The sequence below is a fragment of the Paenibacillus sanfengchensis genome, assembly GCF_036864765.1.
GTDB classification, from domain to species: Bacteria; Bacillota; Bacilli; order Paenibacillales; family Paenibacillaceae; genus Fontibacillus; species Fontibacillus sanfengchensis.
In genome coordinates this window covers 1-57671 of record NZ_JBAGJC010000005.1, presented here as the reverse complement: position 1 = coordinate 57671, position 57671 = coordinate 1, and the positions used below count along the sequence as shown (strand labels likewise).

The window sequence follows — 57671 nt, the reverse complement described above, 5'->3', positions numbered from 1 at the left end:
CGTGCGCGAATTCGTGCGCAGCCTGCCCTTTGAGCTGACGGATGCGCAGAAAAAGGTCGAGCTGGAGATTCTGAAGGACATGCGCTCGCCATATTGCATGAATCGGCTTCTGCAAGGGGATGTCGGCTCGGGAAAAACGGTGGTAGCCGCGATCGCGCTGTTTGCGGCGGTTAAATCCGGGCACCAGGGTGCTTTTATGGTGCCGACGGAAATTTTGGCCGAGCAGCATATGCGCTCGTTGACCCGGTTGTTCGAGCCGTTCGGCATTACCGTCGGCCTGCTGACGGGCAGCGTGACAGGACGGAAGCGCAAGGACTTGCTGGCTTCGCTGCAGATGGGCATGACGGATATCGTCGTCGGCACGCATGCGCTGATTCAGGAGGATGTGTTTTTTCGTTCACTCAGCCTGGTCGTCACGGATGAGCAGCACCGCTTTGGCGTAAATCAGCGGAGCATCTTGCGGCGCAAGGGCTTCAATCCGGACGTGCTGACGATGACCGCCACGCCGATTCCGCGGACGCTGGCGATCACGGCTTTCGGGGACATGGACGTATCCACCCTGTCGGAACGGCCGAAAGGGCGGAAGCCGATTTTGACTTACTGGGTCAAGCAAGAGATGATGGACCGGGTCCTCGGGTTTATTTCGCGGGAAATCACGCAGGGACGGCAGGCCTATCTCATCTGTCCGCTGATTGAGGAATCGGAGAAGCTGGATGTGCAGAACGCCATCGACCTGTATGTCGGCATGCAGCAGGCCTTCCCGGATTTCAAGGTCGGCCTGCTGCACGGACGGATGACGGCCGCGGAGAAAGACGAAGTGATGCGCGCCTTCTACGACAACGAAGTGCAGCTGCTCGTCTCGACGACGGTCGTCGAGGTCGGCGTGGACGTGCCGAACGCGACGCTGATGATCGTCATGGATGCCGACCGCTTCGGTTTGTCGCAGCTGCACCAGCTGCGCGGCCGCGTAGGCCGGGGGGAGCACGCGTCCTATTGCGTGCTCATCGCCGATCCGAAGTCGGAGGTCGGTCAGGAACGGATGAAGGTCATGACCGATACGGACGACGGCTTCGAAGTGGCCCGGCGGGACCTGGAGCTGCGCGGTCCCGGGGATTTCTTCGGCACCAAGCAGAGCGGGGTTCCGGAGTTTCGAATCGCGGACATGGTCAGCGATTATGCCGTGCTGGAGGCGGCGCGGGACGATGCCGCCCGGCTGGTCGGCGACCCGTCCTTCTGGACGTCGCCGCAGTATGAACCGCTGCGGGAGTTTTTGCGGCGGGAGCAGATTTTGCAGGGCGAGCTGATCGATTAGCCCGGCAATCCCCAAAATACCACGCCATCAGGGGCGTGGTATTTTCGTCTGCGATCCGACGCAGTAGGGAGGGACGCCGTCCCTGTTTTTTTCGGCACTATGTACAGCCATTCCCGCATATAAGTAGAGAGAAGGCCTTGAGGGACGGGAGGTGTAGAGTGCCGTTGAGTTATCATCAATATGGAATCAGTCCGCAGCTGGTGGAACGGGTCAAGCTGAAAATGAAGAATCCGGCGACCAAAGAGCGGGTGAAAAAACTGGTGGAAGGGTTGACCAAAGCCGACCTGCAGGATCGTGTCAAGGTTCGCCGGCTGGTCAAATCGGCAGCCGCGCTGCTGAACGAAAGGTTGAGCGGCGTCCAGGAGGAGCAGATCGTTCAATTTGTTGTGGCCCAAAGAATCGATCCGCAGAGCACGCTCCACTTGATCAGGCTGTGGAGCATGTTTCGCTAGACTTCAAACATATGTCTTCTTGCCGAAGCCATTGTCGGCAAACTCGGTCAGCCGGAATGTTCCGGCTGATTTTTCATTAACGGAAGGTAAGGGGAATTGGGGCGATGGGTCTGTCCGGTGTAAAGGTTAGGTAGTGCGTTAACGGGATTTTAACCGGAGATGCGGGAACGATAAATTTAATGGGCATGTAAAAATGAAGGTTAGGTTGGAGAATTGCCCTTGCGTAGAGAGAAGATTTGTTGTATTTTTAAATTGACATGGTAGTAGGTCGAAAATAAAACGCAGGTGGTGACACATCCATGACCCCTCGGACGAAGGAACAGAACGAACAGATCCGGAACCTTCGGATGTCGCAGATATTAAGGGCGGCGGCCGATGTTTATCTCGATCGGGGCCTGCTGATGGAGATCCGCGATGTGGCCGCTGAGGCCGGATTGGGCTACGGAACGGTCTACCATTATTACAAAAATAAAACCGATCTCCTGCATGATTTGCTGCTGCAGGCGATGAGCCGGGCGGAGGAGATGCTGGCGGCAGGGCTACCTGTGGCCGGCGCCGCCAGCGGCGCTCGGGCGCCGGCCGTGTCCGGGCGGGGCCTTTACGCGGACGCGCAGGCCGCCCCCCGCACGGCCGCAAACGGAGCGGAGCCGCCGCAGAGGGCCCTCGCCGTCAAACTGCTCCAGGCCTGGGCGGACGACCATGCCCTTTACTTGGCCTGCCGCCTGGGGAGCGAGCAATTCCGCCCGCTTCCCGAAGCGCAGGCGGAGCGGCTCGCGGCCGCTTTCCGCGAGCAGGTGCTGCGCCCGTTGGCCGCGATTCTCGGCGTCCTCCCCACCGGCCCGCAAGCGGCGGCGGACGGCGGGGATCCCGGCCGCCGGGCCGAATGGCTGCTCGCCGCTTTGACCGGCTGCGCCTTGGCCCCACTCCGCCGGGGGACGCTGCGCGACGAGGCGGTCCAGATCGCGGGATTTTTATTTTGAATTTCATTTTTTGTAGAGTGGAGCGAAGGCAATGATTATGTTGAAATCCCCCAGGGAAATCGAAGAAATGAAAGCGGCGAGCCAGATTGTGGCCGATTGCCACAGAGAGGTCGCCAAACTGATCGAGCCTGGCATCACCACGCTCGAGATCAACAATTTTGTCGCCAAGCACATCATTAAATTGGGCGGCAAGCAGTTTACCAAAGGCTACAACGGATTCCCCGCGGAAACCTGCGCCTCGGTCAATGATGTGGTAGCTCACGGCTTTCCGTCCTCCAGACCGCTGCAGGAAGGCGATCTGCTCAAGCTGGATATCGTGGCGGAATACGGCGGCTGGTTCGGCGACTCCTGCTGGTGTTATACGATCGGCAAGCCCAGTCCTGCCGTGGAGCGCTTGCTCAAGGTCACCAAGGAATGCCTCGAGCTGGGCATTGCGCAGGCGATTCCGGGCAACCGGCTCGGGGATATTACCTCGGCCATCCAGAAGCACGCGGAATCGCACGGGTATTCCGTAGTCCGCGACCTTCTGGCCCACGGGATCGGCCGCTCGCTGCATGAAGAGCCGAGCTACGAGCATGTCGGGGTCGCCGGAAAAGGCGTGCGGCTCAAGGAAGGCATGGTTTTTACGATCGAGCCGATGATCAACGAAGGAACTTTCCGGATATCAATCGATGCGGACGGATGGACGGCCAGGACGGCGGACGGCAAACTTTCGGCCCAGTACGAGCATACCGTGGCGCTGACCGCAGATGGACCGCTTATTTTGACCGCTCACTGATTAGCGGGGAGAGAAACAAAGGCCGGGGAACCGAGGACAACAGGTTCTCGGCTTTTTTTATGCGTATTGTCTGTAGCCCCAGTTCCCTGCTTTATATCCAGCAATAACCTGTTGTCAAAGGGAATGTTTGTTCGTATTATGAATATAATAAGAACAAACGTTCTTATGGAAGGTGAAAGTATGGGATGGGTTGTTAGGAGTGGGGACGCATGAAGAAAATTCCTTGGCAAACGCCGGAAGAGGCGGAATTCGTGAAGGACTACTTGCTGCTCCCCCTGATGCTGGATGTGCTGGAGCGGGACCGGATCGCGATGGGCAGGGCGGGCTTGAAAATGCCGGAGGTCTACGGTGTTCTGATCCGGCTGTTGCAGGAGGCGGTTACCGCCGACTTGGCCCAAGCCCGGAAAGGAATGAGGGAACACGGGATGAAGGTATACGAAGAACGGCGTACTTCATTGGGAATGGAAGCGCGGTATCTCTGCCGGGGCTACCATTATGAATTTTCTATGCTGTGGGGGCTCATCAGAGCGGAGATGCTGCAGCGGTTTTGCGCTTATTTGGGCATTGACATTGCGGAGATGGGGATAGGGTCATGAAGGCGGACGAGCGAATCGTGATGCTGGGAGACTGCCAGTCCTTTTATGCGAGCGTGGAAAAAGCGGACCACCCCCAATACAAGCACCGCCCGCTGGTCGTCGCCGGGGATCCGGAGCGCCGCTCCGGTATCGTGCTTGCGGCCTGCCCCAAAGCCAAGCAGTACGGGATTACGACGGCCGAAACGCTGGGCACGGCGCTGGCTAAATGCCGGGACCTTGTCGTGATGCGGCCGCGGATGGAGCGGTATATCCAGGTCTCGATGCAGATTACGGACATTATGAAGCAGTTCACGGACCTGGTTGAGCCTTACAGCATCGATGAGCAGCATCTGGATGTTACCGGGAGTCTTGCCTTGTTCGGCGATCCCATCTTGCTGGCCCGCCAAATTCAGGAGGAGATTCGGAGAAGGACGGGGGTATATACCCGGTTTGGCATTAGCTATAACAAGGCAGTCAGTAAAATGGCCTGTGATAATTTCGCCAAAAAAAATGCGGACGGCATCTTTGTTCTGTCTAAAGAAAAGTTGCCGGAGAAGCTCTGGCCGCTGCCGATCCGGAATATGTTCATGGTCGGGTCCCGGATGGAGCGCCACTTTCAGCGGATGGGCATCCGCACGATCGGACAGCTTGCGGCGACGCCGCTATCCCGGTTGCGGCAGCGCTGGGGCGTAAACGGCGAAGTGCTGTGGCGCATCGCCAACGGGATCGACCCTTCGCCTGTGAATCCGGGCAGCCACCAGGGCGAGAAATCCGTCGGCCATGAAATGACGCTGCCTCGCGATTACCACACGCTCCGGGAAATTGCGGTCCCGCTCCTGGAGCTGACCGAGCTTGTCTGCCGGCGCTGCCGTGACAAGGGGTACATGGGCGGCGTAGTGAGCGTGGGCTGCCGGGGAGCGGATTTCGATCATCCGACGGGATTTTCCCGCCAGATGAAGCTGGGGGATCCGACGAATATCACCAACCAGATTTATCCTGCGGTGATGAGCCTTTTTCGCCGACATTGGGACGGCCAGCCCGTGCGGAAGGTGGGGGTGACCCTGTCGGGGCTGGTGCGGGACGATGAGTATCAGCTGCTGCTTTTTGACGAGCGCCCCAAATATCAGGCTTTGGAGAAGGCCACGGATGAAATCAAACGGAAATACGGGGAATCGGCGATATTGCGGGCGGTTTCCCTGACCGCACCAGGCCAGGCCCGGGATCGGGCCGGCAAGATAGGAGGGCATTACCGGTGAAAGGAAAGCTGCACGGCAACGGGCTGTGGGAGTCGTCGAGAATGATGCTCCCCGAGCATAAAGAAGCGATTTTAGAATATAACCGCAGATTACACCGACATGCGCGTGTCCTATTGGATGAGCAGGAGATGGAGGAAATTTCCCGGCGGATTGCCCGGTCGTTAAGAGAGCATCGAGAGATTGGCTTGAAGCTTTACGGAGAATTCGAGGGCCGGCGGGTCCGGGGAGTTGTGGAGGCAGTGCGGCCGGGGGAGCGCCGTTTCCGGCTGAATACGGGTAAGGACGTGGAATGGATCGCGTTTACGGATATCGTTTCGGCGGAATGACAACGGGAGAAGAAACGGAAAAGAACTTTGAACAGCCAAAGGGCTGTTCTTTTTTTGTCCAGGGATTGGAGCAGGAGGCGCAGAGAAAGAAAAAAACGGGAATGAAGTCCTCTGCAAATCTGGGAAGGAAGTCGCTAATCCGGATAAAATGCAGATCGACCGAAAATGGGGTGAAGGTGGGTCAATCAACCAAAGGGCCTAAAATGGGACCAAGGTATGCTTTTTATCACATGGACTGTAAACTTCAAACCTGCAAAAATCCGCGGTATTATGCGATTTTCAGCTAAGACTTAGGTATCAATTTTGTAACCTTTATGGAAATGCGTGTAAAAAAAGAGCGAAACTTCGAATTATTTGTTGCGTCTAACTAGGGCGAAAAGGCTCAGGCTACTTCTCGTGAAAACAATCGTTTGGAAATATCTCATGAAATGTAGGGGTTTTCAAAAGTGTTTTCACGAACAAACCAGGCAGGCGGTTGGGACAGGGGGATTCCTAATTTTGGGAAATAGGTGCCAAAGACGCGGCGGTTTTCCCGGAAAGGACCCAAAAACAAAACACTTCCATCAGCCTAGTTACATTCCATGTTCACTTGGGTAATGATAGAAGTAATTTCAGGAGTGGAGGTGTGTGAGGGACCGTACTGATCATCGCCTGCATACAAAAAGATAGCGAGGTGAAAAAAAGGGGTCAGCGATTTATTTGATCTCTTAAGGACCGATGACAAGATTAGCGCGAAAAAGGCTAGCCATTTGGATTGCGCTCGGCGCGGCCCTGATCGCCGGGGGGATTGCTTTATACTTATGGATGAAGCCGCCGATCCCTGTCAGCTCCGCCACTTCCGATGGGGCTAACATGAAATTCCAAACCTCGGGAGACAAGTTCATGGAATACCGGGGCGACGGGGTCTGGAAGGAGATCTTCGTAAAGGGCGTTAATTTGGGCGCGACGGTTCCCGGGCATTTTCCGGGAGAATTCCCGATCACCGAAGAGGATTATCTGCGTTGGTTCCAGCAAATTGACGATATGGGCGCCAACGTTATCCGGATTTATACGGTACACAATCCGGTGTTTTATAAGTCGCTGGTGAAATACAACCGGGATAAAGTAGACGACCCGTTGTATTTTATACAGGGAATCTGGTCTCCGGAGGAACAGCTGATCGAGCTGCAGGACGCGTACAATCCGGGGATTAAGGAAAAATTCCACAAGGAGATCGAAAAGGCGGTCAAAGCGGTATACGGCGATTTGAATATCGACCCGGTTCCCGGAGAATCGGGAGGAAAATATACCGCCAACGCAGGTCCTTTTCTGATGGGCTGGCACATCGGAACCGAATGGGATCCCGAGATGGTCGACAATACCAACAAAGTGCATGCGGGAACGGAACCTTACAAAGGCAAGCACTTTTCGGCCAAGGCGGATGCAAGTCCGTTCGAAAGCTGGCTCGCCGAACTGGTTGACCATACGGCCCAATTGGAGAAAAAATACGATTGGGAGCACCCGATCACCTTTACTAACTGGGTGACGACGGACGTGCTGAAGCATCCGGGGGAACCGCTGTTCGAAGAGGATCTGGCCAGCGTCGATGCGACGAAAATCGAGCCGGTCCACTGGGAAGCGGGATACTTTGCGGCGTATCACGTCTACCCGTACTATCCGGATTTCTTCCACCTTGATAAAACGCTGGAGACGATTCCGGAGGGGAACGATTATAACACGTACAAGGCGTATCTGAAGCAATTGAAGGCGCATTACAAGGATATCCCGGTCATGGTTACGGAATACGGTGTTCCTTCTTCGCTCGGCGTATCGCACTTGGGCCGCGGCGGACGAAATCAGGGCGGCCACAGTGAGGAGGAGCAGGGCGAAATCAACGTGTCTTTGACCAAGGACATCTACGATGAGGGGTATGCGGGTGCGATTCTGTTCATGTGGCAGGACGAATGGTTTAAGAAAACGTGGAACACGATGCGCTTTGAAATTCCGGAAGACCGGCGCTCGTACTGGCTGAACGTGCTGACCAACGAAAAACTTTTCGGTCTGCTGTCGCTGGGACCCGGCAAAGAGGACCAAATTGTCATCGACGGTAACTTGAACGACTGGGCCGCTTTGGGCGAAGGGGAAGTTAAGTCGTGGGGAAATCCTGCCCCCGGCATGAAGCAGCTCCGCGTAACGCATGACGAAGCTTACGTTTATGTGGGCATGACGCTGGAAAAGCCGTTTGATCCGAAAAGCAGTCAGGTGTACCTGGGCACTGATATTTTGCCCGGCGGCGACCAGCCGGTAACCGAACTGCCCGGCAAATCGCTGAGCGAAGGTCTGGAAGGCATGATCGTGGTCGGGGCGGACGAAGAAACCCAGGTGAAAGTAGCTCCGAGCTACGATTTCCACCAGCGCTTATACGGTCGATACGGTTACTGGATGCTGGAGGATCCGACTGCGGAACGGAAGAAACAGTTCCAGCCATGGAAACTGGCGGTGAGTTTGACGATGACGCCTCCCGATACCCGCTTTGCCAACCCGTTCAAGGATATGACGGTCGGCAAGCTGTTTAGGGGCACATCGGACCGGAACAGCGATGCGTTCAACTCGCTGACTTCATGGCAATACAGCGGCAATGAGGTAGAGCTGCGCATTCCATGGATGCTGCTGGGCTTCGCGGATCCGAGCTCTTTGCAGGTGATCGATTACGGACCGCTTAAGAAAGACCGCACCTTCGCCACGACGAAAACGCAAGGCATTACCTTCGTTCCGTGGATCAAAGACCGGGCCAGCGGAAACGTATCCTGGCCGGGAGGCGCAAGCGGAACGCTTGATCTGGGCGGACAGCCGAAATATACTTGGTCCCCTTGGGAAACGGTCAAATATACGGAGCATTTAAAGTCAGGCTACTATGCTTTGAAGGAGTTTTACGAAACTCTGCCGGATCACAGATCCCCATAGCTATGACGACACAGACCATCGTGCTTGTATCAGGAAGGAGGAGCTATTCTTTATGTATTCGCACCTTACCGTAGCGATCTATTTCGTTTACGGTTGCCTAGGATTAATTCTCACAGGGATACTGACGTTGTTCTGGAGCCGGATCAGAGCGATCCGCACGGCAAAGAAGACGGAGATGTATCTGCAGAAACATCAGGAATATTTCAGATTTGTTCAAACCCACTTGAACGGGGTTTCCGAATTGCCGCTGCCTCCGGGCAAGCTGACCCCACTGGAACGGCGGGTCATTCAGCAAAGGCTGATGGAATGGATCGAGCAGCTGAAAGGCGATTTGCGCGACAAGCTGATAAAGCTGTGTCATGATGCGGGGTTCGTCGACGACGATATCCAGCTCCTGGACAGCTTGCTCTACGGCCGGCGGATCGCGGCGGCTTACCGCCTCGGCGGAATGCGGGCGGCGGAAGCCGTGCCGAGAATGCTGCTCATGCTGGAGCAGCAAAAGTACAGCCCGCTGTCGATCGTGATCGCCCGCTCGATCGCCAAGTGCGCGGAACGCGAGGAGCAGCTTACGGAGATGCTGAAGCATCTGCTCCGGCACGGCAAGCCGATTCATAATCTGGCGGCGGATATCCTGACGGAAACGAGCCTGGATGCCAGCCGGCTTCTGCTGAAGCTGCTGGATGACGACAATCAAGACTTTGTCAAAGTGGCGCTCGTCGCCATGTGGGGGCAGGCCGTGCCAGAGGTTGTCCCTTCGCTGGACCGTCTGGTCGGAGCCGAGGAGAAAGAGGTACGGGCAAGCGCGGTCAAACTTTATTTAAGCTCTAATCCCGTTCTGAAGGACGAAACGATCCGTCAATTGATGTCGGACACGGATTGGGAAGTGCGGGCCGCCGTAGCCAAAGCGCTGGGCAATATGCATGCCGCCGGCAGCATGCCGCTGCTCCGTACGGCTCTGCAGGATCCGCATTGGCGGGTGCGCAACAACAGTGCGGAAAGCTTGGCCAAGCTGGGTGAAACCGGATTTGAGGTGCTGTGCCAAATCGCTAAGCACGGTTCCGGGGTCGAGCGCGAAACCGCTTTGTATTATGTGGAAAAGACGATGGCGCAAGAGGGCGAACATCAGAAGCTGGATCAGATGGTTGCCCACAACAAAAAGAAGCTGCTGTACGAACGGTATTTCGGCGTTGCCGACGCAAAGCCGGTTCGGCAGGTCGCAGCGGTCGGAGGGGATTATACTGCTTAGGGATATCTTGCTCATTTACGGCCTATTTGCGACGTACTACGTGATGACCGTAAATGTACTCTATTTTTCGATCATGACTTTTTCGTTCCGCAATATTATGACGATTTTCCGTCGGGCGGCGTATTCCAAGTACAATACGCTTTCCGGGTCCGAGCTGGTGCCGTCCATTTCTCTATTGGTTCCGGCGTATAACGAGGAACTGACGGTCATTGAAAATGTGAAATGTCTAATGACCCTGAATTACCCGACCTATGAGGTCATCGTCATCAACGACGGCTCCAGCGATGATACGCTCGGCGTGCTGCGGAGAGAATTCGGGCTTGAGCTGCTGCCGAATCCGGAGATGCGAAACTCGATCGACTGCCAGCCGATTAAAGCGGTCTATCACAATCCTCAGTATCCGCATCTGTATGTAATTGATAAACCGAACGGAGGCAAGGCCGATTCGCTCAACGCAGGCATTAATTTGTCCCACTATCCGCTGATTTCTTCCATTGACGCGGACTCCTTGCTGGAGAAGGACGCCTTGATCCGGATGGCGCGGATGTATATGGAGAACCCGGAAGAAACCGTGGCCATCGGCGGCGATGTTCGCATCGCAAACGGCTGCGTGATCGAGAACGGGGCGGTCAAGGAAATATCGCTGCCGCGTAAAATGTGGCCGATGTTCCAGGCGGTCGAATACCTCAAGGCCTTCCTTGGCGGCCGGATCGGCTGGAGCTCTATCAACGGCTTGATCATCGTGTCCGGCGCCTTCGGTCTTTTCCGCAAAGATTACGTCATTGCGGTCGGGGGCTACCGGGGCGGATATCCCGGAGAGGATATGAACATTATTATCAAGCTGCACCGCTATATGCTGGAAAACAAACTGAAATACCGCGTCGCCTTCTGTCCGGAGGCGGTCTGCTGGACCCAAGCTCCGGACACGTACCGGATTCTCTCCAACCAGCGCAAACGCTGGGGCCGGGGAAATCTTAAAAATATGATCGAAAACTACGACATGGCGTTCAATCCGAGGTACAAGGTGATGGGCCTGCTGACGATGCCTTACAACATTATTTTTGAGGCGCTGAACCCTTACTTCAAGATTACGGGTCTTCTGGCACTGATCGGTTACACGATGATGGATATGACGCATTGGCGAGTACTCGCGGTTTTCTGGCTGATCAACTTCCTCAGCGGCTATTTGCTCAGTATCGGGGCGCTGCTGCTGGAGGAATTGGCTTTCAAACGGTTTCGCAAGCTGTCCGACCTCGTTCGGATGATGCTTTATTCCATGTTTAAATTTTTCGGATACGCCCAGCTCGGCGGGCTGTGGCGGATTCAAGGGCACATTCAATATTTGCGCAACAACAACTCCTGGGGGACGATGACCCGGCAAAGCTGGCAAGAGAAGAGCGACAAGGCCAAACCGGCGTAATCCGCATTCCCTGAAGGGAGTTGATGCAGAGGTCAGAACCGGCCAAATCCTTGGCTGAGACAAAAATCTATTATAGAAAGAAGGCGGGATGAGAGATGCTGAATACGGCATTGCAAAGTAAGCAAGAGCAGACCAGCTTATATATGGACATCGAGCAAAGCGTAAAGGAAGCGACCTATGAAACCAACGGGATTTTGTTCATTTCTTGCGCAGGCGGGCCATCTTACTTGGAGAAGCAAGTGCGTGGCATTTTGGAATCCCAACCCGGGGTGAACCACAAGCTCTGGGGCGGCGAAGAGCCGGGCTCCCTGTTCATCCTTTTCCCGGGGCAGACGCTGGACGCGGTGCACTTTCAGGGGCTGCTACTCAAACAGCGGCTGCAGGAGAGCATTCCGGATTTGAATGCGCGGATAACCCTGACGAGCTTTCCCGAGAAAAAGCAACTCACGCAGGAAGTGCTGATTAAGATGGAAGACTCGGTGAAGCATCAGGCTTCCGGGGAAATCCACATTTTTACCCGTGAGGAAATGAAAACCATGCGCAGCCGCGTTTTGATTGTTGAGGGGGATGCGACAGTCCGCGAGTTTCTGGAAATTCGCCTGCAGATGCAGGGCTACGAAACCGCGGTGGCCGACAACGGCTTGTCCGCCCTGGAAATGATCGAGTCCTGGAAGCCTGATTTGGTCCTGACGGAGCTTAATCTTTATGGTATCGACGGTCTGCCCTATATACATCATATTCAACAGCTGCAAGTTCCCGTGGTGCCGAGAATCGTAGTCTTGACCGAGCAAAGGGTGGAGCAGACGATTAGCCTTTGCTTCCAAAACGGAGTGGACGATTATATCACCAAGCCGTTTTCACCTGTGGAACTGGATGCCCGTATTCGCCGTTCGCTGCATTCGTTGAGAATGGATCCGCAAGCTTTGTACTCCCAAAAGTTAAAATAAAAATCTATATAGACAAAAATGGAGGTTGGAGCAGTGAATAATCAATATCAGAAATTACTGGAAGCCATCGAATCGAAAAACGCAGTTTTGGGTGTGGTAGGTCTTGGGTATGTCGGCCTTCCTCTGGCTGTCGAAATGGTGAAGCAAGGATTTCGTGTAGTGGGTATTGACCTGGATGCCGCCAAAGTCGACAAACTTTATCGCGGGGAATCTTATATTCATGACATTTCTGACGAAACTCTCGGCGAAGTCTTGGCCACGGGACGGTTCAAGCCAACGGCGGACTATGCTTCCCTGCGTGAGATTGATGCGATCAGTATCTGCGTTCCGACTCCGCTCAGCGAAAATCAGGATCCGGATACCTCCTATATTGTAACGGTTGTGGAGCAAATCAAACGTTTCATGAAGAAGGGCATCCTGATCACCTTGGAAAGCACGACTTACCCTGGAACGACGGAAGAACTGATCCAGATGGAGCTGGAAAAGCTGGGGTATGTCGTGGGCGAGGATTTCTTCCTCTGCTTCTCCCCGGAACGTGTCGATCCTTCGAATACGAAATTCAATACCTTCAATACGCCAAAGGTAATCGGAGGAACGACGGAAGCCTGCCTGGCTTTGGGCACGGCGCTTTACAGCAAGTATGTTCAAACGGTCGTTCCCGTCAGTTCGCCAAAAGTGGCCGAAATGTCCAAACTTCTGGAGAACACGTTCCGCAGCGTCAACATTGCCTTTATTAACGAAATGGCCATGATGTGCGACCGGATGGGCATCGACATCTGGGAAGTGATCGACGCGGCGAAAACCAAACCGTTTGGATTCATGCCGTTTTATCCGGGGCCGGGAATCGGCGGGCATTGCATTCCGTTGGATCCGATGTACCTGTCCTGGAAGGCGAAAGGCTTCCGCTTCTATAGCCAGTTTATCGAATTGGCTCAATCGACCAATGACAATATGCCATATTATGTAGTTAACAAAACATCCAAAATTTTGAACGAATACGCGAAGTCGATCAAAAAATCGAACATCCTCATCCTGGGGATGGCTTACAAACCGGATATCAGCGACCTGCGCGAGTCGCCGGCTCTGGAGGTTTATGAACTTTACAAGGACAGCGGGGCGAAAGTGGAGTACTACGACCCTTACGCGACGAGCTTCCGCGACAAACACGGAATTAGTGTGCCAAGCGTGGCGTACGACCTGGAAAAATTCAAATCGTACGACTGCATTGTGCTGGTGACCAACCACAGCAACTTGGATTACGGAGCCATCGCTAACCTCGGCGTGCCGATCGTGGATACGCGCAACGCATTCCGCGATTTCCGCCTGCCGCACATTTACAAAATCGGCCATTCGGTACAATCGGTGGCTGAAACGAGCGAGGCTCTGATCGTCGGATAAGGGGTTTGCGTAGACACGGAAGGCGGTGATGAAAATGAAAAACGCTGGAGCGAACCGGAGAAGACGGCTTTGGATCCTGTGCGGAGGGATCGCGTTATCCCTTCTTCTGCTCGTCATCCGTCCTTCCCCCTCGGAAGCCAAGGCAACCTGGCTTTGGAATACGAAGCTGATCCAGCAAAACGGCGAAGATATCATTCATTTTGCCAAAAAGCAGCGCATAGAAGTTATTTTTTTGCAAATCAGCGGGGACGTGAAAGAGGAGAGTTACCGGGACTTCGTACGTCTGGCTTCCTCAGAGGGCTTGGAGGTTCATGCGTTGAATGGACAGCCGGAATGGGCCTTGCAAAAATACCAGCAAGAAGCGAATAAATTCCTCGAATGGGTTAAGGAGTACAACCGGAAAGCGGCACCGGAGGAAAAGTTCGCCGGCATACAGTTCGATGTGGAACCTTACCTGCTGGATAATTGGGAGCGGCGCAAGGCATCCATCGTTGAGCAGTGGGTGGAAAATATCCGGGTCTGGATCGAAGCGGGCAAAGGCAGCGATTTTGAAATTGGCGCCGCTGTTCCCTTCTGGTTGAACGATATGAACTATCCCGGATCCAAAACACGGCTAAACCAGTGGATGCTGGAAAAGTTTGACTATGTGGCCATCATGTCCTATCGGGATGAGGCGGACCGGATCTATCAGGCGGCCCGGGCGACCCTGGAGGAAGGAGACCGCAAGAAGAAACAGGTATGGGTCGGAGTCGAGGTTGGGCAGAGCAAGGAAGGGCCGGGCGTGTCGTTTCACGAAAAACCGTTCGTCTCTCTGATCGGAGAAATGAATAGACTGGTGAAGCTGATGAAGGATCATTCCTCCTTTGCCGGCATTGCGGTTCATAGCTACGAGCCTTGGAGAAACAAGCAGGGCCTGTGGGAACAATCGCTTAAGGAATGAAGCGTTCAGCCATACCACAACCCGGAGCGCAAGGGCTCCGGGTTGTTCGCATTTAAGAGGCAAGAATAGGGAAAGGCGGGAGGAAGACATTTATATTTTTTGCTATAATGATAAGTGATAGTGTCTACGGGAAATGGAGCGATGACATGATTTTGCATAAAGGAGAAATCTTATTTCGCCAGGGTGATGAAGGGCTGTTTTTGTACCATATCAAGAGCGGCCTGTTTAAAGTAACCCGGCTGCATGAGAACGGCAATATGGTTCTGTTCAATATTTTGTATCCCGGTGAAACGGTTCCCCATCATTCTCTTATTTCGCCAAAAGAGACACATGGAACGGCCATTGCCCTGATGCGCAGCGAGGTGGAAGCCATCCCGGCGCAGGAATGGTACAGAGAATTGCAGGAGGATCCGAAGAAGCCGCTGGAGATCGCGCGGCTGCTTCAGGAGAAAGTCCGGTTTATGCAGGAACGACTGGATCATTTGACCGTCGGTACCCCGGCGGAGCGTTTGGAATTGCTCACCAAATGGCTGGGACAACACGCTCATGGCGTACCGCTGACGGAATACTTGACCCAGGAGGAAATCGGGCAATTGATCGGTGTCCGGCGCGAAACCGTGAACCGGCTGCTGCGGCAGCACGCGGCCTCGCAATAAAACAACCCCGGGAAAGAACCGCCCTTGCGGATCTTTCCCGGGGTTGTTTAATTTGGCGCTTAATTCAATTCATTCTCCAGACTGTCCGCCGGTCCGAAAAATTCAAAATGAATCCGTTCCTGCGGCACGCCCCATTCCTTGAGCGCGCGGTTGATCGCCCGCATAAAGGGAACGGGACCGCAGAAATAGAAATCCGCTTCGGGGCCCGCGACCGATTGGAGCCAAGGCAGGTCGATGTAACCGGTCTTGTTGCAGCTTTCGCCCGGAGCCGGCGTCTCATAAATATGATAGGCGGTGAGCCGATCACTATGCTCCCGGGCCAACCGGTCGATATGGTCCTTCATGGCGTGGTGGCTGCCGCAGCGGGCGGCGTGAATGTAAGTTACTTTACGGCTGCCGCCTTTCTGAAGCAGCGTTTCCAGCATGCTGACCATCGGTGTCAAGCCAACCCCGCCGCTCAGCAGCACAACCGGCAAGGTTTGATTTTGGTCCAGCGTGAAATCTCCGGCCGGAGCGCTGATTTCCAGTAGATCGCCCTCTTGAATCCGGTTGTGCAAATAAGTGGATACAATGCCGGCAGGCTTATCGCCGATAGTATCTTCGCGCTTGACCGAGATCCGGTAGTAAGGCTGGCCGGGAGCCGCCGATAAACTGTAGTGGCGGAGATGCGTGAATTCCTGACCCTCCGGTTTGACGCGAACGGTGATATACTGACCGGGCTCATAGTCGGCGATCTCCTGACCGTCTTCGGGCTTCAGATAGAAGGAGGTGATCACGTCGCTCTCCTTGACTTTGCGGTCCACCACGAAACGGCGCCAGCCGCGCCAGCCCCCTTTTTTCAGCTCGGCTTCTTTGTACATTTCCGCTTCCACCGCGATGAACACATCCGCGATAACGCCGTAGGCTTTGGCCCAGGCATCGATAATTTCGTCCGTCGCGGCGTCGCCGAGCACGGTCTTGATCGCCGCAAGCAGGTTTTCTCCGACGATCGGATAATGCTCCGGGAGGATGCCCAGTGCGCGGTGCTTTTGGGCGATCCCGCGAACGACCGGGAGAATTTCCTCCAGCCGATCGATGTGGGCGGCCGCCGCGTAAACGGCGTTCGCCAGAGCGGTAGGCTGTTTGCCTTGACGCTGATTGGCGTGATTGAAGATGTTAAGCAGCTCGGGATGGTTTTTGAACATCATCTGATAGAATTGTTTGGTAATGGTCTGTCCGTGGACTTCAAGCACCGGAACGGTGGACTTGATTACTTCAATCGTTTTGGCATCTAACACGATCAAACCCTCTTTCTTTTAGCATATTCTATATTCCTTTACGTAATCAGTATAGGCAGCCCAATTACAGCAGAATTGTGAGTTCGGTCACATTAAAAATTTCCGAAATGTGAATTCAGAGAAAACGCAATGAAAATTATCACACTTTCGGGATAATTTAATATTTACCGGGAGCAGGCTGTTTAGTCATCATGGAGTCTGTGTTATAATAAAATTAGATAAAAAACAGAAAGGATCAGGATACCATGTGTTCCCGAAGGACGAATTCCCCAAGGACGATTTGGAAACGTTATGATCTCTCTTATACTTAGCTTCTTTCGTGGAGCGTCGGTTTACGGCCCACAACCCTACGAAAGAAGCGTGTGATGATGCGAAGGATGAAGTCCTCCAGGACCTTCTTTGGCGTAGGGTGTGGCTGTAAGGTCAACCAAACTACGATAAGAGGGATTCCGAATGAGGAAATGGACTGGTTGGAAGATTGACGTCAAGTCATGGATAACGATGTTGTTCGGTACGTTTATATTGGCATTTGCGTATTATCATATTAATTTTGAGAACGGCTTGTCCGAAGGCGGATTTGTCGGTTTGGCCCTGCTGGGAAAATATTTGCTGGATGTGCCTCCGGCGCTCTCGATGATCTTGATGGACATTCCGATTTTTATTGCGGCGCTGTTCTTGCGAGGCAGAACATTCATCGTGAATACGCTGCTGGCCTCAATGGCTTTCTCATTATTCTATGAACTTTGTGAGCGATTCTCGCCGCTGCATTTAAATCTCGGGTCCAATTTACCCCTGGCGGCGCTTCTGTCGGGCCTGCTTACCGGCTTCGGGGCGGGTCTGGTTATACGGAAAGGCGGCGCCACAGGCGGGGATGACATTTTGTCCCTGCTGATCAGCCAGTGGTCCGGCATCAAGATCGGAACGGTGTTTATTCTTCTCGATGCGGTGGTTCTTACCATTTCGCTGCTGTATTTACCGTTTAGAGAAACGATGTACACCGTGATGGCCGTTTTGATCGCCGGCAAGATGATCACCTGGACCGTGCATTACGGAAGAAGAGAGGCCGCACCGCGACGTGTTCCTTACGGCATGAAGAAGAAAACAGCTCGGGCTTGAAGCCCGGGCTGTTTTTTTGTGCATTTTTTAGATATATGACGCGCTATTCTTCATCCTCGGGGTGATTCTTATCCCACTCCTCCGCCTTGGCGGTGCCGATGGCGATCGCGCGTCCTTCCTCATAACCTTCATCAAGCAGGGCATTGGCGATTTCGACCGCTTTGTTCCGCACTCGGGGGCTGAGGTTTTTCATGGACGGCGGATAATCATTTTTATTCCAGGGCATTGGCGATCATCTCCTTTATCCAAAATCTTTTATCTCATTACCCGACTGACGGAAGCGGAAAACTTAAAGCTTAGGTTACGCGTTTGCGAAAACCCCGACTGCCGCCGGGTCTTCTATGAAGATACGCGGAATTCAGGCAGGCAAGCCTTAATAAGGCTATCAAGATGTGACGATATCCCGCTTATTCAACCGGCGAACAGATAACGAAAAGAAGATCACCATGTAAGCCAAATTTACCGTCCAAAAAAGCAGGTTCTGGGTGTCGGTCAGCTTATTTTGATTCAACGCGCCCATCCCGATTGTGAGAAGCGAGAACGGAAAAAACAGGCCCAGCTTGGCGACATACATCCCCAAACCGATCATGACCGCACAAAGACTGAGGCCGATAGGCGTAGCGAAGCTGCGGATCCGCAGCGACAACCCCAATTGCAGTGCCGCCACGGACAAGGAAGCATACCATCCCCGCAATATCCAGCCAACTGTCTCCATAGGGAAAGGCCCGGACAGGGAAAAAAGCGTGCCTGCAAGCCAGTAGAAGCCCATAAACAGTAGTTGGGCGAATAAAATCAACAGGCCGACGACCATCCATTTGGCCAGTACGACACTGACGATCGGGACGGGAACGGTTAACATCACATTCCAATTCCGGTTCAGGTGTTCCAGTCTGCATACATAGGAGCAGCAAATGGCAATCAGAATAGGCAGGAAAAACTCGCCATAAAACAGGCTAACCTGGGTCCATAAACTATACCAGCCGTTGTTGAGGACGCCTTGATTAAAATAAAAATTGGCGCATCCGATGAGCAGGCTTACGATCGGAAGCACAGCGAGCGCAAGGCCGATCCGGGAATGCCGCAATTTGAGCCATTCAGCGAAAACACTTCGTATCATTAACTTTCCCCCTCAGATTTCCTGCCGGGCGACGTGAAGGCTTCCGGCGGTATAGAACAGGAGTGCTATCGTCAATGCGGCCGCAACTATTCCGAACTCCATAGGCTGTACCATATAGATGCCCGATGAATCGGCATAGCGGTAAGTAACGGGACTAAGATCCAGATAATAAGACCAAACCAAAACATGTCTGAACGCAGCCGGAAAAAGCCCGGAAGTCATTCCGATAAGTCCGCCCAACATGCCGAGGCACAATGCGAAAGTCTGATTTTTGACGGCCAGGGAAATCCACTGCTGAAGTGCCGTAACCGCAAAAGTCGTCAGCATGGCGCCGGCAAGAAACCCAACCAGCATGCCGATAGGAGGAGCTTCCGACATATTCGTGCTAAAACCGAACGCGATCATAAGCAGAGCCTGCCCAAGAAGGCCGAAAAAGAGCAGACTGTTGGCGCACATATACTTTGCCGCATACAGACCGGCGCGGCTCACATTGGTGGCCGCAAGCATTTTCCAGGTGTCCCCTCTATGTTCCATATCACAAACACGGGAGACGACGATGGCCGAAACAATCGGCATAAACAGTCCGTTCATGCTGGCTATCGTAAAGAGGACAGACTCCCATACGGCATGATCCGGGTTGCGGGCAATGGAACGGCTGACGGACAAGAAGGTCCATAGCATCTCTACGGCAAGAAACAAGAGAATCATGAGCCCTATTTTTTTTCGGCGGATTTTGAAGTATTCCAGTCGTAACAGGTTCACAAGCTCCGCCCCTTTCCCGTCAGCTCCAGAAAAATATCCTCCAGACTTTTGCGGTGCTCCTCGATTCTTGTAACGGGAATGTCATAGGTGACCAGCAGCTTGTTGATCTCCGCCACCTCCGTATCTTCAAGATCGCCAAGCTCAAGCCAGCTGCCGTTTTGGAGCGGATTGTAGCCTCGGGCAAGAAGCAAGCGCTCTGCGCCGGCATAGTCCCCTGTTTTCAGCGCGATGGATGTTCTGCTTTTTTTTCGCAGGCTCTCCATACTGCCCTGGAATAGCAGATTTCCCTCGCTGATAATGCCTACCGTGGTAGCGATCTGTTCGACTTCCGACAGCAGATGGCTGGAAAGCAATACCGTCATACCGTAGCGCGAAGGCAATGACTTGATGAGCTCCCGGATTTCACCGATGCCGGCGGGGTCCAGGCCGTTCGTCGGTTCGTCAAGAATCAGCAGTTTGGGAAAAGAAAGCAAGGCCATGGCGAGACCCAGCCTTTGCTTCATGCCGAGCGAATACTGTTCGGTTTTCTTGTGTTTCTGATTCTCCAGCCGTACGATGCGGAGCGCCTCATCGAGGTTGCGGTCAGGCACGTTTCGCAGGCGTTGAATGACCTTCAAATTCTCCAATCCTGTCAGATGTCCGTAGTAGGAGGGGGATTCGATCAGCGATCCCGTACGCTTAAGAATGAAGGATCGTTGTTTGCTCAGGCTTTGCCCAAAGATTTGAAGAGTTCCCTCCGTTGGCTTGATGAGTCCGAGCAACATTTTTAAGGTTGTTGTTTTTCCGGCTCCGTTCGGTCCCAGAAATCCATAAATCTCCCCCTCCTGCACGTGAAGATCAACTTTATTTACGCGGTTGACGCCTCCATAGGTTTTGGTCAGGTTTTGCGTTTGCACGATTGCCGAAGCACTCATATGGCAAGTCGACTCCAATCCGGTTAGATTTGAATTTCTTCTTGACTCCACTTTAAGGAACCCGCCTTTCCCGGGGGTAAAGAGAACCTTACATCAACCTTAAATGGATGGGAGCGGCACAGATCTTCACCATGTTCATGTATAATTGAAGTCGGGTGATACGGCATGGAGCAAGTGAGAGACAAAAAAATATTAGTAGTGGATGATGAACCGGAAATCCGGATGATGATCGAAAGATTTTTGAGAAAAGAGGGCTTTTTTCGTATTTTCACAGCGGCGGATTGCGCTTCGGGTCTGGCGATTTGCCGCGCAAACAAACCGGACATCGCGATCCTCGATATCATGCTGCCCGATGGCGACGGATTTTCGCTTCTTTCTTCCATCAGGCAGTTCTCCAGTATGCCGGTTCTTTTCCTTTCCGCCCGGGGCGAGGATGAAGACCGATTGCTGGGGCTGGGACTAGGGGCCGACGATTACCTTGTGAAACCGTTCCTGCCGCGCGAGTTGGTTCTGCGCCTGATGGCGATTTTAAAGCGGGTATATTCCCCCGCCAGAGAGGTGCATCTGCCCGTTTTCCGACTAGGGGACCTGACCATCGATCTGGAAGGCGCCACCATACGCGGAGACCGGAAGGAGATGCCGCTAACTGCAAAGGAGCACGGTATTCTTGTGAAGCTGTACGAACACCGCGACCGGATCGTCACAAACGATGCGCTTTGCCAGGCGGTATGGGGAGACGACAGTTTTGGCTACGAAAATACATTAATGGTCCATATCAGGCGAATCCGCGAAAAAGTCGAGCCGGATCCCTCCAACCCGGTGTATCTTCTCACCGTAAGGGGCCTGGGGTATAAGCTGCTGGTCAAGGAGACCCGTTGAGTGGAAGCGGTTCTTCGCATATTACGCCGCTTTGTCGCCATGACCATCCTCGTCTCGATCGGTGTGCTTATTTTTAACTTCGTATTGCTTGGCGTATTGGTGTTTAAGGAAATCAATCAGGCTCCATCTCCCGAAGATGTAGTCAAGCGGGTGTCCCAAGGCTTGAGCAACCAGGAAGGCGGCTATCTTCTGGACGAGCGCGCATCCGAGCTGCTTTCGCATCAAAAGGCCTGGGCCATGCTGCTCGGAGCGGAAGGCCATGTGGCGTGGGACTATCATCTGCCCCCTGATGTGCCGCGGAGCTACAATTTGATCGAGGTAAGCCAATTTTCACGCTATTATTTATTGGAATATCCGGTCTATATCTGGAAGCATCAGGATGGCTTGGTTGTGGTAGGGTACCCCAAGACAAGCCACTGGAAGTATCAACTGGATTTTCTGCCCGAATGGATTAGATCGTTGCCTCTGCGGCTTCTGGCGCTTCTTCTGATCAATGTGGCACTTGCCCTAGTAGTTTCTGTCCTGATCGGTACGCGGCTTATTAGAAGGATACGTCCTCTTGTGGAGGGAGTGCATCGTCTTCCGAGGGAACAAACGGTCAAGCTCGACGCCAAAGGGATATTCGGCGATTTGGCCCGAAGCATTAATTTGGCGTCGGAAATCCTTCAGAAGAAGACGGCCGCGTTGAAGGCGAGGGATGAAGCGCGCTCCAACTGGGTTGCCGGGATTTCTCATGATATCCGGACCCCCCTCTCGATGATCCTCGGTTACGCCAGCGAAATGGAGGATCATCCCGACTTGCCGCAGGAACAGAGGCACCAGGCCGGGATTATCCGGCGCCAAGGCGAGAAGCTGCGTTCGCTTGTAAGCGACCTGAATCTGGTCTCCATGCTCGAATATGAAATGCAGCCTTTGCATCTGAAACCCGTGAGACTGGCGGTGTTGGCGAGACAGGTTGTTGCTGATTTATTGAATAACGGTTTGGACGAGCGCTATGACATTGAATTAAAACTGGCCGACGAGGCGTTTCAAATCAAAGGAGACGGGAAATTGCTGCTTCGGGCTATCGAGAATCTGGCGCACAACAGCGTGCGCCACAACCCGGAAGGCTGCAGGATCGTAATAGAAGGTGCTCTATCCGAGGACCGCTCATTTTATCGTCTGATCATAAGGGATGATGGGAGGGGAATCCCGCAGGAGCAGCTGGCGGAGATTACCGAGCTGCCGTATTCGTCGAGGAGAAAGAGACCTGTCCAGCAAGGCCACGGTTTAGGGGTTCCCATGGTGGCAAGGATCGTGCAGGCGCACCACGGCCGGCTTACGCTTGAAAGCGGCGGGGAGCAAAGCGGGCTTAAAGCTGTCTTGGAATTTCCATCGCCGATTTGATACCCGGGATTCATTTGAGAAAAGAGCGGCGGCCCGGGGGATGAATTCTTCCCGTCGGGCCGCCGCTTTGCCTTGTTAAGGGGTAAACCGCGATTATTCGCTTGCGGAAGCAGAGTCAAACAAGAAAAGATATTCTCCGTAGCCTTCCTTCTCCAGCTTCTCTTTCGGGATGAAGCGGAGCGCCGCGGAATTGATGCAGTATCTCAGTCCCGTCGGTTCGGGGCCGTCTTCGAACACATGTCCCAGGTGGGAGTCGCCCTGCCGGCTGCGGACCTCCGTGCGAACCATAAAGTGGCTCGTGTCGGTCTCTTCCTTGATGCTGTACTCGCGAAGAGGACGCGTAAAGCTCGGCCAGCCGCAGCCGGCATCGTATTTATCGCGCGAACTGAACAGGGGTTCGCCGGAAACGATATCCACATAGATGCCTTCTTCCGTGTGGTCCCAAAACTCCCCGGTAAATGGGCGTTCCGTGGCGTTGTTCTGCGTTACCTCGAATTGAATCGGGGTCAGCCGTTTCTTGAGCTCTTCGGGATCGGCCGGCCGGGACCAATGGCGTTCGATGAAATTCTCACGGCCCGATCCCTTGCGGTAACGCTTGTAGTGCCCCGGGTTCTTCTTGTGGTACTTCTGATGGTATTCCTCGGCCGGGTAGAACGGAGCGGCGGGCAACACTTGCGTGACGATCGGGTTGCTGAACCGGCCGCTTTCGGCTAGTTCGCGCTTCGATTGTTCGGCTTCCTCGCGCTGCCGTTCATTATGATAAAAAATAGCCGTCCGGTAAGATTCGCCGCGATCGTGGAACTGCCCGCCCTCATCGGTAGGGTCGATTTGCTGCCAATACAGCTCAAGCAGCTTGCGGTAAGGAAAGACAGCCGGGTCAAACGTGATCTGTACGGCTTCATAGTGGCCGGTTTGTTCGGAGCACACTTCCTCGTAGGTCGGATTCTCCGTCCTTCCGCCGGTATATCCCGAGATGATCCCGTGGATGCCCGGGAGTTCCTCAAAGGGCGAAACCATGCACCAGAAGCACCCCCCTGCAAAGGTAGCCAGCTCCAGATTGGAAGCCTGCGATGTATTCATGCTGATCCCTCCGTTTCAATTTGGCGATAAGTTTTTGTAAAGGAGTTAGGGTGATTCCGGCTTCCATTATATCGTTTTTTGGCCGAAACCCCAAAACCGCCGGGGCTAGATCTCAGCCCATCTTTTATACAAAGCTAAAATGGCAAAAATGAACAGCATATAAACGGCGATAGCCCCGGCGGCAACCCAGGGTTTATTGAACAGGGAAGCGCCCAGAAAAGCGTAGAAGAACACGCCCGGCAGTTTGCCCACAACGGATGCGGCCAGATAAACCCGGAACCGGATGCCATAAGCGCCGGCGTACATGTTGACGGCCGTTTGCGGCAGAATCGGGATCAATTTGCAGACGACGATCGCTATAAAAGGACGCCGGTCAATCGCCGCCGTTATGCGTTCCAGCGGCTTGAACCGGTCGCTCCATCCGCGCGCGGCGTTTCCCCAACCGTAGGCGGCCCCCCAGTAATATACCGCGCCCGCCAAGGTCGAGCCGATCAGGGTGACGAAACCGCCCCAGAAAGCACCCGCGGCAAAGCCCGCCGCCGCGATGACCAGCCGATAAGGCATCACGGGGAAAACGGCAAACAAGGCGGACAGGACGAAGAGCAGCCAAAGCGGAGGACCTGCGGTCAACCAGCCGGCAAGCTCGTGTCTATAGGCGAAAGCCAGAACAAAGGCGGCGGCATAAACCGCCAGCGCGATCCATTTTTTCATGAAAACTCCTCTCAATCTCATTCTATCTTAAATACTATAACAGTTCATTTATCTCTCAAACTTGTCGGCGAAAAAATCTAGCGCATTTTTATTCTCCATGCTATAATAGTCTCAAATTTAACATGCATGGTTCCCAAAGGGGAGTAGCTGATACAATAAAGTCGTCATTACGGGTTTTCAGCCCCGGCTTTATTGGCAACCTTCGTTGTTAGCGAGACCTTTGCCCGGTGCGAGTATTGGGTAAAGGTCTTTTTGATGCTTAAAATGCGTCGTGCCCAATACAGACACGGCGTATTTTTTTTACGCCGGAAGCCAGAGTATGGATAGGACAGAAAGGGGAGAGAGCATGGATTTTTTTAGTGTTGATTTTTGGGCCGCCCTGTTTTCCATCATTCTGATCGACCTCGTCCTAGCCGGTGACAATGCCATTGTTATCGGACTGGCGGCAAGAAACGTTCAAAAGGCGGACCAGAAAAAAGTGATTCTGTGGGGGACCGTCGGTGCGATCATCGTTCGCGTCATCATGACGGTTCTGGTGCTGCAACTGCTCAATATTCCGGGACTTCGTCTCGTCGGGGGGCTTGCGCTCTTATGGATCGCTTACAAGCTGCTGGTCGAAGACAAGAGCCACGAAATTAACGCAGGGAGCCAGATGTGGGCGGCGATCCGTACGATTATTATCGCCGATACAATGATGGGCCTCGACAACGTTTTGGCCGTCGCAGGCGCCGCACATGGCGATTTCACTCTCGTCATTATCGGACTGGCCGTATCGGTGCCGATTATGGTATGGGGGAGTACGCTCATTCTTCGGCTTACGGAACGTTTTCCGGTCGTTATTACGATCGGGGCAGCCGTCCTGGCTTGGACCGCCGCGAAAATGCTCGTTGAAGAGCCGTTGATTCATGACTGGTTCGCTACGGCATGGATTAAATACGGTTTTGAGATCATCGCCATTATCGTGGTCGTGGGCATCGGGCTTATGATGAAGAGAAAGAAAGAGCGTTTGGATCAAATCGATAAGAAGTTAAAGCAGGGCAACCAGCCGACTTAAGGCCGGGAAACCCGCTGAAATGCACGCCGCCGTCGGCTTCCGTAAGGAAGGGACGGCGGCGTTTCCTATTTTAGTTCAGTTCGGCGCCGGTATTCCGGGCGGTCTGGCGGTACTGCTTCGGCGACATGCCGAAACGTTTGCGAAACACTTTGTGAAAGTAGTTATAGCTCGGAAATCCGGAGCTTTCGGCCACATGCTCCAAGGTCAGCGGGCTGAAGATGATTCGCTCACGGGCCATGTTTAGTCGGACCTCAAGAGTATATTGGATAATGCTCGTATTGAACGTTTCCTTGAACAGGTGGACGGCGCGGGAAACGCTGACCCCGACGTGAGCAGCCGCGTCCTCCAGTTTGAACGGAATGGCGGCGTTCTCTTCGATATAATTTTTGATCCGGTGGGCAAGATAGGTTGGATACGTGGTTGGCAGCGGCTGCTGCAGCAAATTCCGGTCGATATCCATACACAGGATCTTTAGATAGTATTCGGCGATCTCGGGAGAGGGATTGGAAATCCGCCGCTGCTCCAGCATGATCTGCCGGAAAACCCCGAGAATTCCTTCGGACAGGGGGACCTTGACTTTTCGCGGACGATCTTCCCGATTCCACCAGGACTCCACCCATTCCCCGGCCAAAAAAATATGATAGTCCCCGCTGTTCACCACTGGTTCCCCAAGCACCGTCTCCTCGGCGTCAATCCGCAGTTCATAGGGCTGGCCGGGAGCGACGAGCAAGAGATCTCCCGGTTCCAGCAACTCCAGGCTGCCGGACAGGCGGGTTCGGCAGCGGCCGGAGGCCTGCAGCCGAATCAGGTAGCTCTCCAGGCCTTCCGGCTGGAAGATGTGGTAGGGCTTGCTGTGAAGCGAATAACCAGCTAGCAATATTTGCAGGTTTTTGTGATCCATAAGTGGCTTTCCCCTGTGCTTTTTCAAAAATAATGACCAGATTGTTCATGTTTCAATCATATTATTCATTTTACAATAAGACAATTTGAAATACCATGTAGTTGAGTCTTTTGACACCACGATCGCTTCCTGGGAGGAGTGATGAGAATGACAAATATGAAAATCGGAATCATCGGCTGCGGGAACATTAGCCCTGCTTATTTAACGTACCTCGCCCAGAGCGAGATCGTCGAGGTGTATGCCCTTGCCGGTCTGCGTCCGAGAGGCTCATGAGCGGGGAGTTGAGTTTGGTCTTGTAAACGTATGCACCCTAGAGAAATTGCTGCAAAACCCCAAAAATAAGCAGTTTCTATGCAGCTCACAAAAAATGAAAATGAAGAGGTGAATGATCATGGTTAAAGTAGGTTTACAGCTTTATACCGTACGCGAGGCCATGGAGCGCGACTTTGAAGGTACGCTGCGGAAGATCGCCGGACTTGGCTACCAGGGTGTGGAGTTTGCCGGATTCATCGGGCGGATGTCCGACGAGGTCAAGGCGATTCTGGAAGAGACCGGCTTGACGGCGCTGGGAGCCCATACGTCTTACAACCGGCTTCTTCATGCTTTGGACGAGGAGATTGCCTTCAACAAAGCGATCGGCAACCGTTATCTTATTTTGCCTTATCTGGAGGAGAAAGACCGCGGGCGCTGGGAAGAAGTGCTGGAGGACATGAAGACGATCGGCAAAAAATGCGCCGATGCAGGCATGGTTCTCTTCTATCATAACCATGAATTTGAGCTGACCGAGGAATTGGACGGGCAGCCTGTGCTGGACGCCATATTTGCCAAAATTCCTGCTGATCTGATCCAGATGGAACTGGATTCCTGCTGGGTAAGTTACGCCGGTTTCGACCCGCTGGAGTATATCTCAAAATACAGTGGGCGTCTGCCTTTGCTTCATCTTAAAGACATGGTAATCAAAAGCGACGGAAGCGCGGAGACCGTGGAACTTGGACAAGGGGAAGTGGCGGTCAAGGAAATTGCGGACGCCGCGATTTCCGCAGGCGTGGAATGGCTTGTCGTAGAGCAGGATCATTGCGCGGGAGATGCGATGGAGAGCATCGAAACGAGTAGGGATTGGCTGCGAGACTATGCAAACAAGGGAGGACAAATCCATGTCTAAAATTTTGAAAGTAGCGATTATCGGATGCGGCGGCATCGCCAACGGCAAACATTTGCCAAGCCTGGCGAAACAGCCGCAGGTTCAAATGACGGCTTTTTGCGATATCGTGGAGGAACGTGCGGCCAAGGCGGCGTCGGAATACGGCGCGGAAGGGGCAAAAGTATACACGGATTTCCGCAAACTGCTTGAAGAAACGGATGTGGACGTAGTCCATGTCTGCACGCCGAATGACTCCCATGCGGAAATCACGGTCGCTTCGCTGGAATCCGGCAGACATGTGATGTGCGAGAAGCCGATGGCCAAAACGGCGGAGCAAGCGCGTCGAATGCTGGATGCGGCCAAGCGGACCGGTAAAAAGCTGAGCATCGCCTACCAGAACCGCTTCCGCGACGACAGCTTGTTCCTGAAGCAAGTTTGCGAAAACGGCGAACTGGGAGATATCTACTTCGGCAAAGCGCTGGCGCTCCGCCGCCGGGCGGTACCGACATGGGGCGTTTTCCTGGACGAGGAGAAGCAAGGCGGAGGTCCGCTCATCGATATCGGTACCCATGCGCTGGACTTGACGCTGTGGCTGATGGATAACTACGAACCGAAAAGCGTAACCGGATCGGTCTTCCATAAGCTGGGCAGCCGTGCGAATGCGGCCAATGCGTTCGGCCCTTGGGATCCGGAACAATTCAAAGTGGAGGATTCCGCTTTTGGCTTCATTACGATGAAGAACGGGGCGACGATCGCGCTGGAATCCAGTTGGGCGCTGAACGTCATCGACTTCGGGGAAGCCAGAACCTTGCTGTGCGGCACCGAAGGCGGCGCGGATATGAACGACGGATTGCGTTTGAACGGCGAAAAGCTGAGCCGGCTTTATGAAACGAAAGTCGATTTCGGGTCCGGAGGCGTAGCGTTCTTCGAGGGTCAGCAGGAAAACGACGCTACCCGCGAAGCCAGATACTGGGTGGAGGCCATTCTCGAGGATAAGGAGCCGCTCGTAAAACCGGAGCAGGCCCTCGTTGTCACAGAGATTCTTGAAGCGATTTACGAATCGGCGAAAACAGGAAAAACGGTATATTTTGACTAATTTATAACAGGACACACAAAACGTCTTGATCTAGGAGGTAAGGACATGAAGTTAGGTGTTTTTATGGTTCTGTTCGGCGGCCGCCCGTTTGAGGAGGCACTGGATCTCATCGCCGCCCAAGGCTTGAAAGCGGTTGAGATCGGCACGGGCGGACACCCCGGCAATTCGCACTGCAATCCGGACGAACTGTTGGGAAATAAAACGGCTCTCAGCAACTTCAAGAAAGCGGTGGAATCCCGCGGTTTAACCATCAGCGCGCTAAGCTGCCACGGAAACCCGCTGCATCCGCAAAAGGCGGTAGCCCAAGAGTTTCACGATGTTTTCGTAAAAACCGTGCAGTTGGCCGAACAACTGGAAGTTCCGGTTGTGAATACCTTCTCCGGCTGTCCGGGTGATCATGAGGACGCCAAGTATCCGAACTGGCCCGTGGCCCCTTGGCCAAACGACTTCCAGGAAATTTTGGACTGGCAGTGGAAGAACAAAGTGATTCCTTACTGGACCGAGTGGGGGAAATACGCGGCCGACCATCATGTGAAAATCGGGCTGGAGCTGCACGGCGGCTTCTCCGTGCACACGCCGGCTACGCTTCTTCGCTTACGCGAGGCGGCGGGCGAGGTGATCGGGGCCAATCTGGACCCGAGTCACATGTGGTGGCAGGGCATCGATCCGGTTCAAGCTATCTCGATTCTCGGCCGGGCGGGTGCGATTCATCATTTCCACGCCAAAGATACGACGATCGATCCCGTGAATGTGCATCGCTACGGAATTACGGACATGCAGCCGTATACGGCCATGCTGGATCGCGCTTGGCAGTTCCGGACCGTCGGCTTCGGGCATGACATGAAGACCTGGGCGGACATCATCAGCGCACTCCGTCTGCATGGTTATGATTATGTAGTAAGCATCGAGCATGAAGACGGCCTGATGTCTACCGAGGAAGGTTTCACCAAAGCGGTGAAGAATCTTCAGCAAGTGTTGATCGAAGATTCGGCATCCGAGATGTGGTGGGTATAACTGGCGGAAAAGGGAATATAATTTAGCAATAGCGGCTGCCGCCCGGCAGCCGTTTTTTTGGGAGCATGTAAAATTCACACCCTTTCCCTTGGTGTTTTTTTGCACAAAAATATGCTATGATGAAATATACTAACTAATTGTAAGCTAACACCGAAAAATCCGGTTTTAACAACGATGGGGTGAGAACGTTATGGAAGAAAACCAGTTTGCGATGTGTCCGCGTTTCGAATCGGCCTTCGTCATTCTCGGGAAACGCTGGAACGGTTTGATTATTCATACGCTGATGAGCGGTCCGAAGCGGTTTAAGGACATATCCAACGGCATTCCGGCCATGAGCGATAAAATGCTGTCCGAGCGGATGAAGGATCTGGAGAACGAAGGGATTGTAGTAAGACATGTCTATCCCGAAACGCCGGTACGCATCGAATATGAGCTTACGGAGAAAGGGATGGCGCTTAGTCCGGTAATGGAACAGGTTCAAAATTGGGCGGAGGCGTGGATCGAGTAAAGAAACGTGCCGTTATCCTGCGGGGAGGCGGCACGAAATATATGGAAAGTGGGTGTACTTGTGGCTGAGGTAATCGTAATCGGAGCGGGACCGGCCGGTTCCAGCGCAGCCTTGTTTCTCGCTAAGGCAGGGAAGGAGACCCTGGTTCTGGACAGCAACGCCAGCATGACGAAGCGAGCCTGGATTGAGAACCATTATGGGGCCAAGGATATCTCCGGTCCGGATCTGCTGACAATCGGTCGGGAGCAAGCCCAAAAATTCGGCGCCAAGTTTATCGAGGAGAAGGTAACGGTTGTCGATACGAATGGCGGTTCGAAGGTGACGGTGAAAACGGAGAACGGCCGCAGTTATGAGGCTGCTCATGTGATTCTGGCAACCGGTGCGCTGACTGAACTGGCCGGTACCATCGGCCTGAATTTGGTGGAGGGCCGCGAGCCGCGAATCAAGACGGTCATCGAAACCGATGGCTTCGGGCGCACAAGCAAGCCCCGTGTATGGGCGGCGGGTACGGCCGCCGGTGTAAGCGTTCACACAATTGTTACGGCGGGTGACGGGGCGAAGGTAGCCATAGAAATTATCAGCGAGCTAAATGGCGAGCGCTACGTTGATCACGATGTATTGAAAAACTGAGAATGCCATCATACTTATTGTCAAAAGCCTCCCGAGCTTCCGAATCAGGGGGCTTTTGGCGTAGAATTGACAAAATCAAAGTGACTGCAATCACAAAGTTTATTTTTTTTATATCGTAGTTTAGAGCTAGTAATTTATTGGCCGCAGGGGTGAAAACCGGGTAGGAGGGTGATTTTCTATTTTTCAATAGAGAATTGTAAGAAAGTATGAACAATTTTGTGATATTTTTCACATTTATCGTGAAATAGATCACACATTTATTTAAATTTTAATGATATAATCGAAACATAAGAACAAAAACAAGGACGATGCAGTTAGAGTTCGCGTCATTTTGAAGGAGGCAAATCCGAAATGGGAACTGATAGAGAAAAGCTTGTGGTGATCGGCAACGGGATGGCGGGGATCAGCACCGTCGAGCAGATTTTGAAATTGACCAAGAAATTTGACATTACGGTTTTCGGGAGCGAGCCGCACCCGAACTATAACCGGATCATGCTTTCTTATGTATTGGAAGGCAGCAAAACGATCGATGATATCGTGCTGAATGATCTGAATTGGTATCGCGACAACGAAATTACGTTGCATACGGGAACGACCGTATCGAAAATCGACGAACAGGCCAAAGAAGTAGTGACCGTAGACGGAATGCGCGTACCTTACGATAAGGTGCTGATCGCGACCGGCTCGAATTCGTTCATTTTGCCGATTCCGGGCAGCGATAAGGAAGGTGTGGTCGGTTTCCGCGATATCGCAGACTGCAATCAAATGCTTGAAGCGGCGAAAACTTGCCGAACGGCTGCCGTCATCGGCGGAGGTTTGCTGGGTCTGGAAGCGGCCAAGGGGCTTGTGCAGCTCGGAATGGATGTCACCGTCGTTCATTTGATGGAGGATCTGATGGAGCGTCAATTGGACCACCAGGCCGCGTCGATGCTGAAGGCGGAGCTTGAGCGTCAGGGCATCAAATTCAAAATGGGCGCCCAAACGACGGAATTGCTTGGTGATACCCGAGTAAGCGGCCTGCGCTTTGCGGACGGTACCGAACTGGAGGCCGAATTCGTTGTTATGGCCGTGGGGATTAAACCTAACGTGGCCGTGGCCAAGGAAAGCGGGATCGAAGTGAACCGGGGGATCGTGGTCAACGACTACCTGCAAACCTCGGTGGACGGCGTATACTCGGTCGGCGAATGTACCGAGCATCGCGGAGTTTGCTATGGCCTGGTTGCTCCCCTCTTCGAACAGGGCATGGTGCTTGCCAAACATATTAGCGGCGTGGAGACGGCTCCTTATGAAGGTTCGGTAGTGTCGACCAAACTTAAAATTTCGGGAGTCGACGTATTCTCGACCGGCGAATTTATCGATGGTCCGGAACATACCGTGATCGCCAACAAGGATGACTGGAAGCGCACTTACAAGAAGATTTTGCTGCAAGACGGCGTTATGGTAGGTGCTGTCCTGTTCGGGGACATTACCGACTCGGCGGAACTGCAGAAGCTGATTAAGCAGAAAACGGTGATGACGGATGAGTTGTACGATTCGCTGATGGGAACCGGGTGCTGCGGCGGTGGTGGCAAGAAGACGACCTCGGTCGAAACGATGCCGGACGAAGAAATTGTCTGCGGCTGTAACGGGGTAACGAAAGGAACGATTGTCGACGTCATTACGAACCAAGGGCTGACGACGGTCGATGAGATCAAAGCGTGCACCGGAGCAACCCGCTCGTGCGGCGGCTGTAAACCGGTGGTGGAGCAAATTCTGCAGTATGTTCTCGGAGATGGTTTCAAGGAAACCGCAAAACAAGGCATCTGCGGCTGTACTACGCTGAGCCGGGATGAAATCGTGGCGGAAATTAAGGAAAAAGGACTCCAAACTACCAAAGAGGTCATGAATGTGCTCGGCTGGAGCCAGCCGGAAGGCTGCTCGAAGTGCCGGCCGGCCATCAACTACTATCTTGGTATGCTGCATCCGGATACGCATGAGGATGAAAAGGAATCGCGTTTCGTCAACGAAAGAATGAGCGCCAACATTCAAAAGGACGGAACTTATACCGTCGTTCCGCGGATGTATGGCGGCGTTACAACACCGGAGGAATTGAAACGGATCGCCGATGTCTCGGTGAAATACGACGTGAAAGTCGTCAAGGTAACCGGCGGTCAACGGCTCGATCTGATCGGCGTGAAGAAAGAAGATTTGCCGAAGGTTTGGGAAGAGCTGGATATGCCGTCGGGCTACGCTTACGCCAAATCGCTGCGCACGGTTAAAACATGCGTCGGCTCGCAATTTTGCCGCTTCGGCACGCAGGACTCGATGGGCATGGGCGCTACGCTGGAGCGCAAATTCGAGCGGCTCGACTTCCCGGCGAAATTTAAATTGGCCGTGAACGGATGTCCGCGGAACTGTGCGGAATCGTGCACGAAAGACATCGGGATCGTCGGCAACGACGGCGGCTGGGAAATTTTTGTCGGCGGCAACGGCGGGATTAAAGCGCGGCTTGCGGATTCGCTCTGCAAGGTGAAAACCGACGACGAACTGATTGAAATTGTCGGTGCTATCATGCAGTACTACCGGGAAACCGGGAACTACCTGGAAAGAACCTCGGAATGGGTGGAACGTATCGGGTTGGATGCCATCAAAGCTGCGGTGGTGGATGATGCCGAGAACCGTAAAGCGTTGATGGAACGGATTGAATTTGCGCTCAAGCAAGTGGAGGATCCATGGAAGAAAATGCTTCGCGAAGACGAGCAAAGCGGCAAGCTGTTCAACCGTCTCGAAATGAGTAACCAACTATAAGCATCGCGCGAAAGAGAGGAGAGAGTGTGATCATGGAAAAAGAGAAGGAGTTTTACCCTGTCGGAGCATTGGAGGAGTTTCTCGTTCAAATCGGCCGCGTGGTGGAGATCGGGGGACGGCAGATCGCCGTCTTCCGCCTCTCGGACGGACGGGTATTCGCCGCGTCGAACAAGAGTCCCCATCCCAAAGGCGGACCGCTTGCGGAAGGAATCGTGTCCGGACACTATTTGTACGATCCGCTATATGACTGGAAGATTGACTTGACCACGGGACTTGTCCAGGCCCCGGATACCGGGTGTGCGGAAATGATCCCGGTGAAGGTGGAAGAGGGTCAAGTCTGGATCGCGGCGGGGGCGCTCCAACCGCAATAGAGCAGTACATTTTTGAGGAGAGAGCTTGGGGAGGAAGAGACGATGTTTACGCAAAGTGTCGAGACCATTGTAGAAGCAGCCGTTAAGAAGAAAGAGAAAATGAATGAAAGCCTGCTAAGATATTTCGTATCCACGCTATTGGCGGGCGCTTACGTAGGCTTGGGGATTATCCTGATTTTCAGCGTTGGGGCCCCGCTGGCTGCGGCCAAATCCCCGTTCCAGACGATGGTCATGGGGATGTCCTTCGGGATTGCGTTGACCCTGGTCATCTTCGCCGGTTCCGAGCTGTTTACCGGAAACAATATGTTCTTTACGGCAAGTACGCTGGCCAAAAGAACGACGGTAGGGGACACCATGAAAAACTGGGGGATTGTGTTCCTCGGCAATCTGGCGGGAGCGGTTATCCTAAGTTTACTTATCGTAGGTTCGGGGCTCTTTAAAACCGCTGCGCCGGAGCATCTCCTGTTTGCATCCGCGGCGAAGAAGATGGGCGCTCCTGTAATGGAATTGTTCTTCCGCGGCATTTTGTGTAACTGGCTCGTCTGCCTCGCCATCTGGATGGCGAACCGGGCTAAGGACGACATCTCCAAGCTGGTGCTGATCTGGTGGTGTCTTTATGCCTTTATCGCCAGCGGCTATGAGCATAGCGTCGCAAACATGACGTTGCTCAGCTTGTCCGTGCTCTTGCCGAACCATCCGGAAACGGTAAGCCTGGCCGGCTGGTTTCACAACATGATCCCGGTCACGCTCGGGAATATCGTGGGCGGCGCCGTGTTCGTCGGCATGGCTTACTGGTTCATCTCGCCAGTTCGGAAAAAATAAACGAATAGATGAATATCAAAGGCTGCCTCAACGGGATAAATCCGTTGGGGCTGTTTTTATGGTCAAAGGATATTTATTCTCTGCAACACTAGTGAATCCAAATCCGTTATATGTATAAGAGTGAGCGACGATGGGAGGGGAGCGCTTGAAGTATATGCTTGTATTGCTGCTCATTTTAGTCGTTGGTTGTACCCAAATCTCGAAAGAGCAATCCGCTCTCAAAAGCTATCTTGAGGAAAAAGGATATCGGGTGCTTTCTTACGAAGGACGCGTTGATAGTTACCAATTAACCAAGCAAAAAATAGTCACACTTCCTCATATGATCTATTGGGGCCTACAAACCGTTGATCCTTCCAACTATTTTGGTAAAACGGTGTACGTTGAAAAGTTTACGGTGAAGAATCATCCACTGGCACAAGGGAAAGTTGAGGTTTATGTTTACGTAGTCGACGGGAAGCCCTTTGGGGGAACATCAAATCCATCCGGAGAAGAATTAATGGGTGGTTATTGGTCTCTAGAGGGAAAAACGCTGGAGGAAATTCAGCTTAAGCCTTTCCAGGAATGGCAGCATGACTGGTTGAAAACATATAGCAACTGAGGTTTCAAATGGATGACGCTGCAGCGTACAGCCCGGGATCTCTCCCAGGCTGTTTTCGAAGTCCAATCAGATGCGGCAAATCTCATTCGGACATAGTTCACAATGGCAAATATCCTGCAACATGACCAAATCCTTGATCACAATCATGCCGTTCTCGTATTCCAGCGCGTCCTTCTTTCGCAGATCGCTCAGCATCCGGTTTACGCTCTCCCGGGTAGCGCCGATCATGTTGGACAGGTCGGTGTGCGTAATCTTCTTGTTGATAAGGATGTTGTCGCCATGCTGTTCGCCGTACGTGTTGCTCAGACGGATCAGGGTTGAGCAGAGGGCGCCCGGTTTGCCGTACATCATCAGGTCGCGGAATTTGGTCTGCGTCAGGCGGTGGTGGATACCCATCCATTTCATGAAGTCAATGGCGAAATCGCAGTGTTGGCAAATCATAATTTCAAGGTCCTTCTGCTCGATGACGCCGATTTCGCTATCCTCGATCACCTCGGCGGTGAAGCTGTGCTTGGTGCTGAAGAAGGGATCGGCCTGGCCGACCATATCGCCGCGACCGTACATGTATAGAATCAACTCTTTGCCTTCGTCGGTGGATTTAGTCAATTTGATCCGGCCACGCTTAACATAGAACAGTTTATCGGAAAAGTCGCCCTCCCAGAAAAGATGGGTTCCTTCGGGATACGTCTTATCTTTCATCGTAACAAGTAGCCGGTTAAAGTTTTGCTCCGTAAAGCAGCTAGTATTGCCGCGGGGTTGTGTGGCGCTCACCATTTCACTCATTTTAATTTCCCCTTTGCACTCCTAAATTTATCTGAAAATTTAAATTAATTATATAACGTTTCTTCGTATTTGAGTGGCCTGTAAAGACTGAAAAAGTGTCGAAATTTCAACATTGTGACTATTTTCACTTTTTGAAGTTGATTTATTTCACTAACCATGTGATTCATGATACATTGAAATGCCGGCAACCAAGACGGAGAATAAACCCGTGATGTAAGGAAGATATGAAAACGAATTGTGAAAAAACAAACACCAAGATGAAATAAAAGCAATTGTTTTAAACTACGTGAAAAAATTCACTATACAAACTTAAGCGGATGTGGTATGCTTTAACCATCAAGAGAAGCGCAAGGCTTCACAAGGATAAACCAGAAAGTGAAATTATTCACAATATATAAAAGGTTTATCCATAACCCCACTTAGGAGGATGAGAGAAATGGCCGTTAAGAATGATGCGACGACGAAAGCAGCCCCAGACGCACAGCAGTACACCCAAACTTTGATCGACAAGGCAAAGAAAGCATCCGAAGCGTTCATGAGCATGGATCAAGAGCAAATTGACAAAATCGTACAAGCGATGGCCTTGGCCGGACTCGACAAGCATATGTATCTGGCGAAGATGGCCGTTGAGGAGACCGGACGCGGCGTTTATGAAGACAAGATCATCAAGAACATGTTCGCGACCGAATACATTTACCACAGCATCAAATACGACAAAACGGTAGGTGTTATTGAAGACAACCAATTCGACAGCTTCCAGAAAATCGCCGAACCGGTGGGCATCATCATGGGGATTACTCCGGTAACGAACCCAACGTCCACCACGATTTTCAAATCGTTGATCGCCATCAAGACACGTAACCCGATCATCTTCGGCTTCCATCCATCCGCTCAGAAGTGTAGCGCGGAAGCGGCGAAGATCTTGCTCGAGGCCGCAATCAAGCACGGAGCTCCGGCCGATTGTATTCAATGGATCGAGAACCCTTCGATGGATCGTACGAACGCGTTGATGAATCATCCTGATGTGGCCTGCATCTTGGCTACAGGCGGTTCGGCGATGGTGAAGGCCGCATACAGCTGCGGGAAACCGGCTCTCGGCGTAGGTCCTGGTAACGTGCCTTGCTTCATTGAGAAGAGCGCAAACCTGGATCAAGCGGTGAATGACCTGATTCTGTCGAAAACGTTCGACAATGGCATGATTTGCGCATCCGAGCAAGCGGTTATTATAGAAGAACCGATTTTTGACCAAGTGAAGAAGAAAATGATTGCCAATGGCTGCTATTTCGTAAATAAAGACGAAGCCGCCAAATTGACCGCCGGTGCGATCATCGCCGAGAAGTGTGCGGTCAATCCTAGCATCGTAGGTCAATCGGCCGTTAAAATTGCAGAAATGTGCGGCATCGATGTACCGGCCGGAACCAAAGTTCTCGTAGCCGAAATCGAGGGCGTAGGTCCTAAATTCCCGTTGTCCGCAGAGAAACTGAGCCCGGTACTCGCTTGCTATAAAGTAAAAAACGCCGAGCAAGGGATCGAACGCGCGCTGGAAGTCGTTCAATTCGGCGGCATGGGACACTCGTCGGTCATTCATTCAAATAATGAAGAAATTATTCAGAAGTTCTCCGACCGCATGCCAACCTGCCGGATCCTGGTGAACCAGCCATCATCGCAAGGCGGTATCGGCGACATTTACAATACGAACCTGCCGTCGCTGACGCTGGGCTGCGGATCGTATGGTCGCAACTCGACATCGTCGAACGTAACGGCTGTAAATCTGATCAACGTGAAAAGGGTGAATCATCGTACCGTGAATATGCAATGGTTCAAAGTACCGAGCAAGATTTACTTCGAGAAAAACTCGACCCAATATCTTGCCAAAATGCCGGACATTTCCCGCGTCCTGATCGTAACCGACCCAATGATGGTGAAACTGGGCTATGTGGAAAGAGTGGAACATTACCTGCGTCAACGCCAAACGCCTGTAGCTATCGAAGTATTCTCGGATGTAGAGCCGGATCCATCCACAACGACAGTACAGCGCGGTACCGAACTCATGGAGAAATTCCAGCCGGACTGCATTATCGCTCTCGGTGGCGGCTCGCCAATGGATGCCGCGAAAGGCATGTGGCTGTTCTATGAATATCCGGACACCGATTTCCATAACCTGAAGCAAAAATTTATGGATATCCGCAAACGGATTTACAAATATCCGCGTCTTGGCCAAAAAGCTAAATTCGTAGCGATCCCTACGACTTCGGGTACCGGTTCGGAAGTAACCTCGTTCGCGGTTATCACCGATAAAATCAACGGCAACACCAAATATCCTTTGGCCGACTACGAGCTGACACCGGATGTAGCGATCATCGACCCGGAATTCGTGTACAGCTTGCCGAAAACCGCGGTGGCCGATACAGGGATGGACGTATTGACGCACGCGATTGAAGCTTATGTATCGGTTATGGCTAACGACTATACGGACGGTCTCGCGATCAAAGCGGTTCAACTGGTGTTCCAATACCTTGAGAAATCGGCTTTGACCGGCGATAAACTGGCTCGCGAGAAAATGCACAACGCTTCGACGCTGGCAGGTATGGCCTTCGCGAATGCGTTCCTTGGGATCAACCACAGCTTGGCTCATAAATGGGGCGGACAGTACCACACCGCACATGGCCGGACCAATGCGATCCTGATGCCGCATGTCATCCGCTACAATGCCAAGAAACCTACCAAATTCGCGGCATGGCCGAAATATACCAACTTCGTTGCCGACGAACGCTATGCAGAAATCGCCCGCATTCTGGGATTGCCGGCCCGCACAACGGAAGAAGGCGTGAAGAGCTTGATCAAAGCCATTCGCGATCTGAACAGAAAACTGGGCATTCCGGAAACTTTCCAAGAGCTTGGCTTCGATCCGAAAGACTTCGAATCGCGCGTTGACTATTTGGCGGATCGCGCTTTCGAAGACCAATGTACTACGGCCAATCCGAAGCTTCCGCTCGTTAGCGAACTTGCCGAAGTATACCGCGATGCTTTCTATGGAAGATTTGAAGAATAAGTGAACAATGGGCTGTGAAAACGTGACAAATATCACTTGATGTGATATTTGTCACAATCTTTCTATAGGGATTGTTATATCATAAAAATATAAATGATCCCTAGTACGTTGGTAAGTTCAGAGGAGATCATCAACAACGGATCAAGGACTTATCGGTGTCTAAAATGTGAAAATTATCACAAATTTTAGGGATCATGAGGCGCGGCATTATCCTTCAACGCCGCGTACTTCAAATATATATGGAGGGATTACAGATGTCGGTGATTGAGAGAGAAGTACAAAACACGCAAGAAGTTCAAACGGCTTGGAGAGGCTTTAAGAAAGGCAAATGGATGAAGGAAGTGAATACACGCGACTTCATCGACACGAATATTAAACCTTATGAAGGAGATGAGTCCTTCCTGAAAGGCGCCACAGCCAATACAAAGGCGCTGTGGGATATTATTTCCGATTTGTCCAAGAAAGAAAGAGAAGCGGGCGGCGTTCTTGATGTTGATGTTCATAAACCATCGACGATCATCTCCCACGCACCCGGCTATCTGGACAAAGAGAAGGAACAAATCGTAGGCGTACAGGGGGATGCTCCTTTCCAACGCACGATTCATCCTTTTGGCGGTATTAACATGGTAATCAATTCTTGCAAGGCATATGGTTTCGACCTGCCTGGCGAGATTGTAGATATGTTCACCTCAATTCGCAAAACACATAACCAAGGTGTATTTGATGCTTATACATCCGATATGAGAGCTGCCCGTAAAGCGGGGATTATTACCGGGCTTCCGGATGCTTACGGCCGCGGCCGGATCATTGGGGACTACCGCCGTGTTGCCCTTTACGGGATTAACTTCTTGATTAAACAAAAACAAAAAGAACTGAAGGATCTCGAGGTCGACGTGATTGATGAAGACGTAATTCGTCTTCGCGAGGAACTGTCCGAGCAAATCCGCGCTTTGGGTGAATTGAAACAACTTGGCGAAATGTACGGCTTCGATATTTCCAGACCGGCGGAAAATGCGAAGGAAGCCTTCCAATGGTTGTACTTCGGATACTTGGCAGCTGTCAAAGAACAAGACGGCGCCGCGATGTCCCTGGGCCGTGTATCTTCTTTCCTTGATGCTTATATTGAACGCGACCTGGCCGAAGGCACACTTACCGAGGAAACTGCACAAGAGCTAGTCGACCATTTCGTAATGAAGCTTCGGATCGTTAAATTCCTCCGTACTCCGGAATACAATGAGCTGTTCAGTGGTGACCCAACCTGGGTAACCGAATCGATCGGCGGGACAGCAGTAAACGGTACGACAAGAGTAACCAAGAACAGCTTCCGTTTCCTGCATACATTGTACAATCTGGGACCTGCGCCAGAACCAAACTTGACGGTTCTTTGGTCCGAGAAGCTGCCTGAAGGCTTTAAGAAATATTGCGCCAAGGTTTCTATCGAAACCAGCTCGATCCAGTATGAAAACGATGATTTGATGCGCCCGATCTACGGTGACGATTATGGCATCGCCTGCTGCGTATCCGCAATGGAAATCGGGAAACAAATGCAGTTCTTCGGTGCCCGCGCCAACTTGGCAAAAGCGTTGCTGTACGCCATCAATGGCGGTAAAGACGAGAAATCCGGAGCACAAGTTGCCCCTGAATTCCCGGCCATCACTTCCGAATATCTGGAATACGATGAAGTCATGAAACGCTTCAAACCGATGATGGAATGGCTTGCGAAGCTCTATGTAAATACGCTTAACGTCATTCACTACATGCATGACAAATACTGCTATGAACGCATTGAAATGGCACTGCATGACCGCGATATTCTTCGTACGATGGCTTGCGGTATCGCCGGGCTGTCGGTAGCGGCCGACTCGCTTAGCGCAATTAAATACGCCAAAGTAAAACCGATCCGCAACGAACAAGGCGTTGCCGTTGACTTTGCAATCGAAGGCGACTTCCCTTGCTACGGCAACAACGACGACCGCGTGGACCAAATCGCCGTCGGCCTTGTAGAATCGTTTATGGGTATGATTCGCAAACATAAAACTTACCGTAATGCGATGCCGACACAATCGGTCTTGACGATTACCTCGAACGTAGTTTACGGTAAGAAAACAGGCTCCACGCCGGACGGACGCAAAGCGGGAGAACCTTTTGCACCGGGGGCCAACCCGATGCACGGCCGGGATAAGAAGGGCGCGCTTGCCTCGCTCAGCTCCGTAGCCAAACTTCCGTACGAACACAGCTTGGATGGGATTTCCAACACCTTCTCGATCGTGCCTAAGGCGCTGGGTAAGGAGTCGGATGGCCGCAAGTCCAATCTGGTATCGATGATGGACGGTTATTTCGGCAGCAAGGCTCACCACTTGAACGTAAACGTGTTTGACCGTGAACAGCTCATGGACGCTATGGAGCATCCTGAGAACTATCCGCAATTGACGATCCGCGTTTCGGGTTATGCTGTAAACTTCATTAAGTTGACCCGTGAGCAACAACTCGATGTTATCAACCGGACGTTCCACGGTTCCATGTAAGCAGAGGAATATAGTAGAGATAGCAGCTTGGACAAACGGCAGCTTAAACCTAGAAGGAGTGACGAAATATGCTTAAAGGTCGTATACATTCATTGGAAACTTTCGGAACGGTGGATGGCCCGGGTATTCGTTTCGTCCTCTTCATGCAGGGCTGCCTGCTGAAATGTCAGTATTGTCATAACCCGGATACCTGGAGCCTGACGGACGGGAAGGAGATGAGCGTAGAAGAGGTTTTGGCCGAAATCGAGCCTTACCTGCCTTACTACCGTTCATCAGGCGGCGGGTTGACGGTATCCGGCGGAGAGGCTACTCTGCAAGCCGCCTTCGTAACCGAGCTATTCCGTGAATGTAAGAAGCGTTGGAATCTCCATACGACGCTGGATACCAACGGTTACAACGAAGGCGATAAGATTCGCGACCTTCTGGATGTTACGGATCTTGTCCTCCTGGATTTGAAGCATATTGACAACGAGAAGCATATCAAGCTTACCGGCAAGCCAAACGATCGGATGCTGAGAATGGCAGAGTGGTTGTCGGAGCATAACCGCAAAATGTGGATCCGCCATGTCTTCGTTCCAGGCATCCATGATGATGAGCAGGATTTGCTGAACCTCGGCCGCTTTATCGGTGGATTGCAGGGAGTTGAGAAGTTTGAAATACTCCCGTATCACCAGATGGGGATCTACAAATGGCAGGAGCTTGGCTGGGATTATCCGCTGGATGGAGTTCCTTCGCCGACATCGGAGGAGATCGAGCGGGCAGATCGGCTGATTGAAGAGGGTCGGAAGCAAGTAGCCGCTGCGAAATCGTGAATTCGCAGCGCAACGAACAGAATAATTGAATATGGTTATTAACGATGAAACGGTTGAACTTAGGTTCAGCCGTTTTCTTTTTTCGTTAGATGATTTTATCCCCTGAGTAGAAAAATGTCCTCCTTACCAACAAAGAATGCGCTTTCTATAATAAAGGTGTAGCAAAACCAGATCATGAGGAGGGTCACAGAAAGATGAAAAAGAGCTTCGTTATGCTGTTAAGTTTATTTCTTTTGACCTCGATGCTGCTGGCCGGTTGCGGAAAAGCCGCAAATGAGGGAGCTTCAGGAACGAACGGGGAGCAGCCTGCGGCCAATAACAAAGGGGCGGAACCGCAAGCCAGCTCGGAACCGTTTGAGATTACGATCCGTCATACCCAGGTGGGAGAATCCAAAAAATTCCGGCTGGCTTTGCTGGAGGATGTGGTCAAAAAGACGCAAGAAGCGGTTCCGGGACTCACGATTAAGCTGGATGCCGTAGATTCCGAGGTGAATCGGAAGGAGAAGTTGAGAGGCGAAATGGCCGCAGGAAAACCGCCGGAAATCTTCGACGTCTTCGGCAGTCCGGATGCCGCCCTTTACGCTAAAGAAGGCTTGATGCTGGATCTGACGCCAATTCTGGAGGAACTCGGCCTCAAAGATAAATTCACAACCTTGGCCCCGTTCACGCATGACGGAAAAATTTATGGGCTGCCGATCGGTGGATCGATTGAAGGATTTTTCTATAACAAAGCGTATTTTGAGCAAAAAGGACTGAAAGTACCAACCACGCTGGATGAACTGGAAAAGCTGGCGGAGACGATCAAGGCGGACGGCAAAATTCCATTTGCTCAATCCTCCAAGGATGCTTGGATTCCGCTAATGACGACCAACAACTTGTGGTCTTACTATGGAGGGCCGGAAATTACTTACGGCTTCAAAACGGGCGAAACGAAATGGACGGATGAAAATATGGTCAAGGCCGTAGCCAAACACCAGGAGTGGGTGCAGAAAGGTTTTTACAAGAAAGGCGAGCTCGGTTTTGAATATGCGGATATGCGGAATCAGATCATTACGGGCGAAGCGATCATGATGATGGATGGCTCCTGGGCCAATTCGGTGTTCCGGGATCCCGCGCAGGCGGGCGATATGGTCGGCAAAATCGGATTCTTCAACATGCCGCCAATGAAAGCAGGAGACCCGGTCGTGGTGATGCAGGACGCGAACAACGGTTACGGCTTCTCCAGCAAGGTTGCGGAAGATCCGCGGAAGCTGCAGGCCGTCAAAGAGTTTATCAAAAACATGTGGACGGAGGAAATGCAACTTCGCGGGCTGAAGGAAGACGGCGTGCTGCCGGCCATGAAAATGGATCTGGAACAAATGAAGACCACTTCGGACGATCCGCTTATGCAGGATATTTTCAAGGCGGTGAGTGAGATCGGAACCTCGTTCCCGGCTTTTGACGCGCTTGTGCAAGCGGAGGTCAATACGGCGCTCAGCTTGGGAATCCAGCAAATCATCGGCGGTGAAATCGAACCGGCTAAAATGCTGGAAAATATCCAGGCGGCCCAGGATGCGGCAAACGCGGCCGAGCAGTAATAAGGCCCGCCAAAAGCGACTGACGTAGATGAAGGGCGCCTCCCGCCTCGATTAGGGGGCGCTCTTTTTTCATAAAATTTTAGGCATCCGCCACGGAGGTTACTATGAATAAAGCGCTAAGAAATCCGCTGATCTATGTATTGTTTGTGCTTCCGGCATTCGTGCTGTTTCTCGCCTTCTTTATCTATCCGATTTTGGGTGCGATCAACAACAGCTTCACGAGCTGGAACGGGATTTCCAAGAATGTCACTTACATCGGCTTTGAGAACTATTATACCGCCTTTCAAGATGTGGCCTTTTGGAAATCGGTACGAAATAATGTTTATTTCATATTGTTCTCCTGTTTGATCCAAGTTCCATTGATTATTCTCTTCTCCCTGCTGATTGCCAATGTGAAACGCCTAAAAGGCTTGTACAAAACGGCGGTGTTCATGCCGTCCATCATGTCCACGGCCGTTATCGGCATATTGTGGGGCTTCATTTACAATCCCGATTTCGGGCTGGCTAATGAAGTTTTAAGCGCGTTCGGCATCCCGCAGGTTTACTGGCTGTCGGATAAGAATTGGGCGATGCTGTCCATTTTGATTACGAATGCTTGGCAATGGACCGGGTTTTATATTGTGATGGTTTTGGCCGCCATCATTTCCATTCCCAAGGAGCTGGAAGAAGCGGCGGCGATCGATGGGGCCACAGGGTTTCAGCGGGCCACCCGGATTACGATTCCGCTCGTGATGCCGATCATTTCCGTCGTCATCATGCTGTCCATGGCCGGGGCCATGAAGGCGGCCGATATCGTGCTGGTCATGACCAAGGGGGGGCCCGCCGGTTCGACGGATGTCATGGCCACTTACATGATTCGCTATGCCATTACGAGCTTCAGGCATGGTTACGGTAATTCGATCGCCGTGCTGATCTTTATTTTCACGATCGTCCTAACCGCGCTTTATCAACTGGTGGTGGCAAGACGGACAGAAAGGATTGAATACTGATGAGAGCATTTAAAAAAATCGTTCCGCATATTTTTCTGATGGGTTATTTGCTTATCATCCTGTATCCGTTCCTGTTCGTCCTGTTTTCTTCCGTAAAAACGAACAACCAGGATATCGCGACGAATCCGTTCGGTTTGCCGGGTTCGGTGACTTTTGATAACTATGTTAATGCTTGGGTTAACGCCAAGATCAACACTTACTTTTTCAACAGTTTATATATCGGTGTTGTTTCCGCCTGTTTATCTATCCTGTTCGCGGCCATGTTGGCTTTTGCCGTAACCCGGATGCGCTACAACCGGGTCAGCGCCGCCTTGTTTCAACTGATTTTGCTCGGGATGCTCATCCCGAACAATTCGCTCCTGCTGCCGATCTACGGCGTCATGCGAAACTTGAACATCCTTGATACGCATATGGCTTTGATCCTGCCGTATATCGCCAATGCCATTCCGTTCTCGGTCATTATTCTGGCGGCATTCATGCGCTCGCTGCCCGGAGAGATCGAGGAGGCGGCCGTGATCGACGGGCTGGGCTCGGCCGGACTCTTCGCCAAGGTTGTTATCCCGCTCACCGTACCCGCGATCGTCACGGTTTTTATCATCAATTTCCTCGGGAACTGGAACGAGTTTTTGCTCGCCAACTATTTCTTGTCGAGCGACGAGCTCCGGACGCTGCCTGTCGGAATGGTGGGTTTCCGGGACGCCTACAATACGAACTATGCCCAGATGTCCGCCGGCATCGTGTTCAGCGTGCTGCCGGTCATGATCATCTATGCCATTCTCCAGGAGAAAATCATAGAAGGAGTTACGGCCGGGAGTGTCAAAGGTTAATAGAGCGCTTTTTAGAGACGGGAAGAACTCATGAATTGCGCACTTCATTATCGGGAGCGGAGCGCCAATGAATCTGCGCATCAAACTGTTTACGGCGTTTCTCGGTCTGGTTATTATACCTTTGTTTATCCTCGGTATCATCACCTTTATTGTGACGTTCCGGTCGATCGAGACGAAATACAGTCAGCAGGCCGAATACTCGCTGAAGGCGATCGGTTACAGCATTACGAATGTGTTTCATGAGATGGATAATGTGACGGATAACGGGATCGCCAAGGGAGTTTTTCAGGAAGCGTTGAACTCGCGGGACCCGGACGCCCAGGATTTGACGGCAGCCGACCAACTGGAGCTGAACGCCAACCAGCGTAATTTCCGTTCGCTGCTGTACAATCATCCGGCCATTGACTATGCATTTTTGTACAAAGTCCAAAGCGACCGGGAATCGCAGGTCATTACGATTTTTAATAAGGAAAATTTCGAGACTCTGCCCTATGAGGAATTCAAAGAGCATACCCTTTACCGGGAGGTCGTGGACTTGAACGGGGTGCCGCGATGGATCGCGCCGCTGGAGTATCCCGAACTTACCGGAACGGATAGCGTGTTCACGCAGATCCGGCTGATTAAAGACCTGGAGAGCTTTAAGCGGGTAGGGGTATTGTTCGTCCAGATCAAAAGCTGGGAGTTTGAAAAAATATTTCAAAGCATGACCCTCGGCAGCAAGCTGCGGGATACGCGCTTTTATCTGGTCAACGATAAAGGACAGGTGCTGTACGATTATCCCTCCGAGCTGACGGGGCAGGTGTTGGATAAGGATCTCCGGGAAAGGCTTGTCGGCGCTCGGGACGCCTTCAGTTACCGCGGCAAATTCAACGGAGAAGAGAGCGTTATCTCCATACATCAATTAAAGGACTATCCGTGGAAGGTGGTATCCGTGACCTCCTGGCGTTATTTGTCCCAGGAAGTGATGACTTTTGCCAAATGGTTTGTGGCGATTATTCTCGTTTGCGTCCTGACGGCAATGCTGTTCAATGTGCTGTTTGTGAACCGGATTACGGGAACGATCGGCGTGATCGTGCGCTTTATGAGAAAAGTCGAGGACGGGGATCTGAACGCCAGGGTGGACGAAAAGGGGGATGATGAGCTGCTGCTGCTGCAGCAAGGCTTTAACAGCCAAATGGACAAAATCAACGCATTGTTCGACCAGGTCAAAAAGGAGCAGCATCAAAAAGCGAATGCCGAGCTTCGGGTGCTGCAGGCGCAAATTAAGCCGCATTTTCTGTTTAATACGCTGGAATCCATCAATGTGCTCGCGGTTCAAAACGAGGGCCGCAAAGTAAGCGAGATGGTGCTGCGTCTTGCCCGGATTTTACGGATCAGCATTCAGGACAAAGAAGAGATTCCGCTTCGCGAGGAAATCGAACATATGCGGAGCTATCTCGAGATTCAGAAGTTCAGATTTGAGGACCTGTTCGAATATCGGATCGACATCCCCCCTGAGCTTATGAACTGTATGGTGCTAAAGCTGACGCTTCAGCCGCTGGTGGAAAATAGTATTCAACACGGTTTTGAAGGGATTTCGTACAAAGGGGTCCTGCGGGTATCCGGCCACTCGGAAGGGGAGCGTTTTATCCTGAGGATTGAGGATAACGGCATCGGAATAAGCCGGGAGCAGTTGTCGCTCATCCACTATGCGGATACCGGAAATCAGCCGGAGGCCGAGAGCGGAACAGATCAAGAGCGAAAAGGGCTTGGGTTGCGCAGCGTTTATGACCGTTTACGGTTTCAATACGGAAGCAGATACGGCCTGTTTATTTGTTCGCATCCCGGCAGCGGTACGATCATCCAATGTGTTATCCCGAAATCCGAATGGGGGGAGTCGAGATGAAGCTGAAGGTTTTGCTGGTGGATGATGAGCTGCCGATTCTGAATAACTTAGCGAAAGTGATTCCCTGGGAAGCTTTGCATTTCGAAGTGATCGGTTTGGCCAGGGAAGGGAACCAGGCTTTGGAAGCAGCCCTGTTGCACGGACCCGATTTGATTTTGAGCGATATCCGAATGCCGGTGATGGATGGGCTGACCTTAATCCGGAAAGTCCGGGAACATGGCTTGGATAGCGAAATTTTGCTGCTGACCGGGTACCAGGAGTTTGAGTATGCCCGGACCGGCATTAAGTACGGAGTCCGCGATTATATTTGCAAGCCGATCGATTATTACGCCCTTGAGGAAACGGTGCGGCGGCTGGCGGGTCAGATTGCGGACAAAAGAAACAGGCAATTCCGGCAGCGCCATTTAAACCGGATGGCCCACTGGTTGAGCGAAAAATACCTCCTTTATTCGCTGCTGGGACAGGTAACGGAGGAAGACCAGGGGTGGTGGGACGAGGAGGAGGAACGGGAGACCGAACGAACTGAGGGGAGCGCCGGCCTGAACGGGGAAGCCATCCAAAATCCGAAGCCCAATCATTACAGCCTGCTGCTGCTGGAGGCGGAAGGGTATGCCGGAAGGTCCTTATCCTGGTCTTTCACCGAACGAAAAAGTTGGAATTTACAAATCAAACAGCAGTTAAAGGATTTGTTTCAGCCTTTATTGAGGGAGCATATCATTACCCAGTTGAGGGAAGGGGAATGGTGTCTCCTCTATCCCGCGGATACGGAAGAGGATTTATCAAAGGAACGATTTCGGCCTTTTTATGAGCGGTTGCAAGCGTGGGTAAGAGGGGAGAAGGGAGGAATGGCGATCCGCATGTGTCTTGAAGCGGGTTGCCTGGCAAGGTCGGACCTGCACTCCGCCTATCAGCGCCTACAGCGATTGTTGCTCTCGGGGCCGGCGGAGGAATGGTTTTTGCGGGCGGATGACCTGCCTTCACAGGAGGCCGGGCTTCCCGTGGAAGAAGAGGATGCCGACCGCTGGGTCTATATCGAAGAGCTCGGGAGCGCGCTCCGTCATGGCCCCCCGGATGCATTAAACCGAATCGCGGACGGTCTTACCCAGTATGCGGAGCGCATGGCCGGAACACAGCGGACGGGCGAAGCCGAACGAATGCTGAATTATGTGCTGATCCATCTGATGCGCGAGCTGCGTGAACTGCGGGTACTGACAGGAGAGGATGAGGCCGTCGTTTGGGGACGGCTGCAGGAATCCCTCGGCTTAAAAGACCTGCTCGCGTTGGCCAAATCGCTGCTGAATCGAGCCTTAACATGTCACGTCGGCAGGAAATCCGCAGAGATGCTGATGCACTCGGCGCAGAGCTACATCCGCGATCATTTGGCCAATGATTTCGGGATCGAGGAGATCGCCGATTTTCTCGGAATCAGCTGCAGCTATTTCTGTCTGCTCTTCAAAAACCATTTCGGCGAAACCTTTGTGGAATATTTAACCCGGCAGCGGATGGAAATGGCTAAGGATTTGCTGAGCGGCAGCGACAAAACGATCGCGCAAATCTGCTCGGCCGTCGGTTACCAGGAGCGCCGTTACTTCTCCAAAGTCTTTCAGAAATATACCGGCATGACGCCCTCGGATTTTCGAATTCAGCAATCGCGCGTAACTTAAAGAAAGCGGGTGAAAAAGTTTGGATCTGTCCTTACTAACCTTGGACCAAAAAATCGGCCAGCTCTTCATATGCGGGTTTCACAGCCTGGAAGCCGATGAACAAATTCGCACGCTGGTCAAGGATTACCATGTCGGAGGTACTGTATACTTCCGCCGGAATGTGGAATCCGTTCCCCAACTGGCGGCCTTGTCCGCCGATTTGCAGCGGCTTCCGCGCAGCCTGCCGGACATTCCGCTGTTCATTTCCATCGACCAGGAGGGCGGCATGGTATCCCGTCTGGACCATGCAGGGAAGCCGGATCCCCGGAAACATGACGCTGGGAGCGGCCGGAGTTGTTGGTCTGACGCAGCGCACGGCCGAGCTGGCGGCCAAAGAAATGATCGCCCTCGGCATCAACTTCAACTTCGCCCCCTGCGTTGACGTGAACAACAATCCGGCCAATCCGGTCATCGGGGTCCGTTCCTTCGGGGAGGACCCGGACAAGGTGGCGGAGCATGGGGCAGCGGCGATCCGCGGATACCAGCAAACCGGCGTGATCGCGGCGGCGAAGCATTTTCCCGGCCACGGCGACACGACCGTCGATTCCCACCGCGGGCTGGCGGTGGTGCCCCACGATAAGCAGCGCCTGCACCGGATCGAGCTCGTTCCGTTCGTGAAGGCGATCGGGGCCGGCGTCGATGCGATTATGACAGCGCATGTGGCGTTTCCGGCCTTTGAGCCGGAGGGTACGCCGGCCACGCTCTCCGGGCGTGTGTTGACCGATCTGCTCCGCGGAGAGCTCGGTTTTGAAGGCGTGATTGTCACCGACTGCCTGGAAATGCACGCGATCTCCAAATCCTGCGGCATCGCCGAGGGGGCGGTGCGGGCCATCGAGGCCGGGGCGGATTTGGTACTCGTCAGCCATACGCTCGGAGATCAGATCGCGGCGATCCGGGCGGTTCGGGAGGCAGTGGCTGTCGGCCGACTCAGCGAAGAAGTGATCAACCGGTCGGCGGGACGTGTACTTGCTTTAAAGGAGAAGCGGATCGGGAAGTTACCGCCGGCTCCAGAGAAGAAAACTTCGGTTCCCGTGCCTTTAACGCCGCAGGCAGAGAGCGGCGCGCTCCTGACCAGGGTCGCCGAAAGCAGCGTAACCCTGGTCAAGGATACCGGGAACCTGCCTTTCGATCCGGCGGAGGGCATGCTTGTCGTGTGGCCCGAGCTCCGTCACCGGACGGAAGTGGATGAACCCGCGGTTCACCGCTATACGCTGGCCGATGCCCTCAGGCGGCACGGGGAGCGGGTCTCCTTGTCCGTGATCGGTACGCACCCGACGGAGCGGGAGATTGAAGATGTGCTCAAGCAAAGCCGGGATTTTTCGCAAATCGTGGTCGTCACTTATACGGCGGAAGGAGAAATTCCGGAAGGCCAAGCGCGGCTGGTTCAGGACTTAAACCTGCTTTATGGCTCGCGATTCGTCGTGGTTTCCAGCCGGAATCCCTATGACTTGCAGTATTTTCCGGAGGTGGGCACTTATCTTTGCCTATACGAAAACCGTTCCTTTGCGCTGGATGCCTTAGCCAACGTACTCACCGGAACAACCGCTCCCCGCGGTTCGCTTCCGGTAAGCCTGGACTCCCGATACCGCGCCGGGTTCCGGTTGCCATAATCAAAATCAAGCCAAGCGGCGGATCCAACCCGTTTAATGGATCGCGCCGCTTTTTTTACATTGCTGTAATATTTACAGAAACTTTTTACGGGAAGGCGCGTTTAATAGTATGTGTGATTTTGAGAGAGTCAAATATGGGAGTAGAGAAGGAGTCTAGCATGAATTTCAAACGATTGGTCATTACTACGATTTTAGCGCTTTCGCAGGTTGCGATGGTACTTCCTGCCAGTGCTGAAGAAGCAGCCACACCTCCCGCTTCGAACGGAGCGAACGCAACAAGTCAAAACCAGATCACTAGTGGAAATGGGGATACGTCGAACCAGACGGCTGATCCGAACGCTACCCAAGGGAATGGGCAGACGGGGGATCAGACTTCGGAAGATAAACAGGGGAACAACGCTCCGGCCGGTACCGGTGCGGAAGGCAACGGAGAGGGAGCGGATGGCACGGTAAGTGAAGATCCCGCAACGCAGGTTCCGGCCAACCAGGGTACGACAAACCAGGTTCCGGGAACTACGGAGGAACCGCCTGTTTTTAACTCTACGTCGAGCAATACCACCGGCTCCGGCCAGTTGGTACTGATGATGAATAGCAAGAAGATGTACCAGAACGGCAAGGAATACCTTGCGGGCTATCCGATGGAGGTCAAGGCTGGCGTTTCCTACGTTTCGATCCGGGCGATCGTGGAACGCGCGGGCTTGAAGATCGCCTACGACGGCAAAACCAAGGAAACGGTGATCACGCGCGGCACTGACGAGCTCCGCTTTAAAGTAAACAGCGCCAGTTATAAGGTGAACGGCGTTGCGACCGCCATGAAAGGCAAATCCTACTCCGTCAAAAATAATTTTATGGTACCATTGACGGCGATCACCAAGGCTTTGAACATCAAGTACGAGGTGGATCTGAAAGGAAAACGCGTCATTCTGAATCTTGAGACGAAACCGAAGGCTTCCTTCTCGATCGGAAACAAAGAAGTTATTGCGGGCGAAACGTTCGTTCAGTACGTGACGGAATCCTCCTCGCCGATCGGACTTCCGATCGTCAATGAAGAGTGGCAGGGCCGCGAGGAAGTGTTCAATTCGCCGGGAATGTACGTCGTTACTTACCGGGTGCAGGATTCCAGCGGACAGTGGAGCGATCCGTTCTCGCTGACAATTGAAGTCAGAAAGCCGCATACGCCTCCGGTGGCGAATTTTACGACCGACAAAGATACGTATAAAATGGGTGAGTTCATTACGTACACGGACTTGAGTACCGACGAGGTCGGAATCAAGAGCCAGGACTGGGAAAATCGGGAGTACGCTTTCTTTTCGCCGGGCCCCGTGACGATCAAGTTGACGGTTACCAATGAGTTCGGTTTGACTTCAAGCGTTGAAAAAACGATCACCATTACGAATGAGACGTTGTACACCCGGGACGAATTCAACAAGCTCTTTATTCCGGTCGGCGAGAAATACGGCTTCGACGGAACCGATGTTCCGTCTTGGGAAAAAGCAAACTATCAGTTCACTTCGGAACCGACGACGTTAATCCGCAGCAACAGCCCTGAAACGGTGTATTCCGAAGGGATTTTGTACCGCGAATCGACCGTGGGGGCTACCCGGTTTATGGTTCACCATGTGAACGCGACCGGGAAGAGCGTGAAGATGTATATCATCGCCTCCAACAACAATGCCGAGGCGGTGCGGTTGACTCAGACCAATCTCGGATTTGCCGGACCGAATCAATCCGCGGTGGGCGTCGGTAAAGCGTCGGTACAGCGGTATTACGAGTCGATGCAAAACGGCAGCAAATATAAGGAAATGTGGATTGCTCCGGGGGAGAAAAAGCTGGTGATGACCGAGCTGAACGCGGGAGCCATGAAGCAGGGCGATGTTATTTCCCTACTGGCCGACCTGTACAGCGATAACACGCTGCAATACGATGTGATCATGATCGGGGCGGACAAGGATCCGTTAACCACGCTTCCTTGGTTGAGCCTCCTGGACCGGGATAAGCACAACCGCGGTACGTTCCCTGAAGCGACACGACATATCGAATACGGTGAATTGATCGGCACGAAACCGACCCGCCTTTTGATCGGCGACAACTCCAGCGATCCGTTCCTGGTCGGTTACGATACGCCGAGAAATGGCGAGTACACCCTCAACGCCGGAAACTTCGGTGTACTGTACACGATCAAGCTTCATCGCGTTGCTCCGAACACGCTGATTACATTTAATCCGCGCGGCGGATTCTATACCGGCTATATCATGGTCAACGGAGAAATCGTGCCGATGGCCAAAGAAAGCGGCATTAACGCACCGAACGAGAACAGCGTTGTGTTCCGGTCGGGGGACACCGAGCAAACCGTGGAATTCCTGTTTACGGCCGCTCCGGGCAGTAACTTGTCCGTGAACCTGCTGTTCCAGCCGCTCCCGGCGAAGAAATAGCCTTAATTGCTTATGGCGCGGGTGCGCAGAAGGGCTCTACCCTCTGCGGCCCGCGCTTTTTAATATTGGCCTTGTTTCATTGACGAGGGGCCCTCATTTGCGGCATTATTATAGAAGTGACGCATGAAGGAAAGACGGGAGGAATGTCGCATGCTGTCAACGGAAGAGATTATTTCGGTCATGTCCGCGCAAGGACTGAGAATAACGGATCAGCGAAGAAGTCTCGCGAAGCTGTTTGCCGAAAATGACGGTTATTTAACGCCGAAGGATGTTTATGAATATATGAGCAGCAAGTATAGCGGACTTAGTTTTGATACCGTGTACCGCAATTTACGGGTCATGGAGGAGCTGGGGGCGATCGAGCAGATCGTGTTTGAAGACGGTTTGAAATTCCGGGCGAGCTGCAGCAGCGAAGGTCATCATCATCACCACATGATCTGCTTACAATGCCAAAAAACGTACCCGATCCATTTTTGTCCGATGCCGCTGACCGATGCGCCCGAAGCCTTCCAGGTAGTGAAGCACAAATTCGAGGTGTTCGGATACTGTAAAAATTGCCAGCGGGAAGGTTCGCCGGGAGGCGAGGCGGCCGGTAAGCCGGCCAAGCAAGGTTGAGAAGGAAGAGGAAGGTTCCTATGGGGATTACCAGAAAGGCATTTCAAGGTCCGATTGTTTTTTACCGGAAATTTATTTCTCCGCTGAAGCCGCCGACCTGCCGTTTCTATCCGACCTGCTCCGCCTATGCTTTGGAGGCGATCGAGGTTCATGGGCCGCTCAAAGGTTCGTGGCTCGCGGCCAAGCGCATCGCCAAGTGCCACCCCTTTCATCCGGGCGGCCTCGATCCGGTTCCCCCGCGAAAGAAGGGCAAGCCGGGAGATGTCGGATGATTCGGCTCCCGGTTGAGACCGAGAGGAAACGGGCTTGACCCCTATCCAGATGTTCATATCGGCAGAATGCGGGGGCGGCTTGACAGGGGGACGTTTTTTTTCATAAGATAGTTTTATAATTAAATTTCCAATTTTCGATGAACGGATAAGTACTAGGATTTAGGCCAGCTACAGAGAGCCGGGGGAGCTGTAAACCGGTCTGGTCTAACCTTGGAAGATGGTCCGGGAGAAACCGCATTCGAGTCGCCGGCGAAATGGCCGGGATAAGGTTGTGGCGCGGCATCCGGCGTTAATGGAGGGTCCGGCAGGACCGACTGAGTCCGTACGCTGTGAAGCGGCGGGGAAATTGGGTGGTAGCGCGTGAGTTTCTCTCGTCCCATGTTGGGGCGGGAGTTTTTTTGTTTTTTACAACTAAAAGGAGCTGAAAAAAATGTCCGAAAAAAAGACGTTTTACATCACAACCCCGATCTATTATCCCAGCGACAAGCTGCATATCGGGCACGCTTACACGACGGTTGCGGGCGACGCGATTGCCCGTTACAAGCGGCTGCGCGGTTTTGATGTCCGCTATTTGACGGGAACCGACGAACACGGTCAGAAGATTGAGCGCAAGGCAAGCGAGACGGGGAAAACCCCGCAGCAGTTTGTCGACGATATCGTGATCGGAATTAAAGAGCTGTGGAAGAAGCTCGACATTTCGAACGACGATTTCATCCGTACGACCGAACCGCGTCATAAAGCGGTTGTCGAGAAAATTTTTGACCGTCTGGTGGAGAAAGGCGATATTTACAAAGGGGAATATGAGGGCTGGTACTGTACCCCGTGCGAATCCTTCTTTACGGAGCGCCAGCTCGTCGAAGGCAATTGTCCCGATTGCGGGCGTCCGGTGGAATTGGTCAAGGAAGAAAGCTATTTCTTCCGGATGAGCAACTACGTCGACCGGCTGCTGAAGTATTACGAGGAGAATCCGGGCTTCATTCAGCCGGAATCCCGCAAAAACGAAATGATCAACAACTTCATCAAGCCGGGGCTGGAGGATCTTGCGGTATCGCGGACCACTTTTGACTGGGGCGTGAAAGTCAAAGGGGATCCGAAGCACGTCGTCTATGTGTGGATTGACGCTCTGTCCAACTACATTACGGCTTTGGGCTACGGGACCGACAACGAGGAGTTGTTTAACCGCTACTGGCCGGCCGACGTGCACTTGGTCGGGAAAGAAATCGTGCGCTTCCACACGATTTACTGGCCGATTATGTTGATGGCGCTGGATTTGCCTTTGCCGAAAAAGGTGTTCGGCCACGGCTGGCTGCTGATGAAGGGCGGCAAAATGTCCAAATCCAAAGGGAATGTCATGGACCCAGCGGTGCTGATCGACCGTTACGGCCTCGATGCCACCCGCTATTATTTGCTGCGCGAGGTGCCTTTTGGCGCCGATGGCTCGTTTACGCCGGAAAGCTTCGTCCAGCGCGTCAACTCCGATCTGGCCAACGATCTTGGCAACCTGCTGAACCGGACGGTGGCGATGGTCGGCAAGTATTTTGACGGTGAAGTGCCGGCTTACCGGCCGAACGTTACGCCGTATGACGCCGATCTTTCCAAGCTTGCGCTGGAAACGGTCGAGAAGGTGGAAGAGGTCATGGAAAATCTGGAGTTTTCCGTGGCGTTGTCCGCCATCGGCGCGTTTATCGGGCGGACCAACAAATATATCGATGAAACCCAGCCTTGGGTGCTCGCCAAAGACGAGGCGAAAAAGGATGAGCTGGCTTCGGTGATGGTCCATCTCGTCGAGTCGCTGCGGATTGCGGCGATCTTGCTCCAGCCGTTCCTGACCCAGGCGCCGGCCAAAATCTGGGCCCAGCTCGGCTTGACGCCGGGCGAACTGACCGTCTGGGACAGTGCCAAAACCTTCGGCCTCGTACCGGCCGGAACGAAGGTCGGCAAGGGCGAGCCGATCTTCCCGCGGCTCGACGCCGAGCAGGAAATCGAGTACATCGCGAACTCGATGTCCGGCGGGTCTGCGCCAGCGGCTGATGCCCCGGCTGAGACGGCCGGTGCGGGCGCTCCGGCGAAGCCGGAGATGAAGGACGAAATCGGCATCGACGATTTCGCCAAGGTCGAGCTGCGCGTCGCCGAGGTGCTGGCTTGCGAGCCCGTGCCGAAAGCCGACAAGCTGCTCAAGCTGCAATTGGACCTCGGCTTCGAGCAGCGGCAGGTCGTTTCCGGTATCGCTAAATTCTACAAGCCTGAAGACCTGGTCGGCCGTAAAGTCATTTGCGTCACGAATCTCAAGCCGGTGAAACTGCGCGGCGAATTGTCCCAAGGGATGATTCTGGCGGCCTCGCAAGGGGACCAGCTTACGTTGGCCACGGTGCCCGATTCGATGCCGAACGGCGCTGTAGTCAAATAAAAACGTCCGTTGTTAACCTTACCGTCAAGGGCTTTGCCCTTGGCGGTTTTTTTGTCTAAGAAAACCCCCAGTTCGACTGGGGGTTCAGGAAAGCTTATAGCTATGAGTAAAAATCCCTTGACCTTTATGATAAGATAGTAGCCGGTCTGCCAACCGCACAATCAAATCAAGGAGGGCAAGGGAATGGATAAGAGCAGTCTAGCACATACGCGCTGGAACTGCAAATACCATATTGTATTTGCACCAAAGTATAGACGGCAAGTGATCTACGGGAAGTTAAAGCGAGAAATTGGGAAAATCATTCGAGAATTATGTGAGCGTAAAGGTGTGGAAATCCACGAAGCAGAAGCATGTCCGGATCATATCCATATGTTGGTGAGTATTCCGCCAAAGTTGAGTGTATCGGAGTTTATGGGGTATTTGAAGGGGAAAAGTTCGCTCATGATCTTCGATAAATTTGCGAATCTGAAGTACCGATACGGAAATCGCCAATTCTGGTGTAGAGGCTATTTTGTGGATACGGTAGGACGAAACAGGAAAGCGATCGCCGAGTACATTCGGAATCAGCTAACGGAAGATAAGAACTACGAACAACTCACGATGAAAGAACTGTTCGACCCGTTTACGGGTGAGTCGGTAGGAAAGGGCAAATAAAAAAAGCCCCTTTGAGGGGCAAGCCCGAGACCGCACGCGGTTGGCAGACTTTCAGTGCGCCTTCTTAGGCGCTTGCTAGTACCATGCCCTTATAGGGCTGATGGAAGCCACCGGCTAAGCCGGTGGTTATGACTG

53 protein-coding genes (1 of these 53 running past the window's edge) are annotated in these 57671 nt (G+C 52.8%); 44 read left to right on the top strand and 9 right to left on the bottom strand.

The genetic code is table 11. The annotated features are described in order from the left end of the window. From recG to V4U84_RS12090, 14 genes are all read left to right on the top strand, one after another. Nucleotides 1-1312: the 3' portion of an ATP-dependent DNA helicase RecG gene (gene recG / locus V4U84_RS12155; protein WP_334071754.1), read on the top strand. The gene continues 734 nt to the left of window position 1, outside the view; 1312 of the gene's 2046 nt are visible here — the last part of the coding sequence; its start codon lies off the left edge, out of view; its stop codon occupies nucleotides 1310-1312. Between the two features lie 164 nt (nucleotides 1313-1476). Further along, nucleotides 1477-1764 carry a stage VI sporulation protein F gene (locus V4U84_RS12150; protein WP_334071753.1) on the top strand — a complete coding sequence of 96 codons (288 nt, stop codon included), beginning with the start codon at nucleotides 1477-1479 and terminating at the stop codon, nucleotides 1762-1764. A 299-nt stretch (nucleotides 1765-2063) separates the two neighbouring features. Further along, a complete protein-coding gene (locus V4U84_RS12145; protein ID WP_334071752.1) occupies nucleotides 2064-2744 on the top strand; it encodes a TetR/AcrR family transcriptional regulator in 681 nt (226 codons plus the stop codon). 31 nt (nucleotides 2745-2775) lie between these two features. Further along, entirely contained in the window at nucleotides 2776-3522 is a 747-nt protein-coding gene (map, locus tag V4U84_RS12140; RefSeq protein WP_334071751.1) for a type I methionyl aminopeptidase, read from the top strand. Nucleotides 3523-3731: 209 nt separating this feature from the next. Continuing rightward, entirely contained in the window at nucleotides 3732-4118 is a 387-nt protein-coding gene (locus V4U84_RS12135) for a YhjD family protein (protein ID WP_334071750.1), read from the top strand. Further along, on the top strand, nucleotides 4115-5353 hold the full coding sequence (locus V4U84_RS12130; RefSeq protein ID WP_334071749.1) for a DNA polymerase IV: 1239 nt from the start codon (nucleotides 4115-4117) through the stop codon (nucleotides 5351-5353). Before V4U84_RS12135 ends, V4U84_RS12130 begins: the two co-directional genes overlap by 4 nt. Beyond that, nucleotides 5350-5679 carry a YolD-like family protein gene (locus V4U84_RS12125; RefSeq protein WP_334071748.1) on the top strand — a complete coding sequence of 110 codons (330 nt, stop codon included), beginning with the start codon at nucleotides 5350-5352 and terminating at the stop codon, nucleotides 5677-5679. Before V4U84_RS12130 ends, V4U84_RS12125 begins: the two co-directional genes overlap by 4 nt. A gap of 717 nt (nucleotides 5680-6396) precedes the next feature. Then, nucleotides 6397-8622 (top strand): hypothetical protein, encoded by a 2226-nt coding sequence (locus V4U84_RS12120; RefSeq protein ID WP_334077267.1) that lies wholly within the window; start codon nucleotides 6397-6399, stop codon nucleotides 8620-8622. Nucleotides 8623-8674: 52 nt separating this feature from the next. Then, nucleotides 8675-9868, top strand: coding sequence for a HEAT repeat domain-containing protein (locus V4U84_RS12115; protein WP_334071746.1), 1194 nt, complete (start codon nucleotides 8675-8677; stop codon nucleotides 9866-9868). Nucleotides 9869-9911: 43 nt separating this feature from the next. Beyond that, nucleotides 9912-11288, top strand: a complete 1377-nt coding sequence (locus V4U84_RS12110) for a glycosyltransferase family 2 protein (RefSeq protein ID WP_334072058.1) — start codon at nucleotides 9912-9914, stop codon at nucleotides 11286-11288. A 95-nt stretch (nucleotides 11289-11383) separates the two neighbouring features. Beyond that, nucleotides 11384-12235, top strand: coding sequence for a response regulator transcription factor (locus tag V4U84_RS12105; protein WP_334071745.1), 852 nt, complete (start codon nucleotides 11384-11386; stop codon nucleotides 12233-12235). A 33-nt stretch (nucleotides 12236-12268) separates the two neighbouring features. After that, nucleotides 12269-13633 carry a nucleotide sugar dehydrogenase gene (locus tag V4U84_RS12100; protein ID WP_334071744.1) on the top strand — a complete coding sequence of 455 codons (1365 nt, stop codon included), beginning with the start codon at nucleotides 12269-12271 and terminating at the stop codon, nucleotides 13631-13633. Nucleotides 13634-13667: 34 nt separating this feature from the next. Continuing rightward, on the top strand, nucleotides 13668-14573 hold the full coding sequence (locus tag V4U84_RS12095; protein WP_334071743.1) for a hypothetical protein: 906 nt from the start codon (nucleotides 13668-13670) through the stop codon (nucleotides 14571-14573). Nucleotides 14574-14719: 146 nt separating this feature from the next. Further along, entirely contained in the window at nucleotides 14720-15229 is a 510-nt protein-coding gene (locus V4U84_RS12090; RefSeq protein ID WP_334072057.1) for a Crp/Fnr family transcriptional regulator, read from the top strand. Nucleotides 15230-15288: 59 nt separating this feature from the next. Here the strand turns inward: V4U84_RS12090 and hmpA are convergent, their stop codons facing one another. Next, nucleotides 15289-16506 carry an NO-inducible flavohemoprotein gene (gene hmpA, locus V4U84_RS12085; RefSeq protein ID WP_334071742.1) on the bottom strand — a complete coding sequence of 406 codons (1218 nt, stop codon included), beginning with the start codon at nucleotides 16504-16506 and terminating at the stop codon, nucleotides 15289-15291. A gap of 453 nt (nucleotides 16507-16959) precedes the next feature. Between hmpA and V4U84_RS12080 the strand changes: the two genes are divergently transcribed. Next, nucleotides 16960-17622, top strand: a complete 663-nt coding sequence (locus V4U84_RS12080) for a YitT family protein (RefSeq protein WP_334071741.1) — start codon at nucleotides 16960-16962, stop codon at nucleotides 17620-17622. A 43-nt stretch (nucleotides 17623-17665) separates the two neighbouring features. Here V4U84_RS12080 and V4U84_RS12075 read toward each other — a convergent pair whose 3' ends face one another. After that, on the bottom strand, nucleotides 17666-17848 hold the full coding sequence (locus tag V4U84_RS12075) for a DUF2188 domain-containing protein (protein ID WP_334071740.1): 183 nt from the start codon (nucleotides 17846-17848) through the stop codon (nucleotides 17666-17668). On the opposite strand from V4U84_RS12075, the gene V4U84_RS26925 reads away from it, so the two are divergent. Continuing rightward, nucleotides 17765-18052: a CGNR zinc finger domain-containing protein gene (locus tag V4U84_RS26925; protein ID WP_416367247.1), complete on the top strand. Its 288-nt coding sequence runs from the start codon at nucleotides 17765-17767 to the stop codon at nucleotides 18050-18052. The genes V4U84_RS12075 and V4U84_RS26925 overlap by 84 nt on opposite strands. Here V4U84_RS26925 and V4U84_RS12070 read toward each other — a convergent pair. The 3 genes from V4U84_RS12070 to V4U84_RS12060 are packed head-to-tail and all read right to left on the bottom strand — an operon-like array spanning nucleotide 18008 to nucleotide 20415. Beyond that, the gene (locus V4U84_RS12070) at nucleotides 18008-18739 is read right to left on the bottom strand and encodes an ABC transporter permease (RefSeq protein WP_334071739.1); all 732 of its coding nucleotides are present in this window, start codon (nucleotides 18737-18739) and stop codon (nucleotides 18008-18010) included. The two genes, V4U84_RS26925 and V4U84_RS12070, sit on opposite strands and share 45 nt — an antisense overlap. 12 nt (nucleotides 18740-18751) lie before the next feature. Further along, a complete protein-coding gene (locus V4U84_RS12065; RefSeq protein WP_334071738.1) occupies nucleotides 18752-19501 on the bottom strand; it encodes an ABC transporter permease in 750 nt (249 codons plus the stop codon). Continuing rightward, nucleotides 19498-20415, bottom strand: a complete 918-nt coding sequence (locus tag V4U84_RS12060; RefSeq protein ID WP_334071737.1) for an ABC transporter ATP-binding protein — start codon at nucleotides 20413-20415, stop codon at nucleotides 19498-19500. The genes V4U84_RS12065 and V4U84_RS12060 overlap by 4 nt, the downstream gene beginning before the upstream one ends. A 165-nt stretch (nucleotides 20416-20580) precedes the next feature. On the opposite strand from V4U84_RS12060, the gene V4U84_RS12055 reads away from it, so the two are divergent. Then, nucleotides 20581-21294 (top strand): response regulator transcription factor, encoded by a 714-nt coding sequence (locus V4U84_RS12055; protein ID WP_334071736.1) that lies wholly within the window; start codon nucleotides 20581-20583, stop codon nucleotides 21292-21294. After that, complete coding sequence (locus tag V4U84_RS12050) at nucleotides 21295-22680, top strand: sensor histidine kinase (protein WP_334071735.1); 1386 nt, start codon at nucleotides 21295-21297, stop codon at nucleotides 22678-22680. Nucleotides 22681-22773: 93 nt separating this feature from the next. On the opposite strand, the gene msrB is transcribed toward V4U84_RS12050, so the two are convergent. Then, nucleotides 22774-23760: a peptide-methionine (R)-S-oxide reductase MsrB gene (gene msrB / locus V4U84_RS12045; RefSeq protein WP_334071733.1), complete on the bottom strand. Its 987-nt coding sequence runs from the start codon at nucleotides 23758-23760 to the stop codon at nucleotides 22774-22776. Between the two features lie 105 nt (nucleotides 23761-23865). After that, a complete protein-coding gene (locus tag V4U84_RS12040; RefSeq protein ID WP_334071732.1) occupies nucleotides 23866-24471 on the bottom strand; it encodes a TVP38/TMEM64 family protein in 606 nt (201 codons plus the stop codon). A 346-nt stretch (nucleotides 24472-24817) separates the two neighbouring features. Here V4U84_RS12040 and V4U84_RS12035 point away from each other — a divergent pair, with 346 nt between their 5' ends. After that, entirely contained in the window at nucleotides 24818-25525 is a 708-nt protein-coding gene (locus V4U84_RS12035; RefSeq protein ID WP_334071731.1) for a TerC family protein, read from the top strand. Between the two features lie 70 nt (nucleotides 25526-25595). Here the strand turns inward: V4U84_RS12035 and V4U84_RS12030 are convergent, their stop codons facing one another. Continuing rightward, on the bottom strand, nucleotides 25596-26426 hold the full coding sequence (locus tag V4U84_RS12030) for an AraC family transcriptional regulator (protein ID WP_334071730.1): 831 nt from the start codon (nucleotides 26424-26426) through the stop codon (nucleotides 25596-25598). A gap of 147 nt (nucleotides 26427-26573) precedes the next feature. Here V4U84_RS12030 and V4U84_RS12025 point away from each other — a divergent pair, with 147 nt between their 5' ends. The 10 genes from V4U84_RS12025 (at nucleotide 26574) to V4U84_RS11980 (ending at nucleotide 35393) form a co-directional block, all read left to right on the top strand. Next, a complete protein-coding gene (locus V4U84_RS12025) occupies nucleotides 26574-26699 on the top strand; it encodes a hypothetical protein (RefSeq protein WP_334071729.1) in 126 nt (41 codons plus the stop codon). A gap of 118 nt (nucleotides 26700-26817) precedes the next feature. Beyond that, entirely contained in the window at nucleotides 26818-27588 is a 771-nt protein-coding gene (locus V4U84_RS12020) for a sugar phosphate isomerase/epimerase family protein (RefSeq protein WP_334071728.1), read from the top strand. Next, a complete protein-coding gene (locus V4U84_RS12015; protein WP_334071727.1) occupies nucleotides 27581-28663 on the top strand; it encodes a Gfo/Idh/MocA family protein in 1083 nt (360 codons plus the stop codon). Before V4U84_RS12020 ends, V4U84_RS12015 begins: the two co-directional genes overlap by 8 nt. A 45-nt stretch (nucleotides 28664-28708) precedes the next feature. Then, nucleotides 28709-29677, top strand: a complete 969-nt coding sequence (locus tag V4U84_RS12010) for a sugar phosphate isomerase/epimerase family protein (protein WP_334071726.1) — start codon at nucleotides 28709-28711, stop codon at nucleotides 29675-29677. A 190-nt stretch (nucleotides 29678-29867) separates the two neighbouring features. Further along, nucleotides 29868-30185 carry a winged helix-turn-helix transcriptional regulator gene (locus V4U84_RS12005; RefSeq protein WP_334071725.1) on the top strand — a complete coding sequence of 106 codons (318 nt, stop codon included), beginning with the start codon at nucleotides 29868-29870 and terminating at the stop codon, nucleotides 30183-30185. A gap of 60 nt (nucleotides 30186-30245) precedes the next feature. Next, entirely contained in the window at nucleotides 30246-30815 is a 570-nt protein-coding gene (locus V4U84_RS12000; protein ID WP_334077266.1) for an NAD(P)/FAD-dependent oxidoreductase, read from the top strand. Nucleotides 30816-31166: 351 nt separating this feature from the next. Further along, nucleotides 31167-33602: a nitrite reductase large subunit NirB gene (gene nirB / locus V4U84_RS11995; RefSeq protein WP_334071723.1), complete on the top strand. Its 2436-nt coding sequence runs from the start codon at nucleotides 31167-31169 to the stop codon at nucleotides 33600-33602. Between the two features lie 32 nt (nucleotides 33603-33634). Next, on the top strand, nucleotides 33635-33973 hold the full coding sequence (gene nirD / locus V4U84_RS11990) for a nitrite reductase small subunit NirD (protein ID WP_334071722.1): 339 nt from the start codon (nucleotides 33635-33637) through the stop codon (nucleotides 33971-33973). Nucleotides 33974-34015: 42 nt separating this feature from the next. Beyond that, nucleotides 34016-34795 carry a formate/nitrite transporter family protein gene (locus tag V4U84_RS11985; RefSeq protein WP_334071721.1) on the top strand — a complete coding sequence of 260 codons (780 nt, stop codon included), beginning with the start codon at nucleotides 34016-34018 and terminating at the stop codon, nucleotides 34793-34795. Nucleotides 34796-34949: 154 nt separating this feature from the next. Further along, nucleotides 34950-35393, top strand: a complete 444-nt coding sequence (locus V4U84_RS11980) for a hypothetical protein (protein WP_334072056.1) — start codon at nucleotides 34950-34952, stop codon at nucleotides 35391-35393. Nucleotides 35394-35459: 66 nt separating this feature from the next. Here the strand turns inward: V4U84_RS11980 and V4U84_RS11975 are convergent, their stop codons facing one another. Beyond that, nucleotides 35460-36176 (bottom strand): Crp/Fnr family transcriptional regulator, encoded by a 717-nt coding sequence (locus V4U84_RS11975; RefSeq protein ID WP_334071720.1) that lies wholly within the window; start codon nucleotides 36174-36176, stop codon nucleotides 35460-35462. 436 nt (nucleotides 36177-36612) lie between these two features. Between V4U84_RS11975 and adhE the strand changes: the two genes are divergently transcribed. The 15 genes from adhE (at nucleotide 36613) to tnpA (ending at nucleotide 57536) form a co-directional block, all read left to right on the top strand. Continuing rightward, on the top strand, nucleotides 36613-39228 hold the full coding sequence (gene adhE, locus V4U84_RS11970) for a bifunctional acetaldehyde-CoA/alcohol dehydrogenase (protein ID WP_334071719.1): 2616 nt from the start codon (nucleotides 36613-36615) through the stop codon (nucleotides 39226-39228). Between the two features lie 254 nt (nucleotides 39229-39482). Next, nucleotides 39483-41753, top strand: a complete 2271-nt coding sequence (pflB, locus tag V4U84_RS11965) for a formate C-acetyltransferase (RefSeq protein WP_334071717.1) — start codon at nucleotides 39483-39485, stop codon at nucleotides 41751-41753. A 68-nt stretch (nucleotides 41754-41821) separates the two neighbouring features. Then, entirely contained in the window at nucleotides 41822-42565 is a 744-nt protein-coding gene (gene pflA / locus V4U84_RS11960; RefSeq protein ID WP_334071715.1) for a pyruvate formate-lyase-activating protein, read from the top strand. Between the two features lie 194 nt (nucleotides 42566-42759). After that, the gene (locus V4U84_RS11955; RefSeq protein ID WP_334071714.1) at nucleotides 42760-44142 is read left to right on the top strand and encodes an ABC transporter substrate-binding protein; all 1383 of its coding nucleotides are present in this window, start codon (nucleotides 42760-42762) and stop codon (nucleotides 44140-44142) included. A 104-nt stretch (nucleotides 44143-44246) separates the two neighbouring features. After that, nucleotides 44247-45131 carry a carbohydrate ABC transporter permease gene (locus tag V4U84_RS11950; protein ID WP_334071713.1) on the top strand — a complete coding sequence of 295 codons (885 nt, stop codon included), beginning with the start codon at nucleotides 44247-44249 and terminating at the stop codon, nucleotides 45129-45131. After that, nucleotides 45131-45958, top strand: a complete 828-nt coding sequence (locus tag V4U84_RS11945; RefSeq protein ID WP_334071712.1) for a carbohydrate ABC transporter permease — start codon at nucleotides 45131-45133, stop codon at nucleotides 45956-45958. The genes V4U84_RS11950 and V4U84_RS11945 overlap by 1 nt, the downstream gene beginning before the upstream one ends. 67 nt (nucleotides 45959-46025) lie before the next feature. Continuing rightward, nucleotides 46026-47843 carry a cache domain-containing sensor histidine kinase gene (locus V4U84_RS11940; RefSeq protein WP_334077265.1) on the top strand — a complete coding sequence of 606 codons (1818 nt, stop codon included), beginning with the start codon at nucleotides 46026-46028 and terminating at the stop codon, nucleotides 47841-47843. Continuing rightward, complete coding sequence (locus V4U84_RS11935; RefSeq protein WP_334077264.1) at nucleotides 47840-49507, top strand: helix-turn-helix domain-containing protein; 1668 nt, start codon at nucleotides 47840-47842, stop codon at nucleotides 49505-49507. Before V4U84_RS11940 ends, V4U84_RS11935 begins: the two co-directional genes overlap by 4 nt. Nucleotides 49508-49526: 19 nt before the next feature. Further along, nucleotides 49527-49928, top strand: coding sequence for a glycoside hydrolase family 3 N-terminal domain-containing protein (locus V4U84_RS11930; protein WP_334077263.1), 402 nt, complete (start codon nucleotides 49527-49529; stop codon nucleotides 49926-49928). Continuing rightward, nucleotides 49819-51156, top strand: coding sequence for a glycoside hydrolase family 3 protein (locus V4U84_RS11925; RefSeq protein WP_334077262.1), 1338 nt, complete (start codon nucleotides 49819-49821; stop codon nucleotides 51154-51156). The genes V4U84_RS11930 and V4U84_RS11925 overlap by 110 nt, the downstream gene beginning before the upstream one ends. Nucleotides 51157-51314: 158 nt before the next feature. Then, on the top strand, nucleotides 51315-53588 hold the full coding sequence (locus V4U84_RS11920; RefSeq protein ID WP_334071708.1) for a stalk domain-containing protein: 2274 nt from the start codon (nucleotides 51315-51317) through the stop codon (nucleotides 53586-53588). 150 nt (nucleotides 53589-53738) lie between these two features. Further along, nucleotides 53739-54203, top strand: coding sequence for a Fur family transcriptional regulator (locus tag V4U84_RS11915; RefSeq protein ID WP_334071707.1), 465 nt, complete (start codon nucleotides 53739-53741; stop codon nucleotides 54201-54203). Nucleotides 54204-54223: 20 nt separating this feature from the next. After that, nucleotides 54224-54475 (top strand): membrane protein insertion efficiency factor YidD, encoded by a 252-nt coding sequence (gene yidD / locus V4U84_RS11910; RefSeq protein ID WP_334071706.1) that lies wholly within the window; start codon nucleotides 54224-54226, stop codon nucleotides 54473-54475. 430 nt (nucleotides 54476-54905) lie between these two features. Next, on the top strand, nucleotides 54906-56882 hold the full coding sequence (gene metG, locus V4U84_RS11905) for a methionine--tRNA ligase (protein WP_334071705.1): 1977 nt from the start codon (nucleotides 54906-54908) through the stop codon (nucleotides 56880-56882). A 183-nt stretch (nucleotides 56883-57065) separates the two neighbouring features. Continuing rightward, complete coding sequence (gene tnpA / locus V4U84_RS11900; RefSeq protein WP_148450426.1) at nucleotides 57066-57536, top strand: IS200/IS605 family transposase; 471 nt, start codon at nucleotides 57066-57068, stop codon at nucleotides 57534-57536. Nucleotides 57537-57671 lie beyond the last annotated feature (135 nt).

What these genes read in the sequence shown, in the direction of transcription:
- V4U84_RS12145 (WP_334071752.1), top strand. Translation starts at nt 2,064, where the DNA reads ATGACCCCTCGGACGAAGGAACAGAACGAACAGATCCGGAACCTTCGG.
- map (WP_334071751.1), top strand. Translation starts at nt 2,776, where the DNA reads ATGATTATGTTGAAATCCCCCAGGGAAATCGAAGAAATGAAAGCGGCG.
- V4U84_RS12135 (WP_334071750.1), top strand. Translation starts at nt 3,732, where the DNA reads ATGAAGAAAATTCCTTGGCAAACGCCGGAAGAGGCGGAATTCGTGAAG.
- V4U84_RS12130 (WP_334071749.1), top strand. Translation starts at nt 4,115, where the DNA reads ATGAAGGCGGACGAGCGAATCGTGATGCTGGGAGACTGCCAGTCCTTT.
- V4U84_RS12120 (WP_334077267.1), top strand. Translation starts at nt 6,397, where the DNA reads ATGACAAGATTAGCGCGAAAAAGGCTAGCCATTTGGATTGCGCTCGGC.
- V4U84_RS12115 (WP_334071746.1), top strand. Translation starts at nt 8,675, where the DNA reads ATGTATTCGCACCTTACCGTAGCGATCTATTTCGTTTACGGTTGCCTA.
- V4U84_RS12110 (WP_334072058.1), top strand. Translation starts at nt 9,912, where the DNA reads ATGACCGTAAATGTACTCTATTTTTCGATCATGACTTTTTCGTTCCGC.
- V4U84_RS12105 (WP_334071745.1), top strand. Translation starts at nt 11,384, where the DNA reads ATGCTGAATACGGCATTGCAAAGTAAGCAAGAGCAGACCAGCTTATAT.
- V4U84_RS12095 (WP_334071743.1), top strand. Translation starts at nt 13,668, where the DNA reads ATGAAAAACGCTGGAGCGAACCGGAGAAGACGGCTTTGGATCCTGTGC.
- V4U84_RS12090 (WP_334072057.1), top strand. Translation starts at nt 14,720, where the DNA reads ATGATTTTGCATAAAGGAGAAATCTTATTTCGCCAGGGTGATGAAGGG.
- V4U84_RS12080 (WP_334071741.1), top strand. Translation starts at nt 16,960, where the DNA reads ATGAGGAAATGGACTGGTTGGAAGATTGACGTCAAGTCATGGATAACG.
- V4U84_RS12075 (WP_334071740.1), bottom strand. Translation starts at nt 17,848, where the DNA reads ATGCCCTGGAATAAAAATGATTATCCGCCGTCCATGAAAAACCTCAGC.
- V4U84_RS12070 (WP_334071739.1), bottom strand. Translation starts at nt 18,739, where the DNA reads ATGATACGAAGTGTTTTCGCTGAATGGCTCAAATTGCGGCATTCCCGG.
- V4U84_RS12060 (WP_334071737.1), bottom strand. Translation starts at nt 20,415, where the DNA reads ATGAGTGCTTCGGCAATCGTGCAAACGCAAAACCTGACCAAAACCTAT.
- V4U84_RS12055 (WP_334071736.1), top strand. Translation starts at nt 20,581, where the DNA reads ATGGAGCAAGTGAGAGACAAAAAAATATTAGTAGTGGATGATGAACCG.
- msrB (WP_334071733.1), bottom strand. Translation starts at nt 23,760, where the DNA reads ATGAATACATCGCAGGCTTCCAATCTGGAGCTGGCTACCTTTGCAGGG.
- V4U84_RS12040 (WP_334071732.1), bottom strand. Translation starts at nt 24,471, where the DNA reads ATGAAAAAATGGATCGCGCTGGCGGTTTATGCCGCCGCCTTTGTTCTG.
- V4U84_RS12035 (WP_334071731.1), top strand. Translation starts at nt 24,818, where the DNA reads ATGGATTTTTTTAGTGTTGATTTTTGGGCCGCCCTGTTTTCCATCATT.
- V4U84_RS12030 (WP_334071730.1), bottom strand. Translation starts at nt 26,426, where the DNA reads ATGGATCACAAAAACCTGCAAATATTGCTAGCTGGTTATTCGCTTCAC.
- V4U84_RS12025 (WP_334071729.1), top strand. Translation starts at nt 26,574, where the DNA reads ATGACAAATATGAAAATCGGAATCATCGGCTGCGGGAACATTAGCCCT.
- V4U84_RS12020 (WP_334071728.1), top strand. Translation starts at nt 26,818, where the DNA reads ATGGTTAAAGTAGGTTTACAGCTTTATACCGTACGCGAGGCCATGGAG.
- V4U84_RS12015 (WP_334071727.1), top strand. Translation starts at nt 27,581, where the DNA reads ATGTCTAAAATTTTGAAAGTAGCGATTATCGGATGCGGCGGCATCGCC.
- V4U84_RS12010 (WP_334071726.1), top strand. Translation starts at nt 28,709, where the DNA reads ATGAAGTTAGGTGTTTTTATGGTTCTGTTCGGCGGCCGCCCGTTTGAG.
- V4U84_RS12005 (WP_334071725.1), top strand. Translation starts at nt 29,868, where the DNA reads ATGGAAGAAAACCAGTTTGCGATGTGTCCGCGTTTCGAATCGGCCTTC.
- nirB (WP_334071723.1), top strand. Translation starts at nt 31,167, where the DNA reads ATGGGAACTGATAGAGAAAAGCTTGTGGTGATCGGCAACGGGATGGCG.
- nirD (WP_334071722.1), top strand. Translation starts at nt 33,635, where the DNA reads ATGGAAAAAGAGAAGGAGTTTTACCCTGTCGGAGCATTGGAGGAGTTT.
- V4U84_RS11985 (WP_334071721.1), top strand. Translation starts at nt 34,016, where the DNA reads ATGTTTACGCAAAGTGTCGAGACCATTGTAGAAGCAGCCGTTAAGAAG.
- V4U84_RS11980 (WP_334072056.1), top strand. Translation starts at nt 34,950, where the DNA reads ATGCTTGTATTGCTGCTCATTTTAGTCGTTGGTTGTACCCAAATCTCG.
- V4U84_RS11975 (WP_334071720.1), bottom strand. Translation starts at nt 36,176, where the DNA reads ATGAGTGAAATGGTGAGCGCCACACAACCCCGCGGCAATACTAGCTGC.
- adhE (WP_334071719.1), top strand. Translation starts at nt 36,613, where the DNA reads ATGGCCGTTAAGAATGATGCGACGACGAAAGCAGCCCCAGACGCACAG.
- pflB (WP_334071717.1), top strand. Translation starts at nt 39,483, where the DNA reads ATGTCGGTGATTGAGAGAGAAGTACAAAACACGCAAGAAGTTCAAACG.
- pflA (WP_334071715.1), top strand. Translation starts at nt 41,822, where the DNA reads ATGCTTAAAGGTCGTATACATTCATTGGAAACTTTCGGAACGGTGGAT.
- V4U84_RS11955 (WP_334071714.1), top strand. Translation starts at nt 42,760, where the DNA reads ATGAAAAAGAGCTTCGTTATGCTGTTAAGTTTATTTCTTTTGACCTCG.
- V4U84_RS11950 (WP_334071713.1), top strand. Translation starts at nt 44,247, where the DNA reads ATGAATAAAGCGCTAAGAAATCCGCTGATCTATGTATTGTTTGTGCTT.
- V4U84_RS11945 (WP_334071712.1), top strand. Translation starts at nt 45,131, where the DNA reads ATGAGAGCATTTAAAAAAATCGTTCCGCATATTTTTCTGATGGGTTAT.
- V4U84_RS11940 (WP_334077265.1), top strand. Translation starts at nt 46,026, where the DNA reads ATGAATCTGCGCATCAAACTGTTTACGGCGTTTCTCGGTCTGGTTATT.
- V4U84_RS11935 (WP_334077264.1), top strand. Translation starts at nt 47,840, where the DNA reads ATGAAGCTGAAGGTTTTGCTGGTGGATGATGAGCTGCCGATTCTGAAT.
- V4U84_RS11925 (WP_334077262.1), top strand. Translation starts at nt 49,819, where the DNA reads ATGACGCTGGGAGCGGCCGGAGTTGTTGGTCTGACGCAGCGCACGGCC.
- V4U84_RS11920 (WP_334071708.1), top strand. Translation starts at nt 51,315, where the DNA reads ATGAATTTCAAACGATTGGTCATTACTACGATTTTAGCGCTTTCGCAG.
- V4U84_RS11915 (WP_334071707.1), top strand. Translation starts at nt 53,739, where the DNA reads ATGCTGTCAACGGAAGAGATTATTTCGGTCATGTCCGCGCAAGGACTG.
- yidD (WP_334071706.1), top strand. Translation starts at nt 54,224, where the DNA reads ATGGGGATTACCAGAAAGGCATTTCAAGGTCCGATTGTTTTTTACCGG.
- metG (WP_334071705.1), top strand. Translation starts at nt 54,906, where the DNA reads ATGTCCGAAAAAAAGACGTTTTACATCACAACCCCGATCTATTATCCC.
- tnpA (WP_148450426.1), top strand. Translation starts at nt 57,066, where the DNA reads ATGGATAAGAGCAGTCTAGCACATACGCGCTGGAACTGCAAATACCAT.